We start from the raw sequence: 43,192 nt of genomic DNA, 5'->3' as shown, positions 1-43,192 counted from the left end.
TCTTCTTCGGTGATCTCGCCCTCCGGCAGCTCACCCCCGAACTCTTCCAAAAGCTCAGCTTCCGGCGTCTTTGTCCTCGCCAGAGGAGGCCCCTCATCCGGGGCTGTGTTGTTTTCGACATCGCTCAACCACCAATAAACTTGATTTCAAGGACACCGTGCATTTGGCCCCAAATGTGGAATGGGTCAGAGAGGCGCGATGGGTCGAGGATGGGAAGTTCTTCACCTCCTCCGGGGTTTCCGCAGGAATGGATATGTCCCTCGCCGTCATCGCTGACCTTTATGGCATGGCCGCCGCCGACAGGGTCGCCTTGGGTACTGAATATCAATGGCATAAGGATTCAACCCGTGATCCCTTTGCAAAATCGGCGGGATTGGTATGACACGCCACCCAATCCGCACTGTTGGTGTCTTTTGCGGGTCTGTCACAGGCAACGGGCATGACTTCGCGTCCGAGGCCGGCCTGGTTGGCGCGCAGCTTGGATATCAAAACCGCACGGTCGTCTACGGCGGAGGACGGGTCGGGCTTATGGGTGCGGTCGCGGATGCATGTCTAAGCCACGGTGGGCAGGTCATCGGCGTTATGCCCAAAGAGTTGGTCGATAAGGAAATTGCACATCCAGATCTGACGGAACTGATGATCGTTTTAGATATGCACGAACGAAAATAAAAATGGCTGATATGTCGGATGCCTTTATTGTACGGCCGGGCGGAACGGGCACGATGGAAGAGTTCTTTGAACAATGGACTTGGGGGCAGATCGGGTATCACCGAAAACCGATTGCGCTTCTGAACGTCGCTGGTTTCTTCGATCCGCTTCTGACGATGATTGATCGAATGGTCGCGCGCGGCTTCCTTTCGGAGAAGCACCGCGACATGCTAATCTTCGAAACGGATATCAGCTCAGTGCTGACGCGATTTGCGGCCTACGAGCATCCCGCCGAAAAGGGATACGCGCGATAGATATAACTCCGAGGCGACAAATGCGGTCATTGGAATGAAAGCAGCGAAAGAGTGCTCCGTCCCGCGCTCTGAGGTGTCGGATTGAGCGGCGGCGAAAGCACGGTTTAGATGAGATGGCAAAAATCGCTCAGAAATAGCTGCTTTCGCGACATATGCCAAACCGAACGTCTTCCTGGTGTTGTCCTGGCTCCTTCCGGTTCTTCAGGTCAACGCACACTTGCAAATTCTGAAGACAACTCCGAAAGTGCTTCGGTGGAATTTGCGATGATGCGAGACGTGAATATCGTTCTTGAGCTCGACGACAGGATGATAGCCAGCCCTTAGATCAAGGCATCTGCGACTCCGCGCACATCAGAATACGGCGGCTTTGAGACCCTCGCCGACGTGAGCGGGGATAGCTTTGCATTTGGAGCATTGCTGTACGACGGCACAGAGGTAGTGCCGTTGGGAGAACGCGTTATGGCCGCCCAAATCCCCGGCCGCTGGTCGCTGCTGTCGGCTTAAGCCTCTGCTCCGCCACAGGACAGCAAAGAACACCAATGGCTGATGCGTGTGTCTCTTTTGTCAACACGGCCCTAGATTTGGTAACAGTTGCCGATCGATCTGAAGGGTGAAGGCCATCTTAGACGGAGCATGAAACCACAACGACCAAACTTGTCGGAGCAACATCATCAACGATCAGTCTTTCACCCCGTAGGGTGATGTCTTTTCACGCGGATGTGTGAAGGATTGAGGGCGTGGCGCTTTGCTAAACGCCTTTGGTTTGAAGAATTTGTGGAAGAGGTACTTATGTGGAAGCCGTGCGTTTTTTTGTCAGCGATCTTGTTCACACCTGCGGCAGGCTTTGCCGCGACTTTGGACGTTACCGGACTTGTCTCAGTCGTGGACAACGGACTGAGCGGTGTGCGCCAGGAAAGCTCGGAAACTCGACTATCCCGTGAAATCGATGGTTTCGCCCGCGGACAAGATGCAGCGGCGCTCGGCCGCGGTGAGGGCACATCGAACTACTTTGTTGATTCGCGCACCGGCGTTTTCCGGCTCGGAAGCTTCGCGTCGCTGGACAGAGGCTTGTCCGACGCATCCCGCGCTGGCGGCAACATCAAAGTCACTCTGACCGAGAGCTTCGTCGCGCGAGGATCTGGAACGGCGACGTTCCAGTTTGACTATGATGGCGCGTTCTTTAACGCAGGCACCGAAAACAGCCGACGCGGGTACAATGCGGGCAGCAGAGCTGATGTCGAGCTAACCGCCGATATTCGCGACGGCAACCGGATCGTCACCAAGCAGGATCGATCCGGTGCAAGCCAGACCTTCATTGGCGATAGAGGCACCTTCAACAGCACCAGAGAAATTCTGACATATCAACAGAACAACAGTTTTGCAGAGCTCAGAGAGCTGTCATTCGATCTTGTGGACGGACAAACGTTCGAGTTCGGTATTTCGTTCTTCGTCGGCTCCACCGCCGGCAGCAACGAGGGTCGCACAAACGCTGATTTCACAAACACGGGCTATCTGGACTTCAGGACCTCGTCAGGCCTGAACCTCGTAGCTTCCAACAACAACTTCCTAGCCGACGCGACGGGCCGCCCAAGCGGCCCTGGAACGCCCGCGCCGATACCACTTCCTGCTGGCGGCTGGTTGATGCTCGCCGGGCTTGCCAGTCTCACGTGGTTGCGGCGCCAGACATCAATGACGCGCTAGTTGCGAAGGCCGGATCCAGTCGGAGAAGCAAGGGCGTCGCCGTCTCACTATTTGACAACTGGGTGGAATTCGGCGTGTATACTCGGGCGTGATTTTCTAGACACGTGGGCCTTCGAGAACATCTCCGAAAGGGTATCAAAGCTTGAGCGACCTTCCGGAGCAAGCGCCAGCCGCGCCCTTCGATGTAACCTCGTTCGATGATCTCCTTCCAAAAGTTGCTGAGTTAGCAGAGCAAGGAGACAAGGCTGGGTTGGATAGGATGACCGCGTCTTTCGACGCGCTCGTCTCAAGGCTTGAGCTCGCGGTTGATGGTTGGCGTGGTGCAGAGATCATTCCATTCGTCGTCCGGCCCAATGGCCGCGTTGCCCGGATGACTGCGGCAGCTGCCGATGGGCTCATTCTCAGCCCTGGTGAGGATCTCATGGCTTTGCTGAATACCGCAGGGCGGACCACCTTCGAGACGGTTGTCGCAGATGGTGGCCCCGAGCGGTTGATATCCGCCCGCATCTTGCCCGAGGAGCGCACTGCGCTTGTAGGGATCAAACGGACGGAGACGGGTGTTCTAGCCCGTGCGTTGATTACGTTCTGGCGTCCTGAGATTGGCGAAGCCCTGCGACGGGACTTCTTGCTAAGCGAAACAGAAACCGAGGTTGCCCGCGCCCTGTTCGAAGGGTTGCGTGCAAAGGTGATCGCTGAAATCCGGGGGCGCTCGACCGAGACAATACGAAGCCAGGTCAAAGCCATTTTCCAAAAGACAAACGTGTCCAATGTCTTGGAATTCGCGCATATCATCTATGGGCTGAACGCCCACCCTTCTGTCGGTGCGCCAGTTTCAGCCGTGGTCCGCAGTGGCGAAGCCAGAGTGTGGCATGGGGCGCAATGGCCGGTCGAGGTTTTGTGCGACGGGTCTCCTGACGGCAAGCCGCTTTTGTTTATGCACGGTTGTTTAGGCGGCTGCCGGTTCGTTGCACGCGCACGCGACCGCCTGGCGTCGCGCTTCGTGATCGCGCCGGGGCGCCCGAACCACGGACGCACGCCTGAAACCGGATCGAACTGGAGAACAGGTCCAGAGGTAGCGGCGCAACAGGCTCTGTCCGTTCTCGATAGCGCAGGAATACGGAAAACTGATCTGATTTCCTACGATATCGGCGCGGCCGGCGCGTTGACCTTGGCAGCGATGGCGCCCGAGCGGATTGAGCGAGTTTTGATTATCTCCTGTCTTCCACCGATGCCAAACTTGTCGGATCTCATGGCAATTCCCCAGCAACAGCGCGTTTTCCCTGTTCTGAGCCGGATTTCGATGCGGGCAGGAAAAGCACTTGCACGCTTGGGCGGCGAGCGGCTTTTGGAAGGCGGTCCCGAGGCATTTGGAAGCATCGTCTTCGCTGGGTCACAGGCAGACACCGCCGCTTGCAAAGACCCAAGGGTTTCAGAGCAGTTCTGGCGGGGGCACGGGTGGCATACAATTCAAGGGCCCGACGGTTTCTTTTTTGATGCTGCGCTCGCGGGAACCGCTTGGCACGGGACGCTCTGTGATCTGTCCGTGCCGGTTACATTCCTGCATGGTGAGGACGATGCCAGTGCTCCCCTCTCGAAGGTCAATAGTCTGGCCAGCCATGTCGGAGGGACAGTTGTCCCCGTTCCACGAACCGGCCACACGCTGGTCCATGCACGTCCGGAGCTGTGGCTCGATCTGCTTGAGAACGAGACCTTTTGGTGCTCGCGCGCATGAATGAAGTGAAAAGGTCGCCGTCGACCTGACCTTTTCTTCCGAAGATCAGGTTTTAAAGCCAGTCGAGTACGAGAACAGCGAGAGCGAATGTCACTTGTCGTGGGCTTGCCGAGTTTCAGCATCATTCCGGCAGCAGTACCTCAATCAAGCATGACAAGACGAACTCTGCGGCAAACACCTGAATTTGTTATCAAATTAAATAAGATTTTCAAAAAATAATGCGACTCTTTGACAAAAAAAGAAGCTGAAAAAGATCACATTTTTTGTTTGCATTAGCACGTTCTTGCTATTGCTACCACTTTAGTGAGGAGCCGGGAGTTCGGTTGTGAAAATCCAGCAATTTTTATTCGTCGCACTAGTATTATTGAGTGCGCCATTGATCGCCTTGTTGATTAGTATTTCTTATGCTTCATGGAACGAGCATACGCAAGACAAACGAAGCGCTTCAGTGGCGCGAGCGACGGCCTCTTGGATAGATGGTCAAGTGGCACTTTCCCTAGAACGAAGCTTATCGCAAGTCGCATTTGCCGTTGAGCTCGAAAATCGGTCGATCTTCACACAAAGCCTGGAGACACAACGGCGTATTGTTGATCAGCACTTTTCTGCCGCCTTCTCCGAAATTAGTCAAAATTTCGACACTCTTGACTTGCGCTTAGAGTCTTTCAAACGGCAGGCGAAAAAGATGCAGATAGCGTTGACAAAGACACGTCAAGACATCGATGCAGCATTTTTGACAACCGGTATTTGCGATCAAAATTGCGAGCCTTTCATTAAACAGTTGATTGCTATCATTGACCAAACAGCTGCAATACGCGCATCCTTGGAAATACCAACCAGCCAAATTAGTGCGAACTCGTATGATGCCTTTCAATTGCAGCATCTCGCGTGGCAAGCCCGAGAATTCGCTGGCCGCGTACGGACCCCTTACGTCATCGCGACCATGCAACTACGCGCGATACCCGAACCCAAAAAGAGTATAACCCAAGAACATCTGAGGCTCGGTAGTCAGACATGGGACACACTGCGAAATGTCGCGCAACGACTCGATCCCGAGAGCTCAATTTTCAAGGCCTACGTTCGTGCCGATGCCGCCTATTATAAACGGCATACGCTGCTCCTGTCGCAAATAGACACGGCATTCGACACCGAGGATTTTGCGCAAATCCCTTCCTATGACGCGTTCTTTGACCTGTCATCTACCGCACTTGCTGCCATCTCGGAGGTCGCTTCTGTTTCCGGGCAGGATATCCAGACGTATTGGAGTGACCGGCAAGCCGCCTCTTTGAAAACGTTCTGGTCAACATCGCTTGCTTCAACAGCTGCCCTTGTATCGTTGATCTGGATTATCGCGACACTTCGAAGGCACCTCGTGTTGCCAATTCTTTACACAACAGGTGTGTTGTCCAGATTGGCATCAGGTGATCTGAACGTCAGCAATAAAAAGCCGGTCAGTCTTAGGCTGACCGAAATCAAGTCACTGCACAACGTCGTCGAGAAATTCCGCGAAGAACTTCTTCAAACTCAGATTGCGGAGAAGGACGCCAGAACAGATCACCTCACCAAACTACCAAACAGGCGAGACATGGAGGAAAGGCTGTCTGTCGACACCCAGATGCCCTTCAACGATGGGGACGCTTTTGTGTACATCGACTTGGACGAGTTCAAGCCGATAAACGATGCCTTTGGCCACGGCGCTGGGGATAAAGTGTTACAAGAAGTCGCCGAGCGGCTTAAAAACTTTGCGCCTGACAAGTCAGAGCTCTGGCGTCTGGGAGGCGATGAGTACGGCTTCGTCGTTCGCAATGCAGCTTCCCCCGAGCATCTGTCCTTTCTCGCTGACCGATTGCAAGATATTGTATCCGCACCAATCGCCTTCGCAGGCAAAGAACTCTTTGTCGGCGTGAGCATCGGAGTCGCCATCCATGACGATGCGGTTCTGCATCCACAAGACATGTTTGCACGCGCAGACGTGGCGATGTTCACGGCTAAGAACAATCCTCACAAGAACTTTGAAATCTACGGAAGCTCACTTCAAACCCGACGCTACGGAAACGAAGCCCGAAGGGACGTCGTAACTGCGCTGGAAAACGGCGCGATCTTCCCTGTGTTTCAACCGCAAATCAATCTGAATACGGGCGAAGTTACAGGTTTTGAAGCTCTCGCAAGGTGGCGTCGCCCAAACGGTGAAGTCTCTACACCGGCTGAGTTTTTGGATGTTGTTGAGTATTTCGGCTCTCAGGCGGAGCTGGACATCCTGATAGCAGGGCGCACGATACAGGTGATGCGACATGTGCATGAACAGGGAACATTAAAGCCTCGCTTCTCTATGAATGTCTCGGAGAGTAGTTTGGCCTCTCGCGAAACACGTGACGGCTATTTGGATCTTTTCAAGAATAACGAAGACCTCGTTTCCTGGATTACTGTTGAGGTCACGGAAAACGCTCTCTTAGACCGCTCCGCCCAAGCGATCCGTTCGTCTCTGCAAAGCTTCTCTGCTGCTGGCGTTTCGCTTTCGATGGATGACTTTGGAACCGGGTATGGCTCTTTCCGACATTTACAGGAATACAGTTTTGACGAAGTCAAAATCGATAAGAGTTTCGTAGCAAAACTGTTTTCAGATCACAGTTCAGAGGTTATTATTTCAGGATTTCTACACGTCGCTAAGGGCTTGAATGCCAGTGTTGTCGCAGAAGGTGTAGAAACGGAAGAGCAACGACACAAACTGGCGGAGCTAGGCTGTCATTTTGGCCAGGGATATCTATTTGCCAAACCGATATGCGCTGAAGACGTAGTAGGTTTTCTGGAAAGTGGGTTTCTTGCAAGGTCTGTATGAAGCCGGGTTTCAATATTCTCTTTCCTGCGACTTTCGACTACGGACAACGCGACTATCGCCATACACGAGATAGTGCGGCACAATAGGCTGCGATAGTACGGTGATTTTCCGATTGTAGACATTCGAGCAGCGTGGAGAATCTGCTGGCATGGGCTCTGAACGGACCCTTGCTGACGCGGCAGTGCCGGTGCGGCACGCTGACCAGGACCGGTCATCAGGCGTTCAGGCCAGGCCCTTGATATCGTGACTTGTCGCGCGATGCGCGACCGTTGGCAGATCAGGAGCCGTAGTTCACACAACTAGCGGCGAAATCTAACTGCGAGCCTACAGCGGAAGTCGTGAGATTTCGCTACAGGCGCGCGCAATGGGTGCTTTGCTTCGCACGCACAAATCTTGACAGTGTAAAGTAGCACGACTAGCTGCCATTCGTAGAGGAATTTACCAAAAACTCGTCGTTCTAAGCATTAGACGTTGGCTTAAAAAGTCGCTGTTTCTAGCTTGCGACGATTCAAACAATGGTCGGCGCCAACACAACCAGTGTTTCCAATCGAAGACGTTTTACACTCAAAGGATGTAGAGTTTTTCGGAGCCTCCCACAGATGCCGCGCTTGCCCCTTGATTAATGTTGGCTCCAGAACATCTTGACCCGTTTTTCCATACTTTCAAATTGCTTCGCGTGCCAGGTCACGCCATCTTCGTTGATCGACAAAACGGGCATACCTTCGGTGCGCGGATCAGTGGCCGAACTTGCGATCACGGTATTCCCGTCGATGTCGCAAAGAGCGTGAAGTCCGTCAAAAAGCACGCCGATGCCATCTGGTATCTGTCCCGCCGCAAGCGCTGCGACCAAAGGCCTTGAAGCGGGCTTGTCCTGTCGTCCGACTGCCAAAACGCCCATAGCCCCGCAAGAGACCAGAACGCCGTGATAGTCTGCGCCGTGGAAACGCAACACTTGACTCGTGCTTTGTGCATTCTGCACCCAAAGCTCAGTGTAATCCGCGAGCACGCCACGCTCCAACATGTGCCCAGCCTCATCAAAGCTGATGGCCCCAATGTCGAGACCATCTGGCGTGCCATGCCAGTTGATGTGGCGATGCCACGTGCAGTTCTGGCCATCCAAAGTGACGTGACCGGCAAACCCTTCTGAACATGCCAGTGTGTGAAGCTGTTGCGCCGAACAGTCAGAAAGACTGGTGTCATGGCTGAGATCCGGCCGGTCTTGGGGAATGCGCACATCGGCGTAGATCGCACCCGCCTGCATCCAATGTACACGTGTGTCATGATCTTCGAAACCGGGCGCTTTGATCCAGCGTCTGACCCAATGTCCTTGGATATCGCTTTCAGTGATCACTCTGCTGCCAGATTTTGTGCGCCAATCTCTGCAATGATCTCGCTGGCGGTTAACACGGCACCTTCTTGCAGATACTCCATCGCGTTCAAGGACGCTTGATGCGCTTCGGGCGACGTACCGCCGACACAGTCCCCGATCACGCGGCAATAATAGTCGTGCTGGTGGCCATCGACAAAACTGTAGTGCACACAAACGTCCGTCATGCAGCCCACGATGATCAAGGTTTGCGCCTTGAGCCCTTTTAGCAGTATCTCGGTCTCGGTGCCAAAGAACACTGAATAGCGCCGTTTGTGCACAAAATAGTCGGTTGGACGCATGCCCATTTCCTCGACTGCGACCGGCGTGCCCGGTTCACCTTCGAGGCAATGAATGTCTTCGGTGCCATCCAATTCGCGGCCATAGTCGATTTTGTTGCGGCGGTGGATCTCTTGGAAAAAGATCACCGGGATGTGTGCGTCATGCGCGGCGTCAACAACGCTGCGCGCGCGTTCGAGATTCTCGCGATAGGCGGGCATCGTCGGGATGCCAGCATCGGTGCGATCGAGAAACGCGCCTTTTTGAATGTCGATGACCAAGAGCACGGGTTGCCCAACGATCGTGGGTTGGCGGGGCATCAGATGGATCCTTATTTGCGGGTTTGATCCGCGCCCATCAGACGCGGCAGATCGCCCCAGCGGGCAACTGCTGAAAAGACCAGAATAGAAACGGCTAGAAAGGTGATTGCGGCGACAGCCATGGTTGGGGTGTAGCCATTGCGCAGGGAGTTGAAGATCTGAAGCGTGACTGTTGCATAAGACGACGCTGAGACAAAGAAAATCACGATGAACTCGTTAAACGACAACACCAGCACAAAGAAAAAGCCGGAGATGGTGTAGGGCACCGTTTGCGGCAGAACCACGGTGCGAAACGCAACCTGATCCGTGGCCCCCATCGTGGCGGCTGCGTCGAGGAGGGACCGGTCAATGGATTGCAGCCCGATAGAGATCGTCACCAAAGGCAGCGCCAGAAGCAGGATCGCGTGGCTAATGATCCCGGCCCAAATCTCTCCCAGGCCGCCAGTAAAGGCCCAGAAAAACCCCAACCCTACGCCAAAAACGATTGGCGGCACCGCAAAAGGCAAGGACCCAAGCCCGGCGAGTGTTTTGGAAATGTTGGAACCCGTGGACCAGAGCATATAGGCGATGGGCCACGCCATCAGCACCGCCAAACTGGCCGCAGACGTCGCCACGATCACTGAATTCCAAAGTGCTACGGTCCAGACGGGTTCGGAGACAAAGAATTCACCAAAGCGCTCGAAGGTGGGATCGACTGGCGGAAAAAACATGCTGCGCCCAGAGTTCAGCGCTGCGCCGCAAACAACCACGATTGGCAGGGCCAGCACCAGGGCCACAAGCCCCATATAGAGCATGCCGAAGACCCTCATCTGGCACCCTCTGCTTTGCGGTTCAACAGATGACCCAGGCTCAAACACGTGCTGGCCGCGATCAGGAGCATGATAGCTTGGGTCGCGCCAAACGGTGCATTCAGGTTGGCGCCGCGCACGTTCGAATAGATCGCAACGGCCGTCGTGTGTTTTTCGGGAGCGGCGAAGACCGTGACCGCCACGTAGGTGCCCAACAGGAACACAAAGAGCAGCAAGGTCGTTCCCAACAGCGGCAAGCGGATCGATGGCAGCGTGACCGTGCGTGTCACGGTCCAGCGCCCGGCCCCCATGGTGCGCGCAGCCTCTGCCAACGACGGATCAAGACGCGACAAGGCCGGATACAGCAGGATCACTGCATAAGGCCAGACCAAGTAGCTCATGGTTAGGACCGTCGCGAAATCCGAGGTCTTGAACTTAACGTTTCGCGGGTTGGCAAGTCCCCAGTCCCGCAGAGTCTGAAACCACCCCACGTCCTTGAGCCAGGCCGTCAGCCCGGTCTCGCGAAAGAGCTTGGGCAGGCCGGAGTTGTTCGACAAAAGGATGTCCCATCCCATGACGATAAAGACCTCGGACATAGCGAGGGACGACAGGATAAAGACCAGCCACATAGCTTGCGTCGACCGTTTCAGACGCGTCAGCAGCAAGGTGAACGGCAGTGCTGTTAGAACCGCCAAGAGCGAGGCGATGACGGCGAAATAGAACGAATAATAGAGCTGTTGCAGGTAGAGCAACGTGATCTCATCAGGCCAGAGCACGCCCACAAAAAACCGTTGGTAATTCTCGAATGTAAGATCCCAGACCCATGCCGCCCCGTCCACTTTGCGACCAAAGGAAATTGCGAGCACCAAGAGAAAGGGAGCTACACAGAAAACCACAATCAAGGTCGTCAAAACACCGGGCACGACCCGCCGTATCGGGAATGGCTGCGTGGCTTTGCCTGCGCGGGCTGGCTTGGCCAGCGGGATGTCATCTGCAACCGTCATGCGGCCTGGCTCTTTGGTGCGGCGCGGGGAAAGACCTGGATCGCCTCAGGCGGCAGACGGACAGTTGTGGCGTCCCCAGTGCTCAGCGTCGGGCCTGTTTCACCCACCGCGTATTCCACGATCATCGGGCCAATGTCGGATTGCAGGTGGTATTCGCGCAATGGGCCGAGGTCGCGCACAAACATCACCTTGGCCGCCACGCGGTTTGCACCGCCCTCGTCATCCATGGCCGCACGTTCGGGGCGGATGGCAATCTGGACCGGGCTGCCGCTTTGAAAGTTTGCCTGCGTGGTCAGATGGGTGTCACCCACGGTCACGCCGCCCTCAACGACGATACCGTCAAAGAAATTTGCTTTGCCGATGAAATCTGCAACAAAAGTGTTGGCGGGCTGGTGGTAGATCTCTTGTGGCGGTGCGATCTGTTCGATCCGTCCGTTTGACATAACTACAATCTGATCCGCCATGGTCATCGCTTCGCGCTGGTCATGGGTCACAACGATGGTCGTGATGCCAAGGCGCTGTTGCAGAAGGCGCAGCTCGACCTGCATCTCTTCCCGCAGCTTGGCGTCGAGCGCGGACATCGGCTCGTCGAGCAAAAACACCTCCGGCTCTTGGGCCAATGCGCGGGCGATGGCGACCCTTTGGCGCTGCCCACCCGACAGCTCACCGATGCGTCGGTCGCCAAAGCCGCCCAGTTGCACCGTCTCCAGCAGCGCATTGGCCTTTTTACAAGCCGCCGCTTTGCCCATGCCGCCGATCACCAGCGAATAGGCCACGTTTTCACGCACGGAATAATGCGGAAACAGCGCGAAGCTCTGGAACACCATGCCGAACTTGCGCTTGTGCGCCGGATGGGTGGTGATGTCCTCGCCGCCCAAAAGGATCGTGCCGCGTGTCGGTGCCTCAAGCCCGGCAATCATGCGCAAAAGCGTGGTCTTACCACAACCCGACGGGCCCAACAGCGCGGTCAGCTCGCCCTTGGGAAAGCTCAGGTCAGTGGGTTCAACAGCGGTGATGTGCCCAAAGGACTTGGACACACCTTTTAGGGACAGACCCAGCATCATGCGCCTCAGGCACCGGCCAGCATCTTATCCCAGCTTTCCTTGATGAAGGTCTCATTGTCGAGATAGGCCTCATATGCGGGCTTGATCGCAGGCGCGCCGGAGACAAAGTTGAATTCGTCATCAGTGAGGTCGGTCTTGGACTTGTCCACCAGCGGCGCTGTGCCGATTTTGCGGCTCATCAACGCCTGGACCGCCGGATCCGAAGAAAAGTTCATGAATTCCGCCGCCTCATCCGCCTTGTCGGACCCTGCGGTCAAACACCACGAGCCGTAGTCCTGCAAGTTACCCTCTTTGGGGAAGGTCGGCTTGATCGAGTGGCCATCCAGCGCCATCAGGTTGGCCACGTCCAGATAGTACTGCCCCGCAACCACATCGCCGTTTTTCATCGACTGTTCCATCTGGCTTTCTGCGGTCCACCACAGGGCAACGTTGGGTTTCAGCTCGGCAATCTTTTCGATGACCGCCATCACGCCCTCATCCGACATCAACGTTTCTTCGCCGTCAAAGAACGTCGCCGCGGTAAAGTCCAGAAGGCCCGCGTTGTAGACCCTGCCCAGTCCCAGCGACGCCTCAAAGAGGTTGGTGTCCCAGAAATCTGCCCAGCTTGCCGGTGTCTTAACTTCGTTTGGGTTATAGACCATGGCCGAGAACCACGACATCGCGCCCACACCTTGTGGGCCGCCCTTGCCCTCAAAGACAAAATAGCTGTCAAGGTTGCTGGCGCCTTTGATCTTGGTCAGATCCAGCGGGGCAATGATGTCGCCAATACGGCTGGCTTTGATCATCGTGTCGCGCGCATAGAGCGAGATATCCGTCGGCATACCGCCGGCGACCAGCGCCTGCTGCATTGTCACCAACCAGTCAGACGAGTTCGGCTGTGTGACGCTTTCGACCGTGATGCCCGTCGCTTTGGTGAACTCAGGATAGACGAATTCCTTAAAACTGTTTTCGAAGTATCCGCCATAAGAGCCGATCCGCACCGAACGGCTCTTGGCGATGAGGGGTGTGGCCAGTGTGGAGGCGGCAAGACCTGCGACACCGGATTTGAGCACCGTACGTCTGTTCATATGTGCCATGTTTTTGCTTTACTCCCGATTGGCGCCGGTCGAGAGGAGAAGGCCGACGCGCTGTGTTGTGCACAAAGCAACCGCGATCAGGGTCCGTTCGGTCAATCGAAGCGACCGAAATGTCGCCAAACGTGACAGGGAATGCTGAAATTGCAGGCATTTCGTCGGATCCAAGGGGCATTCTTAGACGCGGTCGAGTCGGAATCGCCGCCTTTGATGCAGGCTGATCCGTGTACGAACAAAAGGATGACACATGGCTGACGTGGCAATATCTGACAGCGACGAGGAACTCACGGCGCGCACTGTGGACGATGCAACCTTGCCTGTGGTTGATCTCAGCGGGCTCTTTACCGATGACGCCCAAGACAAGGCAACAGTGGCCCGAGGGCTGGGCGAGGCGGCCCGCACGTCAGGTTTTTTCTACATCACCGGCCACGGCGTTCCCCAGGAGATGATCGACGCCACCTTTGCCGCCTCCAAAGAGTTCCATGAAAAGCCGCGCAGCTTTAAGATGAAGACATGGTCCGGTTTCACGACGAACCACCGCGGTTATGTCCCTTTTGAGGAAAACGGCAGTTGCTTTCCCAAGATCATCAATTTTAACGAGGCGTGGGACATGTCCTATGAGGCGCCTGCCGATCACCCGGACTACCTCGCGGGTTGGCGCATGACGGGGCCAAATGTCTGGCCCGACATCCCAGGTTGGCGCGAGACAGTATCCAGCTACTACGACGCGATCTTTAACCTCGGCCTGCGCCTTCTTGATGCGCTGGCGCTGGAACTGGGCGTGCCCACCGAAGAGCTGACCCGGCATATCACCTGCCCCACATCTCAGTTGCGCCTGTTGCGGTATATTGAGAACGACATGCCGCAGACCAAGGATATCACCGGCATTTCTGAGCATTCGGATTTTGAGTGCTTTACCATCCTGTTGCAGGGTGCGCCGGGTCTGCAAGTGATGAACGCGGATGATGTGTGGATCGAAGCGCCGCCCATTCCCGGCACGTTCATTGTCAACATTGGTGACATCTTTGAGACCTGGTCCGGCGGTCAGTTCAAATCGACCCAGCACCGGGTCATCAACACCGGCAAAGAGCGGTATTCCATGCCGCTCTTTTTCGGGCTCGATTATCATGCGGTGATTGAGCCGCTGGAAAAGTTCCGTACGCCCGAGACTGTTGCCAAATATCCCCCGATCAAAGCGGGCGATCACCTGATGCGGATGTCGATCAACGCATTCCGCTATATGCATGATGCGCAGGCGCACGGGGTCTTTACGCCTGACTACGATGTACCTGAGGAAAATCCCTTCAAACGCGACGCCAAAGAACCGGCGGAGTAGCCCGTGCAACCGCATCCCGACTTTGTTCAGGTCTCCTGGCCGCGTCAGTTCGCCCTTGGCGACTGGACGCTCGCGCCGCTAACGCCGGACCACGTCGATGAAGACTTTGAGGCAGTGTTGGCCACCGCGCACCTGTTTGGCGACTTCTTTGGCTCCTGGCCCGAGGGGCTTACCCGGGACGAAAACCTGATTGATCTGGCGTGGCACGATCGTGAGTTTATCTCCCGCCGCTCGTTTTCCTGGATCTTGCGCGACGGCGCGAGCACTTACACGGGATGTTTCTACGTCTATCCAAACATCGGCGAGCGCGGGGCGGCCGAGGCTGCGCTGTGGCTTTGCGACATCCCTAACCGGGCCGCGGTTGCCCGCACGGTCAAATCCGCCCTTGCGGGATGGTTGGCGCAAAACCTGCCGCCGGGCATCGCACTCACCTGGACCACCAGCCCTGAATTGGCCTAAACACATGACCCTTCCTATTGCAGATCAGTGGTTTCAAGCCACCAAAGTCGACGCCGACACGACCCTTATCATCGAGCCGCATATTCACGTTCTCGAACAAGCCAATATGTGGCTCGTCGAAGGGTCCGAACGGGACATGATCCTGGACACAGGGATGGGCGTGATCCCGTTTCGGCCCTATCTCGACAGCCTGCGCAAAGATCCGGGCAAAGAGATCATGTGCGTCTCATCCCACACCCATATCGATCACATCGGTGCGGTGCATGAGTTTGATATACGGCTGGTCCACCCCGCTGAGGCCGATGAGATGGCGCATCCTTCTGGACTGAATTCACTCTTTCGCCGGGACATGCCCGAGCGGCTTCTGCAAACCTTTCTCGATGCCGGTTATCCCCCGATTGGTGAGACACTGATCGAAGCGCTGCCATATGAAGGCTACGACCCCGAAAACTACCGCTTGCACGGGGCGCCAGCGACCGGGCTGCTGAGCCATGGTGATCACGTGGATCTGGGCAATCACGTCTATCAAGTGCTGCATCTGCCCGGTCACTCGCCCGGTGGCATTGGCCTCTTCGAAGAGAAGACGGGCATTCTATTTGCAGCGGACGCGATCTATGACGGGCCGCTAATTTACGAGGGGCCGGGGATGAGCGTCGATGACTATCGCGCAACCTTTGATCTGTTGAAATCCCTGCCTGCAACGACAATTCATGGCGGGCATGACCCCAGTTTTGACCGCGCGCGCATGCTCGAGATCATCGCTCATTACGAAGCGCTGTGGGACGCGGCCTAAAAGGTCACAGGTGTTACGTCGTCCATAAGGGACGCCCACCTGGCACCGCGCAGCAAAGCCTTGGTATAGTCAGCCTTAGGCGATCTCAACACGTCCTCGGCGGGCCCCGCCTCTTCGATCTGCCCCTGTCGCAGCACCACCACCTCGTCGCACAGCAGTTTCACGACGGCCAGATCATGGCTGACAAAGAGATAGGTCAACCCCATACTCTCCCGTAGGTCGGCCAACAAATTCAGCACCCGCGCCTGGATCGACACATCAAGCGCGGCGGTCGGCTCATCCAGGATCAAAAGCTTCGGCTCAAGTGCGAGGGCACGCGCAATGCCGACCCGTGCTTTTTGACCCCCGGACAATTGGTGGGGCAAACGGTCCAGCAGTGGGGCGGGCAGTCCGACCTTTTCGGCCAGTTCAAACACCCGTGCCATGCGGTCAGACCGGCCAAGTTTTGTCAGCCGCTTCAGAGGTTCGGCAATAGCCTGCCTTGCGCTGTGACGTGGGTTGAGGCTGTCGGTGGCGTCCTGGAACACCATCTGAATGGCCGACCGCCGCGGGTCCTTTACAAAGGCGCGCGCCGGGGTCGCCGTAATCGAGGCACCGTCGAACAGAACCTCGCCGCCGGTTGGATCCAGCAGACGCGCGATGATGGACGACGCGGTCGACTTTCCAGACCCGCTTTCGCCCACAAGCCCCAGTGCACCGCCCCATTTGAGATCAAAACTGATGCCTTTGAGCGCATGGACCGGCCCATTCTTACCCGCAAAGGTCATCTCCAGATTGCGCACCGATAGCCCCGTTTCTTGGCTGATCTGGGGCGTATCATGGGGTGTGCCGTCCTCAATGAGGTCATGTATCGCCTTGCCGGGCAAGGGGGTCGCAGCCACCAAACGGCGGGTATAGCTGTGCTGCGGCGTCTGCGTCAGCGTCGCAGGTGCGCCCTGTTCCACCAGCTGACCGTCCTTCATCACCACCAGCTGGTCACAATATTCACCAGCGAGACCCAGATCATGGGTGATCAGGATCACGCTCATCTTACGCGCGATGGACAATTGCCGGACCAGGTCCATCACCGATTTCTGCGTGGTCACATCAAGGCCCGTCGTCGGCTCATCCGCGATCAGCAGTCTGGGCTGACAAGCCAATGCGATGGCGATCACCACCCGTTGGCACATCCCGCCCGACAGCTCGAACGGATAAGCGTGATAACGCGCCTCAGCGTCATGGATCTTAACCTCTTGCAAAGCGGCAATCGCCTTTTGGCGCGCGTCGTACCGTGTCGCGCGGGCGTGGCGGCGCAAGACGTCTTCGATCTGATGACCAATTTTGCGGATCGGGTTGAGGGCCGCGCGCGGGTTTTGAAAGATCATTGAAATCTCGCGCCCACGCAGATCATTCAGCGCTGCCTCATTCGCCTGCGACAAATCAATCCCGTCATAGGTCAGCGTGCCCGAGGCGATCTGACCACCGCTATCCAGAATGCGCAGGATGCTAAAGGCTGTGACCGACTTGCCCGACCCACTTTCGCCCACCAGACCCAAGGTCTCGCCCTTGGCCAGATCCAGATCGACGCCGCGCACCGCGTCGACTGCGCCGTTGCGTGTCTCAAACGTGACGTGGAGGTCGCGGATTTCGAGCATCTAGCGCCGCTGCTTGGGGTCGACAATATCGCGCAGCCCGTCACCCAAAAGGTTGAACGTAAAGACCGCCAGCATCAGCCAGAGACCAGGGAAGAGCGCCAACCACCATTCGCCCGAGATAATGAATCCGGCTCCTTCGGCCACCATAATTCCCCATTCCGGTGTTGGCGGACGTACCCCCAGCCCGATAAAACTCAGCCCCGCAGCGTTCAGAACCGCCCAGCCGAGGTTGAGCGAGACCTGCACCATCATTGGCGGCAGCGCGTTGGGAAAGATATGCAGCGCCAGGACCCGCAGATCAGAATTGCCGGCCAGTTTGGCCGCCTGAACGAAGCCCGCTTCGCGCCGAATGTTCACCTCCGCCCGGACCACGCGCGCGTAAAACGGCGTGTTGATGACAGCGGTGGCATAGATCACATTCTCGACCGTATTGCCCAGAGCTGCGACAATTCCCATGGCCAGCACAAAAAGCGGGAAGGCCATGATGATGTCGAGGCCACGGCTCACCACCGCATCATACCATCCGCCCCAGTATCCAGCGATCGACCCCAGGATGGACCCGGCCACGAAGGACAGCGCCACCGCCCCAACCGAGATCACGAGGTCCAACCGCGTGGCCACGATCACGCGCGAAAAGACATCGCGGCCCAACTGATCGGTGCCAAACCAATGAGCCGCACTGGGCGGCTGCAAGATCGCGCCCTCGGACGCGAGCGGATCATAGGGCGCCAGCGCAGGGCCAAAGACAGCGCATAGGATCAAAAACCCCAGCAGGCCAAAGGCGAGCATCGTCACAGGGTTCTGGCGCATCACAAACAGCGTGTGGGCGAGAAACCTGTTTGTCGGGGCGCTCGTGTCGCTCATGCGCCGTCGAACCCGATGCGCGGGTCTATGGCGGCATAGGCCAGGTCAATCAAAAGGTTCAGCGCCACAAAGAGCAGCGCCATTGTCAGGACAAACCCCTGAACGGCCGCATAGTCAGAGGCCACCAGCGCATCGACCGCATAGGATCCGATGCCCGGCCAGGCAAAGACTTTTTCCACCAGAACATTCGCCCCCAATGCGAAAGAAAAGACCATCCCCAGCGTCGTGACCACCGGCAGCATGGCGTTGCGAAACGCATAGCGCATCAGCACCGTGCGGCGGGCCAAACCGGCGGCGCGGGCCGTGCGGATGTAATCCGATGACAGGGCCGCCAGCATCGCTGCGCGTGTCATTCGGGCGATGGGCGCGAGGGTAAAAAGCGCCATGGTGCAGGCCGGGAGGACCAGCTGTTTCGCAGCGCCCCAAAACGTTTCCCAATCGCGGGCCATGGCGCTGTCGATAAGGTAAAACCCAGTGACAGGATCGGGTTCGATAAAGATAAAATCCAACCGCCCAAGCGGGGCCGGCGCAAGCTCCAGCACAAAGTAAAAAATGTAGATCAGCAGGATGCCTGTGAAAAAGGTCGGGAGCGATACGCCTGCCGTGACAAACACCCGGCACAGATGGTCCTTCCACGACCCCGGCGCGGTGGCGGCCATCACGCCAAGAGGGATGGCAACTATGCAGGACAGGATCAGTGCGGTGAGCGTCAGTTCCAGCGACGCAGGCAGGCGGCGCGCAAGGTCGTCCAGCACTGACTGGCCGGTGGAGAGGCTCGTACCAAGATCCCCACGCAACAGATCGCCCACATAACGCAGGAATTGCTCCGGCATCGACTTGTCGAGCCCTAGCGCCTCGCGCACTTGCTGGATCGAGGCCTCATCCGCCGCGTCGCCCGCAAAATACGCCGCCGGATCCCCTGGCAGCGCACGTGTCAGTACAAAGGTGATGATGACCACCCCGATTACAACCGGGATGGCCTGCAAAAGCCGTCCGCCGACTATGCGCGCACGGCTTGCCATGTCAGGCGGGCTTGATCGGGCGGACGTCGAGCTGGCGGTGGAACCAGAACTCGTAGTCTTTTGAACCGTTCAGGGCCACGTTCAGCGCTGGCTGCCAGAGCGGAATGCGGGGCAGTTCATCCAGCGCAATCTCAAACATGCGTTTGATGTTGCCCTCATATGCCGGATCATCGACTGGAATGTGGAGCGTCGTGTCGACCAGTGTCTCGATCTCTTCGTTGCGATAGTTCGATGAGTTAAAGAGATGCCCGTCCTTGTAGGCCCAAAAGAAGTAGTAATCCGGCGTATCCAGCCAGCCGCCGAACCCTTCGAGGTGGAACGCCAGACGTTTTTCCACCAGCGAGGCGGTCCGCCAGTTGGCGCCGGGGATCTTGTCGATGGTGACGGTAATGCCGATCTTGGCGAGGTTTTCCTGCAGCAAGAGTGCTGTGGGCTCCATCCAATCCACCTGATTCAAGCTGATCGAAAACGGCACCTCGAACCCATCGGGATAAGCGGATTTGGCCAGATGCTCCTTGGCCTTCTCCAGATCTTCGAAATAGCCCGTTTTGCGCGGCCACGCGATGTCGGACCGCTCGGTCTCTTCACCCCAAAGCGGGTTGCCCCGGCCAAAGGCCGCCGCCTCAAAGATCGCCTTGTAGGGAATGGCATAGGCCACGGCCTTGCGCACGTCGCTGTCCTGGAACGGCTCAAATTTGGTATTGAGCCCGATGCAATTGATCGCATTGGCAATCGGAGTGGAGTTCACGGTCAGGGTCTCCGCCAACTCAGCGGCGTCCTTGCTGGGGATGTTGAAGGACAGCTGCACATCACCCTTTTCGATTAAAGCGCGCCGTGTGGCTGCCGATGGCACTTCGCGGATGACCACGCGCTTGTAGGCAGGCAGCGGACCGCTGGCCCAGTTATCGTAGCGCTCATAGACGAGTTGCTCGCCAGGGACCCAACGCGCAGCCTTGTACGCGCCCGAACCGATGGTGTTCTGGTGTAAATACTCGGTCGCCCACGGGTCCTCTTCGGTGGCGTTCGCGATGGCCACCTTGGAGTTGATGACAAAGGGGATCGGCACCGCAAGGTCGGGGATCGCCAGTTTGGAGGCGAAATCCAGCGTAATTTGGAACGTCTTGGCGTCAACGGCCACAAATTGATCGGGCCGGGTAAACCCTCCCGCTTTCATCTGCACTGCCGGGAACCCGCCCAAAGAAACCGCGCGATCAAAAGACCATTTGACGTCCTCTGCCGTCACCGGGCTGCCATCCTGAAACGTGGCATCGCGCAAGGTGAATGTCAGGATCAACCCATCGTCCGAAACGGTCCAGCTTTCGGCAAGTTCCGGTTCGACCTTAGAATAATCAAACTCCAAGCCACCACCAGACGAAGGTTTGGTCCCGAATGATACCAGCCGGTCATAGCAGTTGATCGCGACCTGATAGCTGGGACGGTTGGTGCCCGTGCGGTGCAGATCAAGGCTGTTGATTGTCTGACCGTTGACCGCGACCATCACGTCATCACCAGCCGCATGGGCCGGCATGGCGCGCAGGAACGGCAGCATCGAAGCGCTGGCGGCCCCGGCGGCCAGTAGGGATCGGCGGTTTATCTTTGTCATGCGTCTTCTCCTGTTGGCGGGCAGCCGTTTCGGTGGGCCGCGGATTTATGTGCGCGATTGCGCAATATATGCTCGCCAATCGGCGAGGTCGGTGATGTCTGTGGCGCCATCAATGGCGACCGCTTCGCAGAGGAACCCTTGAACCGTAGACCCATCGACCAGCTTGATGGTGCCTATGCCCAAGGGCGCGGGGATGGTTTTCATGAAACTGCCGAATTGCGCCTCGGGCATTTCCCAGATCTCGAGGCTGACCTCAGCGCCCTGCTCGGTCGCGTGGCGCACCAATGCAGGGCGCGCCACGTCGTCACTGGGCAACGCATAAAAGCCATAATCCGCAGCCGTCCTGGTCGTTTTGACCTTGATGGCTCCGCGACTTGTCAGGTGTTCGTTTAGCGGAAGACCGTCCATATGGGCGCCGCACACTGCAATCTGGATCGCGCTGGAACAAGGTGCGGCCAGGACCGGGGCAGCAGGTCTCGCCCAATCCGTTGCGCCCAGGGTTCTGGTGCCCATGGCCTCCACGCGTGTCGCCAGCGACGCGACCTTGGCGTCTTCGCCCGCGCTTGCCAGAAACGTGACACTTCCAGGGCGGCCATCACTGCGCGGCGGTGCCGGAACTGCGATGCCGCACATATCCATCAAATTCACGAAATTGGTATACGTCCCCAGCTTGTTGTTCGGCCCAATTGGGTCAGCCTCCAGCTCCGCGACAGTAAAAAAGGTCGGGATCGTCGGCACACACAGCGCGTCGCAGCCGTCAATCAGCGGTTCCGCTTTGCGGATCAGATCTTTGAGACGGTAGAGCCCCTTGAACGCATCAACGGCCGTCAGCGCCTCTGCCCCGCTGATGATCTTGCGTGTCACCGGGAATAGCGCATCCGGGTTTGTGGTCATCAACGCTTCGGTGGCGGCATAGCGTTCGGCCACCCACGGGCCGTAATAGAGCATTTCGGCCACGTCATAGAGGGCTGAAAAGTCGATCTCACGGATCACAGCGCCTTGTTCCTGCAGCGCTTCGATGACGGACGCAAAGGATGCAGCCTGCGCTGTGTCCCCTTCGAAGCGGATACTGTCCGGGGACGGGATCGCGATCACCGGGTACGGGGCTGGTTGCGCAAGGGGGGCAATGCCAATGGCGCGCGAATAGCTGTCGGCGGCATCATATGAGGCCGCAACGCCAAAGGCCGCGTAGGCATCCGCGACCGTGAGCGCAAAAACCGAGATCGTGTCGAGGGTTCGGCAAGCTGGCACCAGCCCAGTGGCAGACAGCGACCCAAGTGTTGGCTTCAGCCCGACAATGTTGTTCAAGGCGGCCGGCACCCGGCCCGACCCTGCCGTATCGGTGCCCAAAGCGAAGGTGACGATGCCATGGCCGACAGCAACACCGGATCCACCGGACGAGCCGCCCGGTACAATGTCGGGATCAATCGAATTCAACGGCGCGCCATAGGGTGTACGTACCCCAACAAGACCGGTTGCGAATTGATCGAGGTTGGTCTTACCGATCAGAAGCGCGCCCGCATCCAAGAGGTTTTGCACCACGGTGGATGTGGCCTCAGCGGTATAGGCAAAGTCCGGGCACCCCGCCGTTGTGACTTCGCCTGCGACATCCATGTTGTCCTTGATCGCAAAGGGCACACCCCAAAGCGGCAGGTTCGGGTCGTATGCTCCCAACGCATGGGCAGCCGCTTCGACCTGTGCGCGGTCAAACAGAGTGATGAAAATGCCGGGATCGGCTACCGCGTCGATTCGGTCATAGACCTGGGCCACCACCTCGACGGGAGATGTCCCTTGGGCATAGGCAGACCGCAGCGCGTCCAAAGTGAGTGGAATTGCAGCACTCATGCCAAAGATCGCGTCAATCGCGGCATCGTTCAGACCCCCAGTTGTTGGTTCTTTCAACGGTCGGGTGACGGGGCCGATTACACAAATGCTATGTTTTCACAAAACCGGTGCGTTTTTTGCACCGCTCGGAAAGGCGCAGATGCGACACCTCAAAGACTACGAATTCATCGAAGGGGTGATCCGCGCAGGGTCCATCCGCAAGGCCGCCGAAGACATGCACATCACCGCCTCAGCGCTCAACCGGCGGATCAACCGGTTTGAGGATGAGTTCGGCTATGAGATATTCGAACGCCTGCCGCGCGGTGTCCGTCTGAACCCGGCAGGTGAGATGCTGTTGCAGTTCATCCGCAGCCAAGGGTCCGAGTTTGCGCGCCTGCGCTCGCAGGTTGCAGACCTGTCGGGGGTGCGACGCGGCCACGTTTCGGTCGCCTGTTCTCAGGCGCTCTTGCCCTATTTCCTGCCGCATCAAATCGCTCAATACCGCGAAGACCATCCAGGTGTGACCTTCTCGGTCAATGCCCGTGACAGGGTCGAGGCCGAGCGTGAATTGGCCGAATTTTCCAGTGATCTGGCCCTGGTCTTTGAGCCGCAAACCATGGTGGATTTCGAAGTGGTCTTTGCCATCGCGCAACCCATTCATGCGGTCATGCGCGCGGATCACCCATTGGCTGAGCAACCCGAGGTGCGGCTGCGTGATTGCCTGCGCCACCCACACACAGCACCATCGAGCAAATTCGCCGTGCGCAACATCCTTGAGACCGCGTCGCGGCGGCTGTCCTCCATTTCGCTTAACCCGATGATCGAATCCGAAAGTTTCGACTTCATGCGCCACTACGGACAATGGGAGGATATGATCAGTTTCCAATTCCCGATTGGCCTTGATCTGTCGGGCGCAACCAACCTCGTCTCGCGCCCACTGGCCGCTCCCGAGGTGCCGCATGGCAACCTGCTCTTGGGGCAATTGCGCGGGCGCGTGTTACCCGTCGCATCTGCGCGCTTTGCCCAGCAACTGGTCCAGTCGCTGCAGCGCCTGGAGTAGTGGTGCAAAAAATGCATCGATCCGGGGAAATTTGAGCAGAAGTCAGCACCGCACCCCCGTCCTAGACTTTGTGCACAATGCCGCGCCCATGTCCGGCGCTCAATATGGGGGTTTCAAAACATGACACGTATTTCACGCCGTACGCTCCTGGCCTCAACAGGCGCTGTGGCTGCCACCTCTCTTTTGCCGCAAACCGCACTGGCGGCGGACGAGCTGACTGTGGGCTTTATCTATGTCGGGCCCAAAGATGACTTTGGCTACAACCAGGCCCACGCAGAGGGTGCGGCGGCTGTCAAAGCGATGGACGGCGTTAAAGTGGTCGAAGAGGAAAACGTGCCTGAAACTGTCGATGTCCAAAGCTCAATGGAATCCATGATCAATTTTGATGGGGTGAAGCTGCTGTTTCCTACCTCATTTGGCTATTTCGACCCGCATATCCTCGATATCGCGCCCAAGCACGAAGGTGTGCGGTTCCAGCACGCCGCGGGTCTGTGGTCCGCCGACAAACACCCGACCAATGTCGGAAGCTACTTTGGCTATATCGGCATGGGCCAGTACCTCAACGGCATCACCGCAGGTCACGCAACCAAGACGAAAAAGATCGGCTTTGTCGCGGCCAAGCCCATCCCGCAGGTACTGCTAAACATCAATTCGTTCCTGTTGGGCGCGCGTCAGGTCGATCCTGAGATCACCTGTCAGGTCATTTTCACTGGCGAATGGTCGCTCGCCGTCAAAGAGGCGGAGGCCACGAACGCCTTGGCAGACCAGGGCTGCGACGTCATCACCTGCCATGTGGATGGGCCCAAGGTCGTGATGGAAACCGCTGCGGCACGGGACGCGCTCATCTGTGGCTACCACGCCAACCAATCGCCGCTCGCGCCCGAAAAATACCTGACCGGGGCCGAGTGGAACTGGGCCGGGGTCTATACCGGGATGGTCAAAACCGCGATGGAAGGCGGCACAATCGACAACTTTGTGCGTGGTGGACTGGCAGATGGCTTCATCAAGATGAGCCCGCTTGGCCCTGCGGTCTCAGACGCGGCCCGCAAGCAATACGACGCCACCAAGGCCAAGATCATGGCAGGTGGATTTGCTGCCATCAAAGGCCCGCTGAAGGACAACGCGGGCAACGTGATCGCGGCTGCGGGACAGAGCTTTGTTGAGGACGACATCGCCCTGGAAAGCATGGACTACCTCGTCGAGGGCGTGATCGGCTCGACCAGCTAACGCCATGGACAGTACCGCGACACGGGTACCGACATTACCGGGGCTGGCCATTTGGCTGCCCCGGCTTGAGGCGGTGGCAATCCCGGTGGCAGCTCTCATTGCGGGGCTCGCGGTATTTTCGCTGTTCTTGCTGGCGCTCGGGAATTCACCGATCGAGTTCTTTTCCTTGGTGTTCAAGGCCGCCTTTGGCACGGCGTTTTCCTGGAAGAACACATTGTCACGGGTGGCCCCGCTGCTTTTTGCCGGGCTCTGCGTCGCGCTGCCCGCACGCCTCGGCCTCGTGGTGATTGGGGGCGAAGGGGCCATCGCTCTGGGCGGTTTGGCGGCCGCCGTCACGGGCGTATGGCTTGCCAGCCTGCCGGGCGTTGTGGGACTGCCTGCCATGGCCTTTGCGGCGATGGCCGTGGGTGGTCTTTGGATCGGCTTGGTCGGGCTGTTACGGATCAAACGCGGTGTGAATGAAACCATCGCGTCGCTGTTGATGGCCTATATCGCGATTGCGCTGATGAACCACCTGGTCGAAGGCATGTTTCGCGACCCGGCCAGTTTGAACAAGCCATCGACAGCCCCTCTCGCTGATGCGCTGCGCGTCGGCAACATGCCCATCGGGATCGAAGTGCATTGGGGCTTTGGCGTGGGGACCATTGCTTGCGTGCTCTGCTGGGTATTGACCGACCGGACGACCATCGGTTTCGCCGCTCGGATCGCGGGTGACAATGTGCGCGCCGCTCAAGTCCAGGGCCTGCCGGTGGCGAAGCTGATCGTTGGATTCACCACACTTGGCGGTGCGATGGCCGGTCTGGCCGGTTTTTTTGAGGTCGCTGCGATCCACGGATCAGCCAACGCGTCTCTGGTGGTGGGCTATGGCTATACGGGCATCCTGGTGGCCTTTCTCGCCCGTCACAACCCGTTGGCTATCATCCCGGTCGCAATCCTGCTTGCCGGGTTTGAGGCATCGTCTGGCCTGATCCAAAGGCGGATGGACTTGCCCGACGCCACAATCCTCGTGATGCAGGGCATCGTTTTCGTGATGCTTCTTTTGTCCGAGACCCTTTACGGGCGGATCAAATTCTTCCGGCCCGAGCTGTGGGAGGACCCGAGATGAGCGAAGATCTGGGCCTTTGGGCCGTACCCATCGCAATGCTGGGCGGCGCGATCCGCGTTTCGACCCCGTTCCTTTTTGTGTCGCTCGGCGAATGCCTGACGGAGCGTTCGGGGCGCATCAACCTCGGGCTCGAAGGTACGTTGGTCTTTGGCGCAATGGCAGGCTATGCCATCGCCTTCGAGACGGGCTCGCCCTGGGTCGGTGTGCTGGCGGCCGCCATCGCAGGTGCGGTCTTCGGCCTGTTTCACGGCTGGATCTGCCGGTTCAGGGGGGTCAATGACATCGCCATGGGCATCGCGCTGATGCTGCTTGGAATTGGCCTCGCCTTCTTTTTCGGCAAATCCTATGTCCAGCCCATTGCACCGGACCTGCCGGCTATTCCCTTTGGGTGGTGGTCAGACATCCCGCAGGTTCAGGCGGCCCTGCAGATCAACGCGCTGTTTGTTGTGGGCGTGGTGCTGGCCTTTGCCATGGCATGGTTTTTCAAAAACGCAGCCCTTGGCCTGCGCATCCGCGTCGTGGGTGACAGCACCGAAGCCGCCCGTGCCATTGGCGTGAATCCCGATGGCATCCGCCTGTGGTCTACCGCAGCGGGCGGTGCCTTGGCCGGGATCGGCGGGGCGTATCTGTCGCTCTATTATCCCGGCAGTTGGAACGAAGGCATCTCATCCGGCCAAGGACTGATGGCCGTAGCGCTGGTGATCTTTGCCCGCTGGAACCCGGTGATGTGCCTCGCGGCAGCCCTTCTTTTCGGCGCTGCAGGCGCGATTGGGCCGGCGCTGCAAACCGTGGGCGTGACCTCGGGCTACTACCTCTTTTTTGCGGCACCTTATGTTTTGACGCTGGCGCTGCTGATCCTCACCTCGACCCCCGGAAAAGCGCAAGAGGGCGCGCCGGGGGAATTGTCCATCACAAAATAGGAGGCACACCATGAACGGCTTGGGTGGTTTGAACAAATCGGAAAACGGCGTCGTCATCGGGATGGTGCAGCTGCAATTGCCAACGATCGTAACCTCAGACGACCTCGCCGCGCAGACGCAAAAGATCGTGGATATGGTGGGCAAGGCCCGGCGCAATATGGGCACGATGGATCTGGTCGTCTTCCCGGAATACGCGCTGCACGGCCTGTCGATGGACATCAACCCCAAGATCATGTGCAGCCTTGATGGCCCCGAGGTTGCCGCGTTCAAGGCCGCGTGCGTGGAACACAAAATCTGGGGCTGCTTTTCCATTATGGAATTGAACCCCGGCGGCATGCCCTACAATTCCGGGCTCATCATCGATGATGAAGGTGAGATCCAACTCTACTACCGCAAAATGCACCCCTGGGTGCCGGTGGAGCCGTGGGAGCCAGGAGATCAGGGCATCCCGGTCTGTGACGGACCAAACGGGTCCAAGATCGCGCTCATCATCTGCCATGACGGCATGTTCCCCGAGATGGCGCGCGAATGCGCCTATAAGGGGGCGGAGATCATGATCCGTACTGCAGGCTACACTGCCCCCATCCGCGACAGTTGGAAGTTCACCAATCAGTCCAATGCGTTCTGCAATCTGATGGCCACGGCAAATGTTTGCATGTGCGGCTCTGACGGGACGTTTGACAGCATGGGCGAAGGCATGATCGTCGACTTCGACGGGTCGATCATCGCCCATGGCACCTCTGGTCGGGCCGATGAGATCATCACGGCCGAACTGCGCCCCGACCTGATCCGAGAGGCGCGCGCTGGCTGGGGGGTCGAGAACAACATCTACCAGTTCGGGCATCGCGGCTATGTTGCCGTCAAAGGCGGCGCGCAGGATTGTCCCTACACCTACATGACCGACCTCGCAGCAGGTCAGTACCGCCTGCCGTGGGAGGATGAGGTCAAGGTGACCGACGGCACCGGCTTCGGCTTTCCCGCGCCCACACGCCTCTTTGGTCAGCCCAGCAAAGAGGCTGCTGAATGACCACCATCCAAAGCCGTCCCTACGCCTGGCCCTATAACGGTGATCTCAGGCCGGAAAACACCGCCCTTGTGATCATCGACATGCAGACGGATTTCTGCGGCAAGGGTGGGTATGTGGATGCGATGGGTTATGACCTGTCGATGACGCAAGCGCCGATTGAACCCATCAAAGCGGTGCTCAAGACCATGCGCGCCAAGGGCTATCACATCATCCACACCCGCGAAGGCCACCGGCCCGACCTGTCAGACTTGCCCGCAAACAAGCGCTGGCGCAGCCAACAGATTGGCGCAGGCATTGGCGATCCGGGTCCCTGTGGCAAGATCTTGGTGCGGGGCGAGCAGGGCTGGGACATCATACCAGAACTTTATCCCGAACCGGGCGAGGTGATCATCGACAAACCGGGCAAAGGCAGCTTTTGCGCCACTGACCTTGAGATGATCCTGCGCACACGCGGGATCGAGAACCTTGCCATCTGCGGGATCACCACGGATGTCTGTGTCTCAACCACCATGCGCGAAGCCAATGATCGTGGCTTTGAGTGCGTCGTGCTAGAAGATTGCTGCGGTGCCACCGACAAGGGCAACCATGATGCCGCCATAAAGATGGTAACGATGCAGGGCGGCGTCTTTGGCGCGGTCTCTGACAGTCAAAGCCTGATCACCGGGCTGGCCTGATGGAGGCGCTGCAGGTCGAAACCGTCGGCATGACAATGCGCTTTGGCGCATTCACCGCGTTGGACGCTGTGTCGATGACCGTGCGGCCCGGGACTGTGCATGCGCTTTTGGGTGAAAACGGTGCGGGCAAATCGACCTTGGTCAAGTGCATCATGGGCTTTTACCACGCGACCGAAGGCGGGCTTTTGGTCAACGGGCGAGAGGCGCGGATCGCCGACCCGATTGACGCGCAACGGCTCGGCCTTGGGATGGTCTACCAGCATTTCACGCTTGTGCCATCGCTGACAGGGGCCGAGAACCTGGTGATCAGCCGTGCAGATGCGCCACGCGTCATCAATTGGTCTGCTGAGCGCGCGCAAATCGCGGAGTTTCTGACCAGGCTGCCCTTTCAGCCGGAACTGGACCAACCGGTCAGCCGCCTGTCGGCGGGCGAAAAGCAAAAGCTGGAGATCGTGAAACAGCTTTACCTCGGCAACCGTTTCTTGATCCTGGACGAGCCGACCTCAGTGCTGACCCCGGATGAGGCGGATGAGATGCTGAGCCACATCCGCGCGCTTTGCATGTCGGGCGAGATTTCGGTGCTGCTGATCACCCACAAGTTCCGCGAAGTCCGCGCCTATGCCGACGATGTCACCATTTTGAGACGCGGCCGTATGGTCGGGGGTGGGGCGGTGTCCAGGCTGTCCAACGATGCACTGGCGCATATGATGATGGGCGACGCTGCGACACCACGCGCGCCCCACCGTCAGGAGACGGAAAAACGCCCCGTTCTGGTGGTGCGGGGCGTCCAGGCGCGCTCTCGCTCCGGTACGTCCCATATTCGGATTGACGATCTCACCGTTCACTCGGGCGAGATTGTGGGCCTTGCCGGGATATCGGGCAACGGACAGACCGAGTTGATGGAAATGCTGACCGGCCAACGCCCGCTGACCGCCGGGAACATCAACGTCAAAGGTGCCGCCTACTCGGCCACGCGCCAAGAAGCGCGCGACCACAAAGTGCGCTACCTGCCCGAAGAACCTCTGAAAAACGCGGCAGCCCCGAGCATGAGCGTCGCTGAAAACCTTGCCTTTCGTGACTTTGACATGGGAACATCCGGTCCAAGGCTTTGGCAGGACCGTCGCGCAATGGAACGCGCCGCCGAGGCGCAAATCATCGGCTACAACATCAAAACCACCTCCGCGCATAGTCCGATTTCAGCGCTGTCGGGCGGCAATGTGCAGCGCACTGTGCTGGCCCGCGAACTGAGCGGCGATGTGGACCTGTTGATTGTTGCAAACCCATGCTTTGGGCTGGATTTCAACGCGGTCGCGGCCATCCGTGAACGATTGATCGCGGCCCGCAATCGCGGCGTTGCGATTCTGTTGATCAGTGAAGATTTGGACGAGATCATGGAGCTTTCGGACCGTCTGGCAACAATCCGGGACGGGCAAATCACCTTTCAAGGGGCGACGAGCAGCATCACGCGCTCGGAAATCGGCGTCTACATGGCCGGGCACGCATGATGCCAGTGATCCAGGCCGATCCCTTCGATTTTCCCTTTCAACGCGAAATGCTGGCATTGATCGTCATCGACATGCAGCGGGACTTTATCGAACCGGGCGGCTTTGGCGAAAGCTTGGGCAATGACGTGTCGCAATTAGGGTCAATCGTGCCCACTGTCGCCACGCTCTTAAGCGCGTTTCGCGCAGCGGGATTGCCCGTCATTCACACGCGTGAATGCCACAAACCCGACCTGTCGGATCTGCCTGATGCCAAGCGTGATCGCGGCGCACCCACACTGCGGATCGGCGACGAAGGCCCAATGGGCCGGGTCCTTGTCGCCGGAGAGCCCGGTGCCGAGATTGTGCCCGCGCTCGCGCCATATCCCGGTGAGAAAGTCGTCGACAAACCTGGCAAAGGCGCGTTCTACGCCACAGATTTGATGAGCCATTTGCAGGGCAATGGGATCAAACAGTTGATCTTCGCAGGTGTCACGACAGAGGTGTGCGTGCAAACCTCAATGCGCGAGGCCAACGATCGCGGGTTTGACTGCCTGATCGCGACAGACGCGACGGCGAGCTATTTTCCAGACTTCAAAACTGCTGCAATTGAGATGATTGTTGCCCAAGGGGGGATCGTCGGGTGGGCGACCCCAACCGCAGAGATCACCGGTGCGCTCAATGGATGAGCCTGTCCATATCTCTGACTTGCTGACGGGCGGGTGGCGCGACCTGACCTTCACGCCTTTTCGCGAAGGCATCGAAATCTCTTGGCTGTTGGAAGGTGAACCCGGCATCGCCGTATTGCGCTATAGCCCTGGCGCTGCGGTGCCGCGCCATTGTCACGTCGACGCTGAATTGATCCTCGTGCTCGACGGTTCCCAATCTGACGAACATGGGACCTACAGCGCTGGTGATATCGTGATTAACCCTAAGAACAGCAGCCACCGGGTTTGGAGCAACGATGGTTGCGTTGTGCTTCTCCACTGGAGCAAAACCGTGGCGTTCTTAGACTAACCATCCGGAAGTTGCGCGACAAAGAAAAATGGCTTCAAAACATTTTGGACTATACAAAAGAAAACCGATGTTCTTCGAGAGAGTTTGATTGCCGTCAGGCCCGCCACCTGCGCAACAATCACTTCATTTTTCGCGGCGTTGTCACCTAACTGAATAAACCGTCAATGAAATTCTTGTCGCGAGAACATTGACGTATTGTTCCTGAACAGAAGGGGCAAGCTGGGGCGAAAGCACAGTCTCGATTTGGCGTCTTTCCGTAAAAACAAATGCCCAAGTTAAGGACCTACCATGCGATGCAAAATGGAACCTGAGGCGGTGACCTTCTCCCCTGAACTATCCTCGCTTTAAGGTTAGCCTGTTCTCCAACTGAGGAGACAAACTCTATACGACGAAAAGATGGCAGAAAACCTGTCCATCTATCCTGATCTGGGGTATCGAGAGATCGAAAGACGAACAGAAAGCGGGTTCAATCGAGTCTTCTTCGAAAAATCTATCTGAGTTGATCTGACGAGAACTTAAGCAAACCCGGGATAGCGATCCAACATGATTGACTGGCTAATTTTCATTCCTGCTTGCTTCGCGCTCAACCTTGCTTTTGGTCCGAATAACCTTCTCGCGATGACCCATGGCTCACGGGCCGGCGTTCTTTTTGCCCAAAGGGCTGCGTTTGGTAGGCTCTTGGTTTTTGTGCCGATGATTGTTGTCAGTGCGTTGGGACTAGGCGTTGTCTTGACCGCGTCAGCGACGCTCTTCACCTTTGTTAAGATCGTAGGAGCTGCATATCTAATTTGGTTGGGCGTAGCTCTTTGGCGGAGCGCTCAGACCATAGATGTTGAGATGGGGAGAACATCCACCTCGTCGCTCGGCAGAGCTTTCAGAGCAGAAGGTTTAGTTGCGCTGAGCAACCCCAAAGCGATCCTGATATTTGCCGCATTTTTCCCGCAGTTTGTCGATTTGAATAGCTACTGGCAGAGCTATGCGGCACTCGGCTTTGCGTTTCTAACCATGGAAGCTGTTGCGATCTTCGCATACGCGTCTGCAGGTCACTTTGCGTCCCGCTTTGCTTCTGGAAAGCTGCCAGTGATGCAACGCGTATCGGGGGTCACGATGTTTGTGTTCGGAGTGTTGTTGTTGGTTAGTCCACAACCGACGCGACAATAGCGGTCATCCGTACTGCCGCAGCGAAAGATAGCAAAGTCCGCGTCTTGATCGGTGCCGACCTCGGAGGCGCCGCCGCATCCACTGTCGCGTGGTGCGATAACACATCGAGGATAAGCCCTTTGCTTCCCTTGACTTGAACTAAAGATGCTGCACCGCAGCTTCTCCGAAGCAGACCTTAATCGCTAAAATGCGACCCAAAAAGGCGGCATCTCTGGTGTCATTGGTCTCGGCCTAAAGATTCGCTCCCATTGTCGGTAAGATAGTCTTCGGCGAGGCGCATCACTCCTCCGACACTTCGCAACGTGAAATTGCGACCACAGATGGGTTGCCATCGCCGAGGCTCGCAGCAGCTTCGTGACGAATTGCCTTCTGTAAGAGGAAGGACGCCTTCGGCACAGCATATTCCGTTGCATGAGGGTCGGGGTGCGAAGACTCAGAAGATCTTCGCCTTTACAAAGAGATGTGTCTGCAACTGCGACACAAATCTACCAAGAGACGGGGAACGACAGGGCTTCCGCAAGACCGTACTGGCGTTTTGCGCGCCAACAACGTCCGGGGCATGGAGTTCGTGTACGATCATCTCTTAACAATTGCAGAGCGGGGCAAAAGTGATCCTGTATCTGACGTTGCAAGCTCTGTCTTACACAGCAAGAAGCGGGGCGCTGGAGCCTTTTTCTGCTCCAACGACTGCGAGATGACGGCCCTTTTCTATCCACCGTCGCCACAGTCGTGGTGGGTAACTCAGGTCCCCGGCCCTGTTCCCGGCGCCGCGGCAAGCAATGCGCGGGTGTAGGCGTGCTGCGGGTCGGCGTAGACCTGTGCGGTGTGGCCCGTTTCGACGACCTCTCCCTTGTTCATCACCATGATCCGGTCACATATCTGGGCTGCAACCCGCAGATCATGGGTGATGAACAGCATGGCCAGGTCGAACCGCTCGCGCACATCGTCCAAAAGGTCCAGCACCTGAGCCTGCACCGAGACATCAAGCGCCGAGACCGCCTCATCCGCAATCAGGATAGCAGGCTCCATCGCCAGCGCGCGCGCGATGCAGATGCGCTGGCGTTGCCCGCCGGAGAATTGATGCGGGAAGCGTTCCAGCGCATCTGAAGAGAGCCCGACGACCTTCATCAGCTCCGCAGCGCGAGCCTTCGCCTCGGGAACGGCCAGCCCGAAATTCACGGGCCCTTCGATGATGCTCTGCCCCACGGTCCGGCGCGGGTTGAGCGAGCGATAGGGATCCTGGAACACGATCTGGATATCGCGGCGGTGCGGACGCAATTGGCCTTCGCGCAAGGACGCGATGTTCTCGCCGTCGATCAGGATCGCACCCGAGGTCGGATCGATCAATCGCATGACGCAACGCGCAACGGTGGATTTGCCGGAGCCGCTTTCGCCCACGATCCCCAGCGTTTCGCCCCGCCGCACAGTCAGGTCCACCTCTTGCGCCGCCCTGACAACGCGGCCCGAGCCAAAGAGGCCCTGCTGCCCATATGTCTTCACGAGGGCCTGCGTCTGCAACGCCACAGAACCTTGGGCCTCGGGGCGTTCAGGCGGCGTCATCGACGGCACTGCCGCAATCAATTTCTGGGTATAGGGATCCTTCGGCGCGCCCAGCACCTCGGCCACGGTGCCCTGCTCCACGATACGGCCATGCTTCATCACCGCCACGCGGTCGGCAATCTCGGCCACCACACCAAAGTCATGGGTGATGAACATCACGCCCATTCCCTTGCGCCGCTGGATATCCTTGATCAGCTTGAGGATCTGCGCCTGCGTGGTCACATCGAGCGCAGTTGTCGGCTCGTCTGCAATTAGCAGCTGGGGCTCCAGCGTCAGCGCCATGGCGATCATGATCCGCTGCCGCTGCCCGCCCGAAAGCTGGTGCGGATAGGAGCGGTACATCTTCTCCGGGTCCGGCAGGCTGACGTCCCGCATGGCCTCGATGACCTTGGCCTTACGCGCCGATGCGGAGAGGTCGGTGTGGATCTCCAGCATCTCGCCGATCTGATCGCCCACCCTCAGCACCGGGTTCAGCGCGGTCATCGGCTCCTGAAAAATCATCGCCATCTTCTCGCCGCGCAGTTTGCGCAGGCGTTGGTCGCTGGCGGTCAGCAAATCCTCGCCTTCCAGCGTGATGGTGCCCGCCACAGGCGTCAGCGCGCGCTTGTCCGCCAACCCCATGACCGAGAAGGCTGTGACAGATTTGCCTGACCCGCTTTCGCCGACGATGCAGAGGATCTCGCCTGCATTCACATGCAGGGTGATGTCTTCGACCGCATAGGGACGGTCAGCGCTTGGGGGCAGCTCTACGGTCAGCCCTGTGACCTCCAGAACCGCCATTACCGCATCGCCTTGGCAATGCGCGGATCGAGCGTGTCGCGCAGCCCGTCGCCCACCACGTTCACTGCCAGCACCGTCAGCGCGAGGCAGACGCCGGGGAAGAAGATGATCCACGGGGTCAGTTGGAAGAAGGTGCGCCCTTCGGACATGATGTTGCCCCAGGACGGGATTTCCGGCGGGATGCCCGCGCCCAGAAAGCCGAGGATGGACTCCGTCAACATGGCCGAGCCGCAAATATATGTCGCCTGCACGATTAGCGGCGCGATGGTGTTGGGCAGCACGTGGCGCATGAGGATCGTGGGCACCTTGGTGCCGGCCGAAATCGCCGCTTCCACATAAGGCTCCTCGCGGACAGTCAGCACGACAGAGCGCACCAGCCGCACCACGCGCGGGATTTCAGGGATGACGATGGCCACAACCACCGTGGCGAGCGTGGCACCAGAGAGCGAGATGAGCGCAATCGCCAGCAGGATCGCGGGGATCGACATCAGACCATCCATCAGCCGCATGATCAGCGCGTCCATCAACCGGATGTAGCCCGCGATCAACCCCAGGAAGAGCCCCAGCGCCACGGCAATCACCGCGACCGACAGCCCCACCACCAGCGAGATCTGCGCGCCGTTCACGACGCGGGAATAGACGTCACGCCCCAGCATGTCGGTGCCAAAGAGCCCCGCGCTTCCGGGCGGTTTCAGACGGTTGATCGGGTTCAGTGCCGTGGGGTCTGCCACAAAGAACGGGCCGACAATGGCGAAGGCCGCGATCAGCAACAGGACCACGCCGCCCCAGAACACCCCGCGATTGCGCAGCGCGTGGCGGATGAGGCTGATGTCCTTCGATGTCTCGGCGGGTGCTGCCGGAAGGGTTGCGTCAGTCATCAGTAGCGGATCCTCGGGTCAAGCAGCGTATAGCTGAGGTCGATCATCAGGTTGATGAAGATATAGATGAAACTGAAGAACAGGATCAGACCCTGGATGATCGGGTAGTCGCGCGCCAGCACCGCATCGAGCACCAGTCGCCCCAGGCCGGGGATGTTGAACACGCTTTCGGTCACCACCACCCCGCCGATCAGCAGCGCAATCCCGATGCCGATCACGGTCACCACCGGTACGGCGGCGTTGCGCAGCGCGTGGCGCATCAGGATGGTTAGCTCCGACTGCCCCTTGGCGCGGGCGGTGCGGATGTAGTCTTCCTCCAACACTTCGATGACGGACGCGCGGGTCATCCGCGCAATCAGAGCGATGAAGATCACCGACAGCGTCACTGTCGGCAGCGTGATGTGGTAAAGAAACGGGCCAAACCCTTCCACAAGGGGCGATTTGTACCCCTGCACCGGTAGGATCTTCAGCGACATGGAGAATGTGTAAATGAGGATATAGCCCAGCACGAAGACGGGCACGGAAAACCCGCTGACCGAAAACAGCATCACCACTCGGTCGAGCAGTGAGCCCGCGCGAAAGGCGGCGATGGTGCCCAGAGGCACGGCCACGACAACGGCGAAGATGATGGTCGTGAGCGCCAACAGGATGGTGGGTTCAATACGCTGACCAATCAGTTCGGTCACGGGCTTGCCGGAGAAGATAGAGGTGCCCAGATCCCCTTGGATCAGCGCGCCGACCCAGCGCAGGAACTGCACGACGATAGGGTCCGACAAGCCCAACTGTTCGCGAATGCGCGCCACGTCTTCCGCAGTGGCATAGTCGCCCGCGATCACGGAGGCTGGGTCACCCGGCGCCAGCCGCAGCATCAGGAACACAAACAAAGCCACGAGCACCATGACCGGAATGGTCGAGAGCACACGCATGGTGATGTAGCGCGTCATGGCGCCTCCGCGATTGTCGGAAAACTTTCACATCCGGCGCAGCCCAAAACCGCGCCGGGCAAAACATGTCAGATCACTCGATCGAGATGTTCCAGAAGAACTGTACCGGGGATTTGATCAGACCTTTTACGTTGCTGCGATAGGCCACGGGGTTGAAGAACTGCCCCAACTGGCCGGACGCACCAATGGACCACAGGCGGTCCTGCACTGTCTGGGCGACCTGCTTTTTCTCGTCTTCGCTGCCCGCAACCGCGAAGGCGGCGCGCGCCTCTTCGAGGGCGGCATCCTCGGCCCAGCCGAACCATCCCGCATCCGGGTTACCGGAGAAGGCGATGGCCATCGGGTCAATCACATCCGCACCAATCCACCAGGTGTGGAACATGTTCCAGCCGCCATCGGCCACCGGATCACGCGAGGCGCGGCGTGACGTCAGCGTCGACCAGTCCATCGCCTGCACGTCGACCTCAAAGCCCACGTTGCGCAACTTTTCCGCTGTGACCAGCGAGAAAGCGGAGAGGATCGGGATGTCGGTCGGCTGCATGATCACAACGGGCGTGCCATCATAGCCGGTCTCGGCCAGGGCCGCCTTGGCCGCATCGATGTCCCCCTTGGCGATCACTTCGGAACCCACATCATTGTCGAGCGGGGTGCCACAAGGGAAGACCGAATAGCAGGTTTTCCAGAACTTCGGATCCCCCACAGCCGCAGCCATGTAGTCTTCCTGCTTCATCGCCATGATCGCCGCACGGCGCACATCCGCATTGTCGAAGGGCGGCAACAGGTGGTTGAAACGGGCAAAGCCGATGTTGCCCAGCGGGTCGTTCACCTCGACGGTGATATCCGGGTTCGCCTCCAAGAGCGGTGCAAGATCATTGGCGGGCTGCTCAAAGAAATCCACTTCGCCTGCCATCAGCGCGTTCATCGCTGTGGTCTGATCGGGGAAGTAGGTCCAGACAACCTTGTCGACCTTGGCCACCTTGCCACCCGATGCGGCAGAAACGGGCTCTTCACGCGGCACGTAGTCGTCAAACTTGGTGTAAACCACCGTGCTGCCCGGCACCCATTCATCCGCCTGGAACACAAACGGCCCTGAACCGGTGAAGTCTGTGATTTGCTCAAAAGGGTCGGTCGCCGCAACGCGGGCGGGCATGATGAAGGGCACGTTGGAAGAGATCTTGCCGATGCTCTCCAGCACCAGCCCATAGTCATTGGCCAGCGTCAGCACCACTGTCTTGTCGTCCTGCGCCTCAAGGCTCGCGGTGTTGGCAAAGAGCTGTTGGCCCATACCATCGCGTTTACCCCAGCGCTCCAGCGAGGCCACCACATCCGTCGCCGTGACCGGCGCACCATCGTGGAACGTCAGCCCGTCACGCAGCACAAATGTCCAGGTCAGACCATCCTCGGAGGTTTCCCAGGTATCGACCATCTGCGGCTGCGGCTCGAAGTTTTCGTTCATCGCAAACAGCGTGTCGTAGATCATGTAGCCGTGGTTGCGGGTGATATAAGCGGTGGTCCAGATCGGATCGAGATTTTTCAGATCCGCATGTGGAATCACCCGCAGCGTCGTCTCGGCCTGCGCCACACCCGGCAACGCCCCCAGCGCCAGTGGCCCGGCCAGCAAAGTCGCCAGCAGACTGCGCCGCGTCATCCATCCAAACATCTTCGTCTCCCTCTTGGTCTTGTGTTGTTTCTTGGTTACGCAAGGTTAATGAGGCACGCGCCATGGCGGGTTGTCAATCTCGCGCGGGGCTGTTTCTCTCGGCAAAGCCCTCCGTGCCCGAAGCGCGGGCACTCATTGCAAAGGACGTCTCATGATCACAGTTTTCCGCGCCGCCAAGGTCATCACCATGGACCCGAACCGCCCCGAAGCCACCCATGTGGCTGTGCGCGATGGCCGTGTGCTGGCAGTCGGCGGGCCCGATTGCGCCGAGGGTTGGGGGGAGGCGCAAGTCGATGATCGCTTTGCCGACCAGGTGATTTTGCCCGGGCTGATCGAAGCCCACGCCCACGTCATGGCGGGGGGCATCTGGGACTATACCTATTGCGGTCACTACGCGCGCACGGACCCGCAGGGCAAAACCTGGGAGGGCGTCGGAGACTATGACGCGATCATCGCACGACTGCGCGCGGTCGCGGCAAACACGCCCAAGGGCACGCCGATCATCGGCTGGGGACTGGACCCGAACTTCCTTGCCGGGCGGCGGTTCGACAAGGACCACCTCGATCAGGTCTCGACCGATCATCCGGTGATTGTCTCGCATTCGAACTTCCACCTGATGACAGTGAATTCTGCCGCCCTGGCGCTGGCAGGCTTTGACGCTGGCACGAATATCGAAGGGGTGATGAAAGGCCCAGATGGCACTCCCAATGGCGAGCTGCAGGAATTCGCGGCTATGACGCCGATGTGCGAGGCGAGCGGCTACAACTTCCTCAATATGGCGACCGAGCCAAGCCTGCGCGCCTACGGTCAAGTCGCCCGCCTCTGCGGTGTGACGACGGTGGCCGAGCTGCTGTCGGACCTGCACGACGACGAGGTGACCATGATCGAGCGGGTGGTGCATGACCCCGCTTTCCCCGCCCGCTTTGTGCCCATCATGAATGCGATGGTCGGCGACCCGGAGGAGGAAGCCGCCCGTGCGCTTCGATTGCGCGCCCGCTCCACCGACAGGCTGTCGCTGGGCCGCGCCAAGCTCTTCACCGACGGCGCGATCCAGGGCTACACCGCCAAGCTCAAGGCGCCGGGGTACTTCACCGGCGAGGACAATGGCATCTGGAACATGGATCTCGACCACTACCGCCGCGCGGTCGAGGCGCTGCACAAAGCGGGAGTGAAAACGCATATCCACACCAATGGGGATGCCGCCTCGGAGTTCGCCATCGACGTCTATGAAGAGGTCATGCTGAAGTATCCCAACCCGGACCTGCGCCATACGCTGGAGCATGTTCAGCTGGCCACCCGCGACCAGTTCAAACGCATGAAAGCGCTGGGGCTGACCTGCAACATCTTCGGCAACCACATCCACTATTTCGGCGATATCCATTGGACCAAGACCCTTGGCCCCGACCGCGCGAGCCGCATGAACGCTTGTCGGGATGCGGTGGAGATCTTCGACAATGAATTCGCGATCCACTCCGACGCGCCGATCACTCCCATGGCGCCGCTGGTCACCGCCTGGGCAGCGGTGAACCGGGTGACGGAGACGGGCCGCGTGCTGGGCACGAGCCAGCAGATCACCGTACCGCAGGCACTGCATTGCATCACGCTGGGGGCGGCGCACGTGCTGAAACTGGATCACGAGATCGGCTCGATCCAGACCGGGAAACACGCGGATTTCTGCGTGCTGGGTGAAGACCCGCTGAGCGTGGACCCGATGGCGCTACGCGATATCGAGGTGGTGGCGACTGTTCTGGGCGGTGAGGTGACCGCATGACCCGCGTTGCCGTCGCGGGGTTTCAACATGAAACCAACACCTTTGCCCCCTTCCCCACGCCGCTGAGCCTCTTTGAGACCGGCGGTGCTTGGCCTGCGCTGACCCGAGGGGAGGTCCTGCACGACACCATGCGCGGGCTGAACATTCCACTCTCCGGCTTCATGGCCGCCTGCCCCCATGAAATGATCCCGATCCTCTGGGCCGGGGCAGAGCCAGGTGGCTACGTGGAAGATGAGGCCTTCGAGGCGATCACCGGCGAGATTGTGGCCGCTGTGGCCGAGGCACAGCCCGATGCGGTCTATCTCGACTTGCACGGCGCCATGGTGACGCGCGCCTTTGACGATGCGGAGGCGGAAATCCTGCGGCGCCTGCGCGCCACCGTCGGCCCGGATGTGCCATTGGTGGCGAGCTTTGATCTGCACGCAAACCTCTCCCCGGCGGTGGCTGAGGTGGCGGATGGGGTCACGCTCTACCGCACCTATCCGCACACCGATCTCGCGGAGACTGGCGCGCGGACGGCACAGTTGCTTGACCGGTTGTTGCAGGGCCCGCTGGCCAAAGCCTATGCGCAGGTCGATCTGTTGGTGCCAATCACCGCACAGGCCACCGAGTTCGAACCGGCGCGCAGCCTCTACGCGATGTTGGAGGACCTCGACGTCACCTCCGCCGACATCGCCATGGGCTTTCCGCCCGCCGACATCCCGGACTGCGGCCCCAGCATTTTTGCCTACGACTCGGACCCGACCAAGGCGCAGGCCGCGGTCGACCGCATCGCTGCCGCTTTTTCCGCCGCCGAAGCGCAGTTTGACGCGCGTCTTGAACCCGCCGACGCCTGTGTTGCGCATGCGCTCACCCTGCCCGCACCGGTCGTCATCGCCGACCCGCAGGACAATCCTGGCGCGGGCGGCACGGGCGAGACCACCGGCGTGCTGCAAGCTCTGATCGACGCGCAGGTGCCCGATGCCGTGCTGTCGATGCTCTATGACCCCGACGCCGCTGCCAAGGCCCATGCTGCTGGCGAAGGCGCCGAAATCGAGATCGCCCTCGGCGGCACGTTCACGGACTATTCGCAGCCCGTCATTGCAACGGTTCGTGTCGAGCGGCTCTCAAACGGGGTGTTCGACTTCACCGGACCCATGTATGGCGGTGCCCGGGCGCACCTTGGGCCAATCGCCCGGCTGAAACTCAAAGGGACGGGTATCACCGTCGTTGTCGGCTCCCGCCGCAGCCAGAACGCCGATCAGGAGATGTTCCGCGTTGTCGGGATCGAGCCTGCGGACCACGCGCTTGTCTGCGTCAAATCCGGCGTGCATTTCATGGCCGACTATCTGCGCATCACCGACCGTATCCTCTTTGCCGAAGCACCGGGGGCGAACCCCTGCCACCTGGACACCCTGCCCTTTACCCGCCTGCGCGCAGGCCTGCGCATCGAGCCATCCGGACCCAGGTTTCCACCGTCAAAAACCTGACCGCTGCGCCTATTTCGGGCGCATGCGGACCGAAAAAAGCCAAGATCTGCTGATCAGCCCACAAGCCAGGGCAGGCGTTTTCCTTGCATTCGGCCTGAATTTTGGGCGTTTTTCCTGAAAAACCTGCATTTTCAGCGCATAATCCTCAAAAAATTAGTGAAAATGCAGAGGGTTGGCGACAGCCGCTCGGGAGGTCGCAAAAATTAACAATTGCCGGACCACACGTATGCGTTGAACATGGGTGGGCATAACAAAACTGCAATACTGCCGAAGAGGGACAGATAATGACAACCAAACTGGTGATTGGGCTGGATGGGGCGGGGTCCGGGGACCGCGCGCTCGACTTTGCCTCAGACCTGGCCAGCAGGATCGAGGATTGCGAACTCGTCGTGGCCTATGTGATCGAATGGTCACCGTTTTCATTTCAAACGGCCGAGGAGAACGCGCAGCGGCACAAGCGGCGAGAAGAGGAAATCTCCACCGCGCGTGAACGCGTTGTGGAGCCTGCCGTGGCCTCGCTACAGAAAAAGGGGATCACGGCCAAGGGCGTTGTCCGTCACGGTGACGTGGCCCATACGCTCAACAGCATCTGCGAAAAGGAAGGTGGCCATCAGATCATCGTCTGCCGCACATCAGAAAGCGGCCTTACAAAACGCATTTTCGGCAGCTCGACCGCCAATCTGGTCATGAGCGCAACGGTGCCGGTTACGGTCATTGGATAAGGGGACCATTATGACATTCATCAGAAAAAGCCTTCTCACAGGCGCTGCGGGGTTTGCGGCCCTGCCTGCCGCCGCACAGGAGGCCGCCTCGCTTGACGCGCGTGTGAACGCCGTCTTTGCCGATTTCACCGGCCCCTTCGTCAACCTGATCTTTGCGCCTCTGCCCGGCACCAGCTTTCCCTGGATCGTGCTGTGGCTGGTGGTCGCGGCCTCCATTTTCACCATCTACTTCGCCTTTGTGCAGCTGCGGTACTTCGGTCATTCGATTTCGCTGGTGAAAGGCGACTACTCCGACCCTGACGATGCCGGCGAGGTGAGCCACTTTCAGGCGCTGGCCACCGCCCTGTCCGGCACCGTCGGTCTTGGGAACATCGCGGGCGTCGCCGTGGCGGTCGGGATCGGCGGCCCAGGGGCCACCTTCTGGATGATCCTCGCGGGTCTTCTGGGCATGGCGTCGAAATTCACCGAATGTACGCTCGGCGTGAAATATCGCAACGAGTACCCGGACGGGACCGTTTCGGGCGGCCCGATGTACTATATGTCCAAGGGCTTCAAGGAACGCGGCCTGCCGGGGGGCGGTATCCTTGCGATCCTCTTCTCTGTCTTCTGCATCTTGGGCGCTTTGGGCGGAGGGAACATGTTTCAGGCCAACCAGGCGCATGCGCAGATCACCCAGATCACTGGCGACTATCCCGGCTGGATCACCGGCATCATCTTTGCCGCTGTGGTTTTCGCGGTCATCGTCGGCGGTATCAAATCCATCGCCCGGGTCACCGAGAAAGTCGTGCCTTTCATGGGCATCATGTATGTGGGTGCCGCCGCGATCATCCTGATCGTGAATTACGACATGATCGGCTGGGCCTTTGGCCAGATCTTCGCAGGCGCTTTCACCGGCCTCGGCGTGGCAGGCGGCTTTGTCGGTGCGCTGATCCAGGGCTTCAAGCGTGCGGCTTTCTCAAACGAGGCGGGCGTGGGCTCGGCGGCGATTGCACACTCTGCCGTGCGCACCAAAGAGCCGATCACCGAAGGCTTTGTCTCGCTGCTGGAGCCGCTGATCGACACGGTTGTGATCTGCACCA

37 protein-coding genes and 1 pseudogene (1 of these 38 cut by a window edge) are annotated in these 43,192 nt (G+C 58.8%); 23 read left to right on the top strand and 15 right to left on the bottom strand.

Annotated elements, in window-relative coordinates; translation table 11 throughout:
* Positions 1-253: 253 nt before the first annotated feature.
* The 5 genes and pseudogenes from So717_RS22560 to So717_RS18080 all read left to right on the top strand — a co-directional run bounded on the left by So717_RS22560 (position 254) and on the right by So717_RS18080 (position 7,228).
* Complete coding sequence (locus tag So717_RS22560; RefSeq protein WP_275113681.1) at positions 254-382, top strand: hypothetical protein; 129 nt, start codon at positions 254-256, stop codon at positions 380-382.
* A pseudogene (locus So717_RS22675) lies at positions 379-962 on the top strand (LOG family protein). The gene So717_RS22560 and the pseudogene So717_RS22675 overlap by 4 nt, the downstream one beginning before the upstream one ends.
* Positions 963-1,736: 774 nt before the next feature.
* A complete protein-coding gene (locus So717_RS18090) occupies positions 1,737-2,663 on the top strand; it encodes a VPLPA-CTERM sorting domain-containing protein (protein ID WP_159979946.1) in 927 nt (308 codons plus the stop codon).
* A gap of 508 nt (positions 2,664-3,171) precedes the next feature.
* The gene (locus So717_RS18085) at positions 3,172-4,395 is read left to right on the top strand and encodes an alpha/beta fold hydrolase (RefSeq protein ID WP_159979944.1); all 1,224 of its coding nucleotides are present in this window, start codon (positions 3,172-3,174) and stop codon (positions 4,393-4,395) included.
* 325 nt (positions 4,396-4,720) lie between these two features.
* Positions 4,721-7,228, top strand: coding sequence for a putative bifunctional diguanylate cyclase/phosphodiesterase (locus So717_RS18080; protein ID WP_159979942.1), 2,508 nt, complete (start codon positions 4,721-4,723; stop codon positions 7,226-7,228).
* A 619-nt stretch (positions 7,229-7,847) separates the two neighbouring features.
* On the opposite strand, the gene So717_RS18075 is transcribed toward So717_RS18080, so the two are convergent.
* Positions 7,848-8,249 carry a hypothetical protein gene (locus So717_RS18075; protein WP_159979940.1) on the bottom strand — a complete coding sequence of 134 codons (402 nt, stop codon included), beginning with the start codon at positions 8,247-8,249 and terminating at the stop codon, positions 7,848-7,850.
* Between So717_RS18075 and So717_RS22555 the strand changes: the two genes are divergently transcribed.
* On the top strand, positions 8,250-8,375 hold the full coding sequence (locus So717_RS22555) for a hypothetical protein (RefSeq protein WP_275113680.1): 126 nt from the start codon (positions 8,250-8,252) through the stop codon (positions 8,373-8,375).
* A gap of 200 nt (positions 8,376-8,575) precedes the next feature.
* On the opposite strand, the gene So717_RS18070 is transcribed toward So717_RS22555, so the two are convergent.
* The 5 genes from So717_RS18070 to So717_RS18050 are packed head-to-tail and all read right to left on the bottom strand — an operon-like array spanning position 8,576 to position 13,116.
* Complete coding sequence (locus So717_RS18070) at positions 8,576-9,193, bottom strand: cysteine hydrolase family protein (protein WP_159979938.1); 618 nt, start codon at positions 9,191-9,193, stop codon at positions 8,576-8,578.
* A gap of 11 nt (positions 9,194-9,204) precedes the next feature.
* Positions 9,205-10,002: an ABC transporter permease gene (locus tag So717_RS18065; protein ID WP_159979936.1), complete on the bottom strand. Its 798-nt coding sequence runs from the start codon at positions 10,000-10,002 to the stop codon at positions 9,205-9,207.
* Positions 9,999-10,985 carry an ABC transporter permease gene (locus So717_RS18060; RefSeq protein ID WP_159979934.1) on the bottom strand — a complete coding sequence of 329 codons (987 nt, stop codon included), beginning with the start codon at positions 10,983-10,985 and terminating at the stop codon, positions 9,999-10,001. Before So717_RS18060 ends, So717_RS18065 begins: the two co-directional genes overlap by 4 nt.
* The gene (locus tag So717_RS18055; RefSeq protein ID WP_238841049.1) at positions 10,982-12,049 is read right to left on the bottom strand and encodes an ABC transporter ATP-binding protein; all 1,068 of its coding nucleotides are present in this window, start codon (positions 12,047-12,049) and stop codon (positions 10,982-10,984) included. The genes So717_RS18060 and So717_RS18055 overlap by 4 nt, the downstream gene beginning before the upstream one ends.
* 5 nt (positions 12,050-12,054) lie before the next feature.
* Positions 12,055-13,116 carry an ABC transporter substrate-binding protein gene (locus So717_RS18050; RefSeq protein WP_159979932.1) on the bottom strand — a complete coding sequence of 354 codons (1,062 nt, stop codon included), beginning with the start codon at positions 13,114-13,116 and terminating at the stop codon, positions 12,055-12,057.
* 253 nt (positions 13,117-13,369) lie between these two features.
* Here So717_RS18050 and So717_RS18045 point away from each other — a divergent pair, with 253 nt between their 5' ends.
* Genes So717_RS18045 through So717_RS18035 form a run of 3 tightly spaced genes read left to right on the top strand, consistent with a single transcriptional unit; the run spans position 13,370 to position 15,710 of the window.
* Entirely contained in the window at positions 13,370-14,458 is a 1,089-nt protein-coding gene (locus tag So717_RS18045; protein ID WP_159979930.1) for an isopenicillin N synthase family dioxygenase, read from the top strand.
* A 3-nt stretch (positions 14,459-14,461) separates the two neighbouring features.
* Positions 14,462-14,917 carry a hypothetical protein gene (locus So717_RS18040; protein WP_159979928.1) on the top strand — a complete coding sequence of 152 codons (456 nt, stop codon included), beginning with the start codon at positions 14,462-14,464 and terminating at the stop codon, positions 14,915-14,917.
* Positions 14,918-14,921: 4 nt separating this feature from the next.
* Positions 14,922-15,710 (top strand): MBL fold metallo-hydrolase, encoded by a 789-nt coding sequence (locus tag So717_RS18035; RefSeq protein ID WP_159979926.1) that lies wholly within the window; start codon positions 14,922-14,924, stop codon positions 15,708-15,710.
* Here So717_RS18035 and So717_RS18030 read toward each other — a convergent pair.
* Genes So717_RS18030 through atzF form a run of 5 tightly spaced genes read right to left on the bottom strand, consistent with a single transcriptional unit; the run spans position 15,707 to position 22,678 of the window.
* A complete protein-coding gene (locus So717_RS18030; protein WP_159979924.1) occupies positions 15,707-17,344 on the bottom strand; it encodes a dipeptide ABC transporter ATP-binding protein in 1,638 nt (545 codons plus the stop codon). The genes So717_RS18035 and So717_RS18030 overlap by 4 nt on opposite strands.
* A complete protein-coding gene (locus So717_RS18025; RefSeq protein ID WP_159979922.1) occupies positions 17,345-18,208 on the bottom strand; it encodes an ABC transporter permease in 864 nt (287 codons plus the stop codon). It abuts the gene before it with no gap.
* Positions 18,205-19,230, bottom strand: a complete 1,026-nt coding sequence (locus tag So717_RS18020; protein WP_159979920.1) for an ABC transporter permease — start codon at positions 19,228-19,230, stop codon at positions 18,205-18,207. The genes So717_RS18025 and So717_RS18020 overlap by 4 nt, the downstream gene beginning before the upstream one ends.
* A 1-nt stretch (position 19,231) precedes the next feature.
* Positions 19,232-20,833: an ABC transporter substrate-binding protein gene (locus So717_RS18015; RefSeq protein ID WP_159979918.1), complete on the bottom strand. Its 1,602-nt coding sequence runs from the start codon at positions 20,831-20,833 to the stop codon at positions 19,232-19,234.
* A gap of 45 nt (positions 20,834-20,878) precedes the next feature.
* Positions 20,879-22,678 carry an allophanate hydrolase gene (gene atzF / locus So717_RS18010; RefSeq protein WP_159979916.1) on the bottom strand — a complete coding sequence of 600 codons (1,800 nt, stop codon included), beginning with the start codon at positions 22,676-22,678 and terminating at the stop codon, positions 20,879-20,881.
* 139 nt (positions 22,679-22,817) lie between these two features.
* Here atzF and So717_RS18005 point away from each other — a divergent pair, with 139 nt between their 5' ends.
* From So717_RS18005 to So717_RS17960, 10 genes are all read left to right on the top strand, one after another.
* On the top strand, positions 22,818-23,717 hold the full coding sequence (locus So717_RS18005) for a LysR family transcriptional regulator (protein ID WP_159979914.1): 900 nt from the start codon (positions 22,818-22,820) through the stop codon (positions 23,715-23,717).
* A gap of 120 nt (positions 23,718-23,837) precedes the next feature.
* Positions 23,838-24,944 (top strand): BMP family ABC transporter substrate-binding protein, encoded by a 1,107-nt coding sequence (locus tag So717_RS18000; protein ID WP_159979912.1) that lies wholly within the window; start codon positions 23,838-23,840, stop codon positions 24,942-24,944.
* 4 nt (positions 24,945-24,948) lie between these two features.
* Positions 24,949-26,049, top strand: a complete 1,101-nt coding sequence (locus So717_RS17995) for an ABC transporter permease (RefSeq protein WP_159979910.1) — start codon at positions 24,949-24,951, stop codon at positions 26,047-26,049.
* A complete protein-coding gene (locus tag So717_RS17990; RefSeq protein WP_159979908.1) occupies positions 26,046-26,969 on the top strand; it encodes an ABC transporter permease in 924 nt (307 codons plus the stop codon). The genes So717_RS17995 and So717_RS17990 overlap by 4 nt, the downstream gene beginning before the upstream one ends.
* A 10-nt stretch (positions 26,970-26,979) precedes the next feature.
* On the top strand, positions 26,980-27,996 hold the full coding sequence (locus So717_RS17985) for a formamidase (RefSeq protein ID WP_159979906.1): 1,017 nt from the start codon (positions 26,980-26,982) through the stop codon (positions 27,994-27,996).
* On the top strand, positions 27,993-28,670 hold the full coding sequence (gene biuH, locus So717_RS17980; RefSeq protein ID WP_159979904.1) for a biuret amidohydrolase: 678 nt from the start codon (positions 27,993-27,995) through the stop codon (positions 28,668-28,670). Before So717_RS17985 ends, biuH begins: the two co-directional genes overlap by 4 nt.
* Positions 28,670-30,175, top strand: a complete 1,506-nt coding sequence (locus So717_RS17975; protein ID WP_159979902.1) for an ABC transporter ATP-binding protein — start codon at positions 28,670-28,672, stop codon at positions 30,173-30,175. Before biuH ends, So717_RS17975 begins: the two co-directional genes overlap by 1 nt.
* Complete coding sequence (locus tag So717_RS17970; protein ID WP_202981919.1) at positions 30,172-30,840, top strand: cysteine hydrolase family protein; 669 nt, start codon at positions 30,172-30,174, stop codon at positions 30,838-30,840. The genes So717_RS17975 and So717_RS17970 overlap by 4 nt, the downstream gene beginning before the upstream one ends.
* Positions 30,833-31,168 carry a cupin domain-containing protein gene (locus tag So717_RS17965; protein ID WP_159979900.1) on the top strand — a complete coding sequence of 112 codons (336 nt, stop codon included), beginning with the start codon at positions 30,833-30,835 and terminating at the stop codon, positions 31,166-31,168. The genes So717_RS17970 and So717_RS17965 overlap by 8 nt, the downstream gene beginning before the upstream one ends.
* A gap of 543 nt (positions 31,169-31,711) precedes the next feature.
* The gene (locus So717_RS17960) at positions 31,712-32,329 is read left to right on the top strand and encodes a LysE family translocator (protein WP_159979898.1); all 618 of its coding nucleotides are present in this window, start codon (positions 31,712-31,714) and stop codon (positions 32,327-32,329) included.
* A 741-nt stretch (positions 32,330-33,070) separates the two neighbouring features.
* Here So717_RS17960 and So717_RS17955 read toward each other — a convergent pair.
* The 4 genes from So717_RS17955 to So717_RS17940 form a co-directional block, all read right to left on the bottom strand.
* The gene (locus So717_RS17955; protein ID WP_159979896.1) at positions 33,071-34,669 is read right to left on the bottom strand and encodes an ABC transporter ATP-binding protein; all 1,599 of its coding nucleotides are present in this window, start codon (positions 34,667-34,669) and stop codon (positions 33,071-33,073) included.
* Positions 34,669-35,547, bottom strand: coding sequence for an ABC transporter permease (locus So717_RS17950; RefSeq protein ID WP_159979894.1), 879 nt, complete (start codon positions 35,545-35,547; stop codon positions 34,669-34,671). The genes So717_RS17955 and So717_RS17950 overlap by 1 nt, the downstream gene beginning before the upstream one ends.
* Positions 35,547-36,491: an ABC transporter permease gene (locus So717_RS17945; protein ID WP_159979892.1), complete on the bottom strand. Its 945-nt coding sequence runs from the start codon at positions 36,489-36,491 to the stop codon at positions 35,547-35,549. Before So717_RS17945 ends, So717_RS17950 begins: the two co-directional genes overlap by 1 nt.
* Before the next feature lie 73 nt (positions 36,492-36,564).
* Positions 36,565-38,151, bottom strand: coding sequence for an ABC transporter substrate-binding protein (locus tag So717_RS17940; RefSeq protein ID WP_159979890.1), 1,587 nt, complete (start codon positions 38,149-38,151; stop codon positions 36,565-36,567).
* A gap of 151 nt (positions 38,152-38,302) precedes the next feature.
* On the opposite strand from So717_RS17940, the gene So717_RS17935 reads away from it, so the two are divergent.
* The 4 genes from So717_RS17935 to So717_RS17920 form a co-directional block, all read left to right on the top strand.
* Positions 38,303-39,922 (top strand): amidohydrolase, encoded by a 1,620-nt coding sequence (locus tag So717_RS17935; protein ID WP_159979888.1) that lies wholly within the window; start codon positions 38,303-38,305, stop codon positions 39,920-39,922.
* Positions 39,919-41,391: a M81 family metallopeptidase gene (locus tag So717_RS17930; RefSeq protein ID WP_159979886.1), complete on the top strand. Its 1,473-nt coding sequence runs from the start codon at positions 39,919-39,921 to the stop codon at positions 41,389-41,391. Before So717_RS17935 ends, So717_RS17930 begins: the two co-directional genes overlap by 4 nt.
* A 284-nt stretch (positions 41,392-41,675) precedes the next feature.
* Complete coding sequence (locus So717_RS17925; protein WP_159979884.1) at positions 41,676-42,113, top strand: universal stress protein; 438 nt, start codon at positions 41,676-41,678, stop codon at positions 42,111-42,113.
* 10 nt (positions 42,114-42,123) lie between these two features.
* On the top strand, positions 42,124-43,192 hold the 5' portion of the coding sequence (locus tag So717_RS17920; protein ID WP_159979882.1) for an alanine/glycine:cation symporter family protein. Its footprint extends 482 nt past the window's final position; only the first 1,069 of its 1,551 coding nucleotides appear in the window; it begins with the start codon at positions 42,124-42,126; its stop codon lies beyond the right edge, outside the window.

It is taken from the genome of Roseobacter cerasinus (assembly GCF_009811755.1).
Classification (GTDB): Bacteria; Pseudomonadota; Alphaproteobacteria; order Rhodobacterales; family Rhodobacteraceae; genus Roseobacter; species Roseobacter cerasinus.
The sequence above is the reverse complement of the archived record's forward strand: the minus strand, read 5'-3'. Positions and strand labels throughout refer to the sequence as shown.

Excerpts from the sequence above, each read along its gene's own strand:
- So717_RS22560 (WP_275113681.1), top strand. The coding sequence starts at position 254 with ATGTCCCTCGCCGTCATCGCTGACCTTTATGGCATGGCCGCCGCCGAC.
- So717_RS18075 (WP_159979940.1), bottom strand. The coding sequence starts at position 8,249 with ATGTTGGAGCGTGGCGTGCTCGCGGATTACACTGAGCTTTGGGTGCAG.
- So717_RS18070 (WP_159979938.1), bottom strand. The coding sequence starts at position 9,193 with ATGCCCCGCCAACCCACGATCGTTGGGCAACCCGTGCTCTTGGTCATC.
- So717_RS18065 (WP_159979936.1), bottom strand. The coding sequence starts at position 10,002 with ATGAGGGTCTTCGGCATGCTCTATATGGGGCTTGTGGCCCTGGTGCTG.
- So717_RS18060 (WP_159979934.1), bottom strand. The coding sequence starts at position 10,985 with ATGACGGTTGCAGATGACATCCCGCTGGCCAAGCCAGCCCGCGCAGGC.
- So717_RS18055 (WP_238841049.1), bottom strand. The coding sequence starts at position 12,049 with ATGATGCTGGGTCTGTCCCTAAAAGGTGTGTCCAAGTCCTTTGGGCAC.
- So717_RS18050 (WP_159979932.1), bottom strand. The coding sequence starts at position 13,116 with ATGAACAGACGTACGGTGCTCAAATCCGGTGTCGCAGGTCTTGCCGCC.
- So717_RS18045 (WP_159979930.1), top strand. The coding sequence starts at position 13,370 with ATGGCTGACGTGGCAATATCTGACAGCGACGAGGAACTCACGGCGCGC.
- So717_RS18035 (WP_159979926.1), top strand. The coding sequence starts at position 14,922 with ATGACCCTTCCTATTGCAGATCAGTGGTTTCAAGCCACCAAAGTCGAC.
- So717_RS18030 (WP_159979924.1), bottom strand. The coding sequence starts at position 17,344 with ATGCTCGAAATCCGCGACCTCCACGTCACGTTTGAGACACGCAACGGC.
- So717_RS18025 (WP_159979922.1), bottom strand. The coding sequence starts at position 18,208 with ATGAGCGACACGAGCGCCCCGACAAACAGGTTTCTCGCCCACACGCTG.
- So717_RS18020 (WP_159979920.1), bottom strand. The coding sequence starts at position 19,230 with ATGGCAAGCCGTGCGCGCATAGTCGGCGGACGGCTTTTGCAGGCCATC.
- So717_RS18015 (WP_159979918.1), bottom strand. The coding sequence starts at position 20,833 with ATGACAAAGATAAACCGCCGATCCCTACTGGCCGCCGGGGCCGCCAGC.
- atzF (WP_159979916.1), bottom strand. The coding sequence starts at position 22,678 with ATGAGTGCTGCAATTCCACTCACTTTGGACGCGCTGCGGTCTGCCTAT.
- So717_RS18005 (WP_159979914.1), top strand. The coding sequence starts at position 22,818 with ATGCGACACCTCAAAGACTACGAATTCATCGAAGGGGTGATCCGCGCA.
- So717_RS18000 (WP_159979912.1), top strand. The coding sequence starts at position 23,838 with ATGACACGTATTTCACGCCGTACGCTCCTGGCCTCAACAGGCGCTGTG.
- So717_RS17995 (WP_159979910.1), top strand. The coding sequence starts at position 24,949 with ATGGACAGTACCGCGACACGGGTACCGACATTACCGGGGCTGGCCATT.
- So717_RS17990 (WP_159979908.1), top strand. The coding sequence starts at position 26,046 with ATGAGCGAAGATCTGGGCCTTTGGGCCGTACCCATCGCAATGCTGGGC.
- So717_RS17985 (WP_159979906.1), top strand. The coding sequence starts at position 26,980 with ATGAACGGCTTGGGTGGTTTGAACAAATCGGAAAACGGCGTCGTCATC.
- biuH (WP_159979904.1), top strand. The coding sequence starts at position 27,993 with ATGACCACCATCCAAAGCCGTCCCTACGCCTGGCCCTATAACGGTGAT.
- So717_RS17975 (WP_159979902.1), top strand. The coding sequence starts at position 28,670 with ATGGAGGCGCTGCAGGTCGAAACCGTCGGCATGACAATGCGCTTTGGC.
- So717_RS17970 (WP_202981919.1), top strand. The coding sequence starts at position 30,172 with ATGATGCCAGTGATCCAGGCCGATCCCTTCGATTTTCCCTTTCAACGC.
- So717_RS17965 (WP_159979900.1), top strand. The coding sequence starts at position 30,833 with ATGGATGAGCCTGTCCATATCTCTGACTTGCTGACGGGCGGGTGGCGC.
- So717_RS17960 (WP_159979898.1), top strand. The coding sequence starts at position 31,712 with ATGATTGACTGGCTAATTTTCATTCCTGCTTGCTTCGCGCTCAACCTT.
- So717_RS17955 (WP_159979896.1), bottom strand. The coding sequence starts at position 34,669 with ATGGCGGTTCTGGAGGTCACAGGGCTGACCGTAGAGCTGCCCCCAAGC.
- So717_RS17950 (WP_159979894.1), bottom strand. The coding sequence starts at position 35,547 with ATGACTGACGCAACCCTTCCGGCAGCACCCGCCGAGACATCGAAGGAC.
- So717_RS17945 (WP_159979892.1), bottom strand. The coding sequence starts at position 36,491 with ATGACGCGCTACATCACCATGCGTGTGCTCTCGACCATTCCGGTCATG.
- So717_RS17940 (WP_159979890.1), bottom strand. The coding sequence starts at position 38,151 with ATGTTTGGATGGATGACGCGGCGCAGTCTGCTGGCGACTTTGCTGGCC.
- So717_RS17935 (WP_159979888.1), top strand. The coding sequence starts at position 38,303 with ATGATCACAGTTTTCCGCGCCGCCAAGGTCATCACCATGGACCCGAAC.
- So717_RS17930 (WP_159979886.1), top strand. The coding sequence starts at position 39,919 with ATGACCCGCGTTGCCGTCGCGGGGTTTCAACATGAAACCAACACCTTT.
- So717_RS17925 (WP_159979884.1), top strand. The coding sequence starts at position 41,676 with ATGACAACCAAACTGGTGATTGGGCTGGATGGGGCGGGGTCCGGGGAC.